Here is a 56,774-nt window from a genome sequence, read left to right on the forward strand (position 1 = left end):
GCTTCCGGCGCCTCTCCGGTGCCGCAGCAGCCGGAAAGGACGGAAAGGCCCGCTATACCGGCCGCGCCGAAAATCGAGCAGCCGCTCCGCAGCGCATTGCAGCCCTTTGCCGGCGGATGGCAGGCACACAAGGACCGTCATTGCATCTGGATCGTGACGCCCGACAACTACAATCACAGCCACGCCTTCAACGAAGTCGCGCTCGGCCTGCAGGGCGCCTTCGAGGAACTCGGCGGCTCGGCGCCGATCACCCGCGACATGAACGCATTCGCCGGCCGTGCGCCGATCATCTACGGCGGCAACCTTCTCGCTCCCGAAGTCCTCAGCCATCTGCCGAAGGACAGCGTCGTCATCAATCTCGAGCAGGTGTCCGAAGAAAGCAGCTGGATCAATTCGCGTTACACCTCGATCCTGAAATCGCTTCCGGTTCTCGACTACAGCCCGCGCAACCGGGAAAACCTCGCCGCCAAGGGCATCGATCACGCCGGCGTGCTCGAAATCGGCTATAGCCGCTGCCTCAGCCAGATAACCCACGCCGCCGTCAAAGATATCGACGTGCTCTTCTACGGCTCGATGAACGAACGCCGCCACCATATCCTGAAGACGCTGAAGGACAGCGGGCTCAAGGTCGCGCACCTCTTCAACATCTATGGTGCGGAACGCGATGCGGCGATTGCCCGTTCCAAGATCGTGATCAACATCCATCATTATGCGAGCGGCGTCTTCGAGATCGTGCGCATTTCCTATCTGCTCGCCAATCGCGTCTGCGTGCTGACGGAAGGCGACATCCGCGATCCGGACCTCCAGTCCTTCATCGGCGGCTTGGCAATCGAGCCCTATGACGACATGATCGGGCGCTGCTACAAGCTGATCGCCGATGCCGACGAGCGCGACGCCATTGCCGCGGCAGGCCTTGCCGCCATGCGGAGCCGTTCGCAGGCAGAGATGCTGATGAGCGTCATGAAAGCAGGCGCCTGATGAAGGCCGCAGAAAAGGCACGTCATGCAAATTGAGACCGCAGCCATCGAGGGCATCGTTGCAATCACCCCGCCACGTTTCGGCGATCACCGCGGCTACTTCTCCGAGGTCTTCAAGGATGCTTGGTTCCGGGAAAATGTGGCCGACGTCACGTTCGTCCAGGACAATGAATCGCTTTCTGCGCAGGCCGGCACCGTCCGGGGGCTGCATTTCCAGATCCCGCCCTTCGCACAGGGCAAGCTGGTGCGCTGCCTTGCCGGCCGGATCATGGATGTCGTCGTCGATATCCGCGAGGGATCGCCGAGCTTCGGCAAATGGCTCTCTCAGGAGCTCTCGCCGGAAACCGGCAAGCAGCTCTGGATACCGGCCGGTTTCGCACACGGATTCGTAACGATCGAACCGAACAGCGTCATCAGCTACAAGGTAACCGCCCCCTACAGCCCGCAGCATGATCGGGGCATCGCGTGGAACGATCCGGCGATCGGCATTCGCTGGCCCTTCGATGAGGGAGACATGGTATCATCAGACAAGGACAAGACGTTGCCGCGGCTCGCCGATCTGCCAGATCATTTTTCCTATTCAACACAGCAACCCCAGGATTGATCGACGATGCGCATACTGGTTACGGGCGGAGCGGGCTTCATCGGATCGGCATTGGTGCGCCATCTCGTCAGCGAGATTGGCGCCGAGGTGCTGAATGTCGACGCGCTGACCTATGCCGGCAATCTGGCATCGCTGAAATCCGTCGAATCGGCCCCGAACTATCAATTCCTGCACGCCGACATCTGCGACCGCGCCAGGATGCAGGAAGCACTCGCGTCCTTCCGCCCTGATATCGTCATGCATCTCGCGGCAGAGAGCCATGTCGACCGCTCGATCTCGGGCGCGGCCGATTTCATTCAGACCAACATCGTCGGCACATTCAGCCTGCTGGATGCCGCACGGCACTATTGGGATGGGCTTGACGCTCGCAGCAAGAGCGCCTTCCGTTTTCTGCATGTCTCGACGGACGAAGTCTACGGCTCGCTCGGCGACCAGGGCCTCTTCGAGGAGACGACGCCTTACGATCCGTCGTCGCCCTACTCCGCCTCCAAGGCCGCGAGCGACCATCTGGCGATCGCCTGGCATCGTACCTACGGCCTGCCCGTCGTTGTCTCCAATTGCTCCAACAATTACGGCCCGTTCCATTTCCCTGAGAAGCTCATTCCGCTGATGATCCTGAACGCACTGGAGGGCAAGCCTCTTCCGGTTTACGGCAATGGCGCAAATGTCCGCGACTGGCTCTATGTCGAAGACCACGCCTGCGCGCTCTACACGATCGCATCCAGAGGGCGCCCCGGCGAAAAATACAATGTGGGCGGCCGCAATGAGCGCCGGAACATCGATGTCGTCCATCGCATCTGCGCTATTCTCGACGGTGTCTATAGCGACAAGGCACCGCATGCGCGCCTGATCACCAACGTCACGGACCGCCCCGGGCACGACGCACGCTATGCGATCGATGCCTCGAAACTTGAAAGCGAACTCGGCTGGACGGCGCAAGAGACCTTCGAAACCGGCATCGAGAAGACCGTGCACTGGTACCTGGAAAACGAATGGTGGTGGAGGCCGCTGCGCGAAAACGTCTACTCCGGCGAACGCCTCGGCGTTTTCAAGGGGCGATAAGATGCGCATAGCCGTCACCGGCAAACAGGGCCAGATCGTTCAGTCGCTAATCAGACGCGGCGCCGAAACGGGCGTCGAAATCATTGCGGTCGGGCGCCCGGAAATGGATCTTTCGGATCCTGCAAGCGTCGCAGCCGCCTTCTCGGCTCTGCGCCCCGATGTCATCGTCTCGGCGGCCGCCTATACGGCGGTCGACAAGGCCGAGAGCGAGGCCGAGCTTGTCTTTTCCGTCAACGCGGCCGGCGCCGGGGCGGTTGCCGAGGCCGCCGCGCGGATCGGGGTCCCGGTCATTCACATTTCGACCGACTACGTCTTCAGCGGCGACAAGGCCTCCGCATATTCCGAAGAGGATGCGATGGCGCCGATCTCCGTCTATGGGCGTTCGAAACTCGCCGGCGAGAAGGCCGTTGCGGCGGCGAACCCGAACCACGTCATCTTGCGCACCGCCTGGGTCTATTCGCCCTTTGGCGCCAATTTCCTGAAAACGATGCTGCGGCTTTCCGAGGCGCGCGATCATCTTCGCGTCGTCGCCGATCAGACGGGATGCCCAACCTCGGCACTCGACATCGCCGACGCGATTCTGGCGATCGCGACCCGTATCGTCGCGGACCCCGCGCCATCGCTGCGCGGCACCTTTCACCTGACCGGCAGCGGCGAAGCAAGCTGGGCTGATTTCGCCGAAGCAATATTCGCGGCGCTTCTTAAATCCGGCGGCAAAAATGTCGGCGTCGAGCGCATCCCGACGGCGGACTATCCGACACCGGCCAAGCGTCCCGCCAATTCACGCCTCAACGGCGACAAGCTCGCCACAACCTATGGAATCCGGCTCCCGGAGTGGAAGCAGTCCATGACGATCGTCATGCAAGACCTTCTGAACAAAGGTCTTTAAGGAGAAAGCATGAAGGGCATTATTCTCGCTGGCGGCACAGGCACACGTCTGCATCCGATCACGCAAGCGATCTCGAAACAATTGATGCCGGTCTACGACAAGCCGATGATCTACTACCCGCTGACGACGCTCATGCTCGCCGGCATCAGGGAGTTGCTGATCATCACCACGCCTCACGACGTCGAAGCCTTCAAGCGCCTTCTCGGCGACGGCTCGCAATGGGGAATTTCGCTGAGCTATGCCGTACAGGCGAGCCCGGACGGCCTCGCCCAGGCCTTCATCATCGGCGCCGACTTCGTGCACGGCGACAGCTCGGCACTCGTTCTCGGCGACAATATTTTCTACGGGCACGGACTGCCGGAAATCATGAAATCCGGCACGAGCCGGCGGGAAGGCGCAACGGTGTTTGCCTATCACGTCACCGATCCGGAACGCTATGGCGTCGTCGGCTTCGACGAAAAGATGAATGCTCTGTCGATCGAGGAGAAACCGAAGGAGCCGAAATCGAACTGGGCAGTGACCGGCCTCTATTTCTACGACAAGCAGGTGGTCGATATCGCCGCCAATCTGAAGCCGTCAGCGCGCGGCGAATTGGAAATCACCGATGTCAACCGCACCTATCTTGAGCGCGGCCAGCTTTTCGTGGAGCTGATGGGCCGGGGTTATGCCTGGCTCGACACCGGCACGCCGGATAGTCTGCACGATGCCGCAGCTTTCGTCAGCACCCTGGAAAAACGCCAGGGCTTCAAGATCGCCTGCCCCGAAGAAGTCGCCTGGCGCATGGGCTACATCTCGCAGGGCGACCTCGCCAAGCTCGCGGAAAAGCTCGGCAAGAGCGCCTACGGCCAGTATCTGAGGAAGCTCTCCCCGGATTGGTGAGCTATCTGGCCGGCCAGACGCGCCAGCAGGAAACCCTACAGGTTTTCGATTTAGGCGCTCGGGAATTCCGCCAGCCGGGCGGCGTAGCGTGCCATCGTGTCGACTTCGAAATTGACGAAATCGCCGGCCTTGCGCTCGCCCCACGTCGTCACTTCGAGCGTGTGTCGGATGAGCAGGACGTCGAAATCCGTGCCGTCGACCGCATTGACGGTCAGCGAGGTGCCGTCGAGGGCGATCGAGCCCTTGGGGGCGACGAATTTCGCCAGATGTTCAGGCGCCCGCAGGCGGTAACGCGTGGCGTCGCCCTCCGATGTCACCGAGAGGATTTCCGCTTTGCCGTCGACATGGCCGGAAACGATGTGGCCGCCGAGTTCGTCGCCGATCTTCAGCGATCGTTCGAGATTGATGCGGCTGCCTTCCCGCCAGGCGCCGATTGTCGTCAGCCGCAGCGCCTCTTCCCAGGCCTCGACCTCGAACCAGCGGCCATTGCTGCCTTCATCAGGCAGACCGGTCACGGTGAGGCAGATGCCGGAATGAGATATCGAGGCGCCCATATCGATGGTCGCCGGGTCGTAACTCGTCGCGACGCGGAGCTTGATGCCCTCCTTCAGCGACGAAACGGATTCGATCGTACCGACATCAGTGACAATTCCGGTGAACATCAATTTTCTCTTTCGTATTCGTCCAGGCGATCTTCGCCGAATATCTGCGTGCCCGTATGGGCAAAACCCGATGGTATGTCGGTTGCATCAAGCGGCGATTCAATACCGCCCTCGCCGATGACGACAGGCGCCTGGTAAAGCTGGATGCGATCGACAAGGCCAGCCTCGAGGAAAAGCCGCGCCGTCTTGGCGCCGCCCTCGACCAGAAGCGAGGAAATACCGCGTGTTGCCAAGGCCGGCAGCAGGATTTCCGGATGATAGGGATTGCAGTAGACGATCTCGACACCGGCGGCTTCGAGAGCGGCGCGGCGGGAATCGGTGGGGGGGTTACCCCCCTCTGCCCTGCCGGGCATCTCCCCCACAAGGGGGGAGATTGGCCAGTGGCTTGCTCCCTGCTCCACATCCGCCTTTGCAGGTGATGGCAAGTCATCTTGGGAACTCGGATCTCGCTCCTTGCCGATCTCCCCCCTTGTGGGGGAGATGTCCGGCAGGACAGAGGGGGGTACCCCTTCCTCAGACCCTGATGGCAAAATCTCTTCACTCGCCACCACGATCACCGGCACCTCCCGCGCCGTCGCAACCAACTTGCTCGTCAGCGGCAAGGCCAGTGAGGGATCGAGCACGATACGAACAGGCGACTGGGCTTCGAGACCTGGTGTCCGCACTGTCAGCAGCGGATCATCGGATATCGCCGTGCCGATGCCGACGAGGATCGCGTCGGTTTCGGCGCGCAGCGCCTGCACCTCGGCGCGGGCCTCGGATCCTGTTATCGCCACCTGCCCCGCCCCTTGGCGGCCGATCATGCCATCGGCGGAAACGGCAAGTTTGAGAGTCACATAAGGCCGGTTCTTCGTCTGGCGGGTGAGATAGCCGGCCAGCGAGCGCCGGCCTTCCGCCTCCAGCACGCCGGCATCCACCTCGATGCCGGCTTCCCGCAGCATGGCGATGCCGCGGCCGGAGACGCGCGGATCGGGATCGGTGACGCTGATGACGACGCGGGCAACGCCATAGGCGATCAGCGCCTCGGCGCAGGGCGGCGTCTTGCCGTGATGCGAGCAGGGTTCGAGGGTCACATAGGCGGTCGCGCCGCGGGCAGCCTCGCCGGCTTCGGCGAGCGCCTGCGGCTCGGCATGCGGGCGGCCGCCGATGGCGGTGACCGCCTGGCCGACGACGACGCCGTCTCTGACGATCAGGCAGCCGACTGAGGGATTTATGGCGGTGCGGCCGAGATGACGGCGCGACAGGCGGATCGCGGCCGCCATGAAACTCTCGTCATGCGGCGTGACGCTCATGGCTCACCTGTCCAGCGGGTCGCGGGCGATCTTGGCGTTGATTTCGGAAATGACCTTCTCGAAATCCTCGGCAAGCGAGAAATCCCGATAGACCGAGGCGTAGCGCACGAAACCGACATCGTCGAGGCTCTTCATGGCTTCCAGCACCTGCAGGCCGATCTGCTCGGAAGAGATTTCGGTCTCGCCGGAGCTTTCAAGCCGGCGGACGATGCCGGAAACGGCACGCTCGATGCGGTCGCGCTCGACCGGTCGCTTGCGCAGCGCCACTTCGAAGGAGCGTACCAGCTTGTCGCGATCGAACGGCACCTTGCGGCCGGTCTTCTTGATGACCATCAGCTCGCGCAGTTGCACGCGCTCGAAGGTGGTGAAGCGGCCGCCGCAATCCGGACAGATACGCCGCCGGCGGATGGACGTGTTGTCCTCCGCCGGGCGCGAATCTTTGACCTGAGTATCTTCCGAACCGCAATAGGGGCAGCGCATCGCTACTCCTTACCCCATGTAGTCATACATTGGGAAGCGGTCTGTGAGGTTGACCACCTTGCCGCGCACGGCGGCTTCGACGGCGGCATTGCCTTCATCCGAGTTGGCGACCTTCAGTCCGTCGAGGACTTCGACGATGAGATTGCCGATTTCGCGGAATTCGGCTTCCTTGAAGCCGCGGGTCGTGCCGGCCGGGGCGCCGAGGCGCACGCCGGAGGTGACGAAGGGCTTTTCCGGATCGAAAGGAATGCCGTTCTTGTTGCAGGTGACGTAGGCGCGGCCGAGAGCTGCCTCGGCGCGCTTGCCGGTGGCGTTCTTCTTGCGCAGGTCGACGAGCATCAGATGGTTGTCGGTGCCGCCGGAGACGACATCGAGGCCACCCGCGATCAGCGTTTCGGCCAGCGCCCGGGCATTCTTGACGATCTGAGCAGCGTAATCCTTGAACTCCGGCTGCAGCGCCTCGCCGAAGGCAACGGCCTTGGCGGCGATGATGTGCATCAGCGGACCACCCTGCAGGCCGGGGAAGACGGCCGAATTGAACTTCTTAGCCAGATCCTCTTCATTGGTGAGGATGACGCCGCCGCGCGGGCCGCGCAGCGACTTGTGGGTCGTGGTCGTCGCGACATGGCAATGCGGGAACGGCGACGGATGCTGGCCACCGGCGACGAGGCCGGCGATGTGAGCCATGTCGACCATCAGATAGGCGCCGACCGAGTCGGCGATTTCGCGGAAACGCTTCCAGTCCCAGATACGGGAATAGGCGGTGCCGCCGGCGATGATCAGCTTCGGCTTATGCTGTTCGGCCTTGCGGGCGACGTCATCCATGTCGAGCAGGTTGTCGCCTTCGCGCACGCCGTAGGAGACGACGTTGAACCACTTGCCGGACATGTTGACCGGAGAACCATGGGTGAGGTGGCCGCCCGAATTCAGGTCGAGACCCATGAAGGTGTCGCCCGGCTGCAAGAGCGCCAGGAACACGGCCTGGTTCATCTGCGAGCCGGAATTCGGCTGAACGTTGGCGAAGTTGACGCCGAACAGCTTCTTGGCGCGCTCGATCGCCAGCTCTTCGGCGATATCGACGAACTGGCAGCCGCCGTAATAACGCTTGCCGGGATAACCCTCGGCATATTTGTTGGTCATGATGGAGCCCTGGGCTTCCAGCACGGCGCGGGAGACGATGTTCTCGGAAGCGATCAGTTCGATCTCGTGCCGTTGGCGACCGAGTTCCTTTCCGATCGCGCCGAAAATCTCAGGATCGACGTCCGCAAGCGAGCGATTGAAGAAGGATTCGGTGGAAGCATTGGTCATGGGCGGGCTCCTCAACTGGAATGCGCTGAGGTATTATCCTTCCCCTGTGGCGAGGGCAATACGAAGAACGACATTTGCTGAGCAAAGCGCGCGCTCCCGTCATTTTGCGACAGCGCGGCACCCGTGATTAACGACCGCCCTTCCCCGGCATAAAAAAACCGCGCCGGGGAGGCGCGGTTCGAGGGTGCGATGCAGAGGTCGCCGCTTATTGCACCGGCTGTTCCATGCCAGCCGTGGTATCGAGCGCCAATTCGGCATTGCCGTCCATCTGATAGATGTCGTCGCGGAACTGGACGATGCCATCGGGCATGCCCCAGGCGGAGATGTAGACGAAATAGACCGGAACTTCCGTAGCGAGTTTAACCGGCGTGTTGACGCCGGATGCGATCACCTGCTCCATCTGCTGGCGATTCCAGCCGGGGGTCTCGCGCAAGAGCCAGTTCGACAAGTCGCGCACGTTCTGGACGCGGACGCAGCCAGACGACTCGAAGCGCATCAGCTTGTTGAACAGGCCCTGCTGAGGCGTGTCGTGCATGTACTCGCCGTTCTTGTTGTAGAAGTTGATCTTCGTCGAGGCCATGGCGTTGGTCTTGCCGGGGTCCTGGCGAAACATCAGGTTCGGCGCCTCGCCGTTCCAGTCGATGGTCTCGGGGGCGACTTCGTTGCCCTTGCCGTCGATCAGGCGGATGGCATTCTTTTCGAGATAGGTCGGATCCTTGCGCATCAGCGGCATGATGTCCTTCTCGACGATCGAGCGCGGCGAGGTCCAGTAGGGGTTGAGGATGACCTCGTAGATCTTCGAATTGACGAGATGTGTCGGACGGCTGAGACGGCCGACAACCGCGGTGTGGCGCGTCGCGACAGTGCCATCCTCGACAGCCTCGACATAGGCAGCCGGGATGTTGACCATCACGTGGCGGCGGCCGAGATCCTCGGGGAACGTCTGCAGGCGAATAATATTGGTGTTCAGCTGCTGCAAGCGGACATCGGCGGGGATGTTCATCGCCTTCAGCGTGAATTCGCCGAGGACACCGTCGGACGGCAGGCCATGACGGGCCTGGAAGCGCTTGACGGCGCCGTCGACATAGGAATCGAAGGCGCTCGACATGCCGGCCTCGCGCGGCAGGTCGCCGGTGATCGCCAGACGCTGGCGCAGCGCCTGGACCGCGGGATGGCTGACACCGAGCTGCAGGCGCTGATCGCCGGGATTGACTTCAGGCCAGCCGCCGGCAGCCGCAATCTGCTGATACTGCATGACCGCCTGCTGAGCGCTGGCGAGCGATTGGGGACCAAGGATCGGCGTGTTGGAAACGACGGCGCTTGCCGTGCGCGAAGCAGCCTTGGCGTCAAACTGGTCGTCCCAGTTGCCGCGGCGCGGCGCATTGATCAGCGTATCGATCGCCGATTGCGCGAAGGCCGGCGCGGCAATCGCGCTTACGCCAACCGTTGCCGCGGACGCAAGGAAAGCGCGGCGCGAGAGAGCTTCATTTCCGTTTTTCTTCGACATAGTCCCAACCACTGAATGCGGCGATAAAGAGAAGCCGCGGCTCTTTGCGATATCACTGCGCTCTAACGCAGATCTCTGTGCATTTGTTGTCCCGGCACATCAAAACTTTCCGCTTGCCCCATCACAAGTTTGCGATGCGACAGGCTGAACATTCCTGATCGGTCCATTGAAAGCGCCGGTTGTTAAGCCTTCCGCTGCCACACCAATATGGCCAATTCGTGTTGCCGGGCTGGAAGACAGTCTGCCGGCTATCGGAAACACGACACAACGAACCATATGACGGGCTAAACCGTGCCGGTTAATAACGGCTAAAAAACGGCTTGGATACGGGAGATAATGCTTGCCTGCCTTGCGTTGCAAAGATGCCACGCCGTGCCAACGGCAAAACCGGACGCGCAGGGACACGTCCGGTTTTCTGCAACCCTGATGGAGGTCAAGGGTCTTAGAGGCGATACATGATCGAGTCGTTCCAGAAGCGGTCGAGGCGCTGGAGCAGCTTGTTCATCTGGGTGAACTCGTCGGTGCCGATGCCGCCGACCTTGTCGATCGAGGTGATGTGGCGTTCGTAGAGTTTGGCCACCGTTTCGGCGATGTCCTGGCCGGTTTCGGTCAGGCTGATGCGGACCGAGCGGCGGTCGATGCGCGAACGCTGGTGGTTGATGAAGCCGAGGTCGACCAGCTTCTTGACGTTGTAGGAAACGTTGGAGCCGAGATAGTAACCGCGCGAGCGCAGCTCGCCGGCAGTCAGCTCGGAATTGCCGATGTTGAAAAGGAGCAGCGCCTGGATGGCGTTGACGTCGCTACGGCCCTGACGGTCGAATTCGTCCTTGATGACGTCGAGAAGACGGCGGTGAAGACGTTCAACAAGATGAAGGGATTCCATGTAAAGATCACGGATGCCCTGATCCTGCTGGTCACGGAAGTTCGATACCGCCTGCGGCTTGATTTTCGTGTTCATATTGACTGCCTCACTGTTTGATTGGCGGTGTCGTTTTCTTCCCGCCTTGAGTGAGACCCTATCGAATACATATAAAATTCGACTTAAACCGCAGGCTTAACGGAGCCTTACTGGAAACCCCACGTTGTCTCAGGGTAAATCAACACTTACCTGGCGGCGGTGGCGGCGCTTTTCCAGCCAGAGGAGCAGGCGGAAAATCCAGTAGACGACGGCGACGATCAGATGCAGCAGGATGATCAGCTTGTTGGGGCCGAAGATATCCGGCAGCAGGCCATACATCAGGATTTGCCCGCCGGCGGCCAGCACCCAGATGACCGGGCCCCAGGAGACAGTCAGCCAGAGGCCGAGGGAGGCGACGGGAAAAAGCACGGCAAGACTGGTGCTCGCCACCTTCCACGGCAGGCTCAAAAGATCGAAGCGGCCGGCCCCGACCAGCGAATAGCCGACGAGCATCGCCCAATATTGCAGGCCGAACCAGAAACAGGAAACGGCAACCAGCCTTAGGAAAAGAATGAAGAGTATATCCGCCAGCGTGCGTTTCGGTATCGTCGGGGAATCGGTTTCCATAGCGCAGACATCGGTTTGGGGTTGCATCGTCTTAAAGAGCGCCGCGCATCTGACGACGTACCAACGCTCTATCATATAGCGTTCGGGCGTAACCCAGAAAATCGATTTCGGGTTATACGCCTGCGGTTTTTCCGCCGCGGCCAATCGTCCGGTTTGGATTTTTCGGGGGTCATGATAATGAGCGCTCCGATAAATGGAATGGGCCAGGGGCAGATATCATGCAGGATAGGACGCATCTCGTCGACGACATCACCGGCCATCGCCGCATGCGGCGCAACCGCAAGGCGGACTGGACGCGCCGGCTGGTGCAGGAGAACCGGCTGACGGTCGACGACCTGATCTGGCCGATCTTCATCGTGCCGGGCTCCGGCATCGTCGATCCGATTGCGGCCATGCCCGGCGTCAACCGCATGAGCATCGACAAGGCCGTCGAAGCGGCACGCGAAGCGGCCGGCCTTGGCATTCCCGCGCTCGCGACCTTTCCGAACATCGAGATGGAACTGCGCGACGAGACCGGCTCGAACAGCCTCGAAGCCAACAATCTGATCAATCAGGCGACGGCGGCGATCAAGAAGGCGGTGCCCAATATCGGCGTCATCACCGACGTGGCGCTCGATCCCTTCACCAGCCATGGCCATGACGGAATCTTGAGAGATGGCGAGATCGTCAACGACGAGACGGTCGATCAGGTGGCGCGCGCCGCGGTGATGCAGGCGGATGCCGGCGCCGACATCATTGCGCCGTCGGAGATGATGGACGGGCGCATCGGCGCAATCCGCATGGCGCTCGACGCGGCCGGCCACCAGGGCGTCGGCATCATGAGCTATGCGACGAAATTCGCCTCCGCCTTCTACGGCCCCTATCGCGAAGCGATCTCGACCGGCGGGCTGCTGAAAGGCGACAAGAAGACTTATTATATCGACCCGGCCAACGGCACCGAGGCGATCCGCGACGCGGCCCTCGATGTTGAGGAAGGCGCCGACATGCTGATGGTCAAGCCCGGCCTGCCCTATCTCGACATCTGCTGGCGGATGAAGGAGGCCTTCGGCCTGCCGACCTTCGCCTACCAGGTTTCCGGCGAATATTCGCAGATCAAGGCGGCGGCGATGAACGGCTGGATCGACGGCGAGCGGGCCATGCTCGAAACGCTGCTGTCGTTCAAGCGGGCGGGATGCGACGGCATCCTCACCTATTTCGCGGTCGAGGTGGCGAAGATCCTCGCGAAACGGTGATTGCGAGCATAATGCCGAAAAGTGTATGCGGTTTTCGGGTGACATCATGCTCTATTTCTTCGATTTAGATGCGGATGTTTCAGGCCGATCCGGCCTGAAACATCCGCGTCTAGGAAGAATTATTGTATTTTGTTCTGCCGATACCATATCAGCGGCATCGCTTTTCCGCAGGAGATTGAGATGAGCTACAACCCCAATCCGCTTTATGCCGCACCGGAGGACTGGCGCGCCTATAGCGGCGTGTTGAGCCGCCGTGTCTTCGCCTTCATCCTCGACTATCTTATCGTGCTGCTGCTCTGCATCCCGGCCGGGATCGTGCTGTTCTTCCTGTCGATCGTCACGCTCGGGCTCGGCTTCCTGCTCTACCCTGCCCTCTTCGTCATCGTCGCCGGCATCTATTTCGGCCTGACTGTCGGCGGGCGGAGCCAGGCCTCGCTCGGCATGCGCGCGATGGGGATCGCCATCGTGCGTGTCGACGGCCGGCCGATGGATTTCCTGACGGCGATCGTGCATCTGGCGCTGTTCTGGATCCTCAACTCGGTGCTGACACCGCTCATTCTGCTTGCCGGCCTGTTTACCGAGCGCAGCCGTCTCATCCACGACCTGCTGGTCGGGACAGCGACGGTTCGTACGGCCTGAGCGTTGGACCGAGACCACGGCTAACCCCTTAAGCGGAGACGAAATAAAGTCTCCGCTTTCTCTTTGCCCAGGCGCGCCAGCGCTCCATATCTAAAATTAGAAGACCGAAATGAAGGGCGAGAACCGCCCCGCTGTTGACGTTTTTTATTCTTAGGTCATGCTGTCAAGAAACAGCACAGTCTCGACAAGGAAATTTCCGCGACAGATGAATACGCAGACAACGCCATCCCCGCAGTTTTATCTGACGGCTCCGGCTGCGTGTCCGTATCTGCCGCATGAGATGGAGCGTAAGGTATTCACCCATCTGGTCGGCCCGCGCGCCGCCGAGATGAACGACATCCTGACCCAGGGCGGTTTCCGGCGCTCGCAGAATATCGCCTACCGCCCGGCCTGCGAATCCTGTCGCGCCTGCGTTTCCGTGCGTATTCTCGCCCAGGAATTCGAGCCGACGAAATCGATGAAGCGGGTGCTTGCCGCCAATTCCGACGTCATCGCCACCGAATTCACCGCCCAGCCTTCCAGCGAGCAATATTCGCTTTTCCGGCGCTATCTCGATTATCGCCACCAGCAGGGCGGCATGTCCGACATGACCGTGCTCGACTATGCAATCATGGTCGAGGACACCCATGTGAACACGCGAATCGTCGAGTACCGACGGCGTGAAGAAGGCTCCGGGCTGGAGCAGCGGCCGAAGGGTGAGCTGCTTGCCGCCGCGCTGACCGATACGATGAGCGACGGGCTGTCGATGGTCTATTCCTACTTCAATCCCGATATCGAGCGGCGATCACTCGGCACCTTCATGATTCTTGACCATGTCAGGCGCACGAAAGCGCTCGGCCTGCCGCATGTCTATCTCGGCTATTGGGTTCAAGGGTCGCGAAAAATGGACTACAAGACACGCTTCCAGCCGCAGGAGCATCTGACCCCGCGCGGCTGGGAACGTTTCGATCCCTCATCCATGCCTCAAAGCCCTCACGACTGAATGTCCGCTCTTTCCGATCATCGGAAGGGCCTGCTGCTGACGGCGATCGGCGGGCTGGCGCTTTCCATGGACATCCCGCTCGTCCGCCTGGGTGGCGGAGACGTCTGGTCGATCCTGGGAATACGAAGCGCAGCCACGGTTCTCGCCACGCTCGTCATCCTTGGAGCGATGCGCCTTGCCTCCGGCAAATGGCCGATCCTCGTTCCGGGGCGAGCCGGCCTGCTCGCCGGTCTGCTCTACGGCCTCTCGTCCCTCACCTTCGTGCTGGCCGTCTTCAATACGGCCACCGCCAATGTCGTCTTCATCGTCGCCTTCAACCCGATGTTCGGGGCGCTTCTTTCCTGGATTTTCCTCAGGGAGAGACCGCAGGCCGCAACGCTGATCGCCATGTTCTTCATGATCCTCGGCGTCGGACTGATCGTCCGTGAAGGGCTTTCCAGCGGGCATTTTTTCGGCGACGCCATGGCACTTCTCAGCGCGCTTATTCTTGCCGCAGCCATCACGATCGGGCGTGCCTCGCGCCGGGAAATGGGTTTCGTGCCGCTGCTTGCCGCCATCCTGCCGGCCGCGCTCGGTCTCGCGCAAGCTCTGCCATCAGGGCTTTCCATCGCCCATCCCGGCTGGATCCTCTTGAATGGCGCCATCGTGATGCCCGTCGCCTTCTGGTGCCTTGCGACCGGGCCGCGTTACCTCTCCGCCCCTGAAGTCGGCATGTTCTACCTGCTCGAAACCGTGCTCGCTCCGATCTGGGTCTGGCTGATCTTTTCGGAAACGCCGGCGACGATGACACTCATCGGCGGCGGCATCCTGATGGCGGCAATCGCCGGGCATTGCTTCTGGATGCTGCGGGGAAGCAGCATCAGGCCATTGGCGGAATAGGCGTTGTCGCCTGTCCACCCCCCATGTTATAACTCTGTTACCACACCAGAGGATAAAGAAATGAACGTGACAATCCGGAAGATCGGCAATTCCGAGGGAATTATCATCCCCAAGGAGGTTCTCGACCGGCTTGGATCGAAGACCGGCGATACACTGGAATTGCAGGTCGAAAACGGCAGCATCACCTTGAAGCCGACTGACGAGGATTTGTCGCGTCAGTTTGAGGCGGCACGGCATTTCATGGACAAGTATAAGGTCGCCTTGAAAAAGCTGGCCGAATAATGGCCTTCAAATTCCTGACGAGACCCTTGGTGGAAACTCTGCAGAAGATGCAGATTGAGCGCTTCGGCGGTCTCGCCGGATTGCGTGACGAAGGCGCGCTGGAATCCGCTCTCGGGCGGCCGATGCACAAGGCGCATTATGGCTGCGACGACGTCATCGAACTCGCCGCCGCCTATCTTTTCGGCCTTGCCCGCAACCACGCCTTCATCGACGGCAACAAGCGGATCGCGATCGTAACCGCAGGTGTGTTCCTTCTCGAAAACGGCTACGAGATCGAAACGACCGACGCTAATCTCTACGCCTTCGTGCTTGCCGTCGCAGCCGGCGAGATCGATGAGGAAGGTGCTATCCGCTTCCTTCGCGACTTCAGCGTGCCGCTCAGCCCGTAGGCTTCAGCTGCTGTTGCTCCAGCTCGCGGCCAAGTCCTTCGACCACGTGCGCCCAGCCGCGCCGGGTCTTCTCCTCGTGTTCGGCCCATTCGGCGCACATTTCGTGGGTCAGCGTCAGTCGGCTGCCGCCGCCGAGCGGCTCGATGTCGATTTCTACGCGGTCACAATTGTGGTCATGGTCCTCGACCGAAAAGCTGAAGACCATGCGCTGCGGGCGCTTCAGCTCCAGGAAGACGCCCTGGTGAAAGGCGTCGCCGGTGGGACGGCGGTCGACGATAAAGAAACGGCCGCCAACATGCGGATCGATATCGGCGCGGATGACATGACCGTCATCGGTGGCAAACAGGAAGCGGCGGGCGATTTCAGGGTTGAGCCAGGCGTCGTACACGACAGCAGGCGGCACCCTGTAGGTGTGGCTGACATGCAATTTGATGGTGCTGGCGGGCATCGATTTTCCTCCGATAACGGCGCCTTCTCCAAGCGCGCGGGCCATAGCCGTTCCATCCGCCCGCGGACCGGCTTCTCTTCTTTTGGGTAACAGCAATGAGATAGAGAAGTTCCAGCGCCCGCCAAGAGACCAGCGCGGAATTTTTATGCCTGTCGTTATTCGGGAGAAATGCATTAAAACAGGACGATTTTCGGCCAGATCGGCCGAAAATCTGATTCCTGTTCTAAATTAAAAAGTTAGAGCATGATGTCTTGAAAAAACCGCTCACACTTTTCGGCATCATACTCTAGCCAGCGAATTTGCCGCTGCGCGGAAAGCCCTTCGGCACGGTGCGGCCGGCGGTGGCGCGGTCGGACAGCCATTCGGCAAGCTCGTCCTTGTTCTTCGTGAAGGTGCGGCCGGCGCTGTCTTCCCAGACGAGGCCATCCGATATCGCGAAGCAGCGGACGTCGGAAATGCCGCCATCCTTGTAGCGCTGCAGACGCACGCCCTTGCCGCGCGACATTTCCGGCACCTGCGCTAAGGGAAAGACCAGCAGCTTGCGATTTTCGCCGACGACTGCGACATGATCGCCGCCGACGGGCACGAGCAGCTGCGTTTCCTCGGGCAGCGCCACGTTCATGATCTGCTTGCCCTTACGCGTATTGGCGACCAGCTCGGCCTCGGCAACGACGAAGCCGTTGCCGGCTGTCGAGACGATCAGCTGCTTGCGCGCGGGATCGTGGACGAAGGCGGTCAGCACCGCCTGGTCGTTATCCATGTCGACCATGATGCGCAGCGGCTCGCCGTGGCCGCGACCGCCCGGCAGCTTGTCGCCGCCAAGCGTGAAGGCCTTGCCGCCAGTCGTGACGATCAGAATCTTGTCGGTCGTCTGCGCCGGGAAGGCCACCTTCAGACCATCGCCTTCCTTGAAGGTCAGCGTCGCGGTGTCGGCGATATGGCCCTTCAGCGCACGAATCCAGCCCTTTTCCGAGATGACGACGGTGATCGGCTCTTTCTCGATCATCGCCTGCTGGATGGCTTCCTCGTCGGCCTCAGGCGCATCGGCGAACTGGGTGCGACGGCGGCCGACCTCGGTCGCCTTGGCGAATTTCTTCTTCACCTCGCCGATTTCCCAGGCAACCGTCTGCCACTGCTTGTCGTCGGAGGCAAGCAGCGCTTCGATCTCGCCCTTTTCCTTGGTGAGTTCGTCGAATTCCTTGCGGATTTCGAACTCTTCGAGCTTGCGCAGAGAGCGCAGCCGCATGTTGAGGATCGCCTCGACCTGATTGTCGGTGAGGTCCCAGCGCGCCACCATGACCGGCTTCGGCTCATCCTCCTCGCGGATGATCCTGATCACCTCGTCGATGTTGAGATAGGCGATCAGCAGGCCGCCGAGGATTTCGAGACGTTTTTCTATCGCCGCTAAGCGGAAGCGCGAGCGGCGCTGCAGAACTTCGCGGCGGTGATCCAGCCACTCCTTCAGCACTTCGTTCAGCGCCATGACCCGCGGGATGCGGCCCATGGACAGCACGTTCATGTTCAGCGGGAAGCGGCTTTCCAGCTCCGTCAGCTTGAACATCGATTCCATCAGGATCGTCGGATCGACGCTGCGGGTCTTCGGCACCAGGACGACACGGATGTCCTCGGCCGATTCATCGCGGATGTCTTCCAGCAGCGGCAGCTTGCGGGCGACCAGCAGCTCGGCGATCTTTTCGATCAGCCGCGACTTCTGCACCTGGAAGGGAATTTCGGTGATGACGATCTGGTAGCCGCCGCGGCCGAGATCCTCGGTCTGCCACTTCGCCCGCACGCGGAAGCCGCCGCGGCCGGTGCGATAGCTCTCGATGATGCTGTCGCGGCTGTCGATGATGATGCCGCCGGTCGGGAAATCCGGGCCGGGAATGAATTCGACGAGCTTCTCGACCGTCGCATCCGGATGTTTGATCAGATGCAGGGCGGCGTCGCAAAGCTCGTGCGCATTGTGCGACGGGATCGAGGTCGCCATGCCGACCGCGATGCCGGAGGAGCCGTTGGCGAGCAGGTTCGGGAAGGCGCCGGGAAGGACGGTCGGCTCGGAATTCGATTCGTCGTAGGTGTCGCGGAAATCGACGGCATCCTGATCGATGCCTTCGAGCAGCAGTTCGGACACCGCCGTCATCTTCGATTCGGTGTAACGCATGGCGGCGGGGCTGTCGCCGTCGATATTGCCGAAATTGCCCTGGCCGTTGACCAGCGTGTAACGCTGCGAGAAGTCCTGGGCGAGACGGGCAAGCGCGTCATAGATCGACTGGTCGCCGTGCGGGTGGTAGTTACCCATCACCTCGCCGACGATCTTGGCGCATTTCCTGAAGGCCGAAGTCGGCCTCAGCCCCATCTCGTTCATCGCGTAGACGATGCGGCGATGGACGGGCTTCAGCCCGTCGCGCACGTCAGGCAGAGCGCGGTGCATGATGGTCGACAGCGCATAGGCGAGATAGCGCTGCTCGAGCGCCGCCTTGAGGTCGACCGGTTGGATGTTGTCGTCGTCTCCGCCGGAAGGCGGCAAAATCTCTTGTCCCATAGGTTCTGACTAGCCCAGAAGAGGCTGGCGGGCAAGGAATCCAGGCCATTGCAGCTGTGGATGAAGTCTTGGCAGCGACATCAAAGGATGAGACAAACGTGCGGCCGCAATTTGGACTTCGTTTGCCGTTCCTTTCAACGGAAATTTAGAAGTCCGCAAATATAAAGCGGGCCCAATCCGTAGTAGCGTAACTGCAGATTTCCAACCGCCACACGCCACCAGAGGAATCACCCCATGAACATTTACCGGACAACGCGGCTGATGCTGTCGGGCGCCGCCTTTTTCTCGCTCGCCGGCTCGGCTTTCGCTCTCGACGGCACCGATCTCTTGAAGAAGATCAATGCCGCCTATGCCGCCCAGGGTGGGACGATTGCGGCTGAAAGCGTCGATATCGACGGCACGACCGTCACGTTGAAGAATGTCACCGTCAAGCCGACCGGCAGCGAAAGCCTGCCCATCGGCGAAATCACCCTTTCCGGCGTCGAAGAAGACGAGGACGGCGGCTATTACATCGAAGAAGCAGCTTTCCCCGACATAAACAAGACGCAGGACGGTGTTACCGTGACGGCGCAGGAGCTGACGCTCGGCGGCATCTCCATACCGGCAACGCCGGGCGGCGACACGCTCGACACCATGATGCTCTATGAAACCGCGCATATTGGCCCGGTGAAGGTGGTCAAGGACGGTGCGGAAGTGTTCTCGCTGCTCGAAAGCAACATGAACCTGACACTGCGCGAAGACGAATCCGGCTTCGATTTCGACGGCGCCTTCAAAAGCATGAAGGCCGATCTCACCAAGACCGAGGATGCGCAGAGCAAGGATGCGATCGAGAAGCTCGCCCTGCAGCACATCCAGGGCGACATCACCATGAAGGGCGCCTGGGAACTCGCCCCCGGCACGATCGACATTTCGGAAATCGCCTTCGATTTCACCAATGTCGGCAAGCTGAACCTCGGCTTCAAAATCTCCGGCTACACGATGGCCTTCATGAAATCGATGCAGGATGCGATGAAGGAATCCGAAGCCAACCCGAACAAGGAGCAGTCGCAGCAGGCGCTCGGCCTCGCCATGCTCGGCCTGATGCAGCAGCTTTCCTTCGAGGCCGCACAGGTGCGTTTCGACGATGCCTCGATCACCAAGCGCGCGCTTGATTACGCCGGCTCGCAGCAGAACATGTCGGGCAAGCAGATGGCGGATTCGCTGAAGGCGATGACGCCGATCATGCTGGCACAGCTCAACATCCCGGAACTGCAGAACGCCGTTTCGGCTGCGGTCAACACCTTCCTCGACGACCCGAAGAGCCTGACCGTCAAGGCCGCTCCTGAGAAGCCGGTGCCGTTCCCGACCATCGTCGGCGCTGCCATGGGTGCTCCGAACACGCTGCCGCAGGTGCTCGGCGTCAAGGTTTCGGCCAACGACTGATCGCTTGGTTTCTTTAGTAAAAGGTCCGGCAATTCCGTTGCCGGGCCTTTTTCGTTTTCAGGCACGGTGGCGGGCGACTTCGGCGATGGCGACGCTCGCGATTTCAAGCAATTCCTCAAGCGATGCGCCGTCTCTTGCCTGCACCGACATGCCCTGGACGATCGCGCCGAGGAAGCGCGCCAGCGCCCGCGGGTTCGTATCGGCCCTGATGTCGCCTTCGCGGACGCCGCGCTCGATCCTTGCCGCATAGGCCTCCAGCGACCGACGGCGCAGCGCCGCGACATGGTCGGCAATCACCTCATTCTCGCTGGCGCAGTTCAGCACAGCCGTCGAGATCATGCAGCCTTTCGGATGCTCCGGCGCCGAAAACCGCGCGGCCGAGCCCCGCAATATCCGCTCGAAGGCGGAGACGGTATCGATCGGTTCGCCGAGCGCGGACGCGATATTGGCGCCGAGCGCTCGATATTGCTCCAGCGCCGCGCGATAGAGCTCGGCCTTCGAATTGAAGGCGGCATAGAGGCTTTGCGGCGTGATGCCCATGGCCGCCGTGAGATCGGCGATCGAGGCACCCTCGTATCCATGCGCCCAAAAGGTTTCCCTTGCGGCCGCCAGAACCGTTTCGCGGTCGAAGGCCGGGGGGCGGCCGCGGCGGCGGGCGGAAGGATTCTTTACGTCGGCACTATTTTTCACAGTGATCACTCTAGAAATCTGAGGCGGCGTGCTATATTCAGGAACGGTCATTGTGATTATAGAAGGTTTAATCTGATGAGTCTTCCCCTCGAAAAGGCAGAAGCCAACAGGCATTCATCCCTCAATGCGGCTATTGACGCGGCAATCACAAATGCGCTCGACGAAAAGCGCCTGGTCGGGACGGTCGTGCTCGTCGCCCGCGACGGAGACATCATCCACCGCTGCGCAGCCGGCCTTGCCGACCGCGAAAACGGCCTGGCAATGCGCGAGAATACGATCTTCAGGCTTGCCTCCATCACCAAGCCGATCGTCACCATCGCCGCGATGCGGCTCGTCGAGCAGGCCAGGATCGACCTCGACGACGCGGTGACCCGATGGCTGCCGGAATTCCGGCCGAGGCTGCCCGACGGCAGCGAAGCCGTCATTCGCGTCCGCCACCTGCTGACGCATACGTCAGGCCTCGGCTACAGCTTCTCCGAAGAGGGCGGCGGTCCCTATATCAGCGCCGGCATTTCCGACGGCCTCGACCAACCGGGATTGCGGCTCGCCGAAAATCTCAAGCGGATCGCCAGCGTGCCGCTGCGTTTCGCGCCAGGCAGCGACTGGCAATATTCCCTTGCCATGGATGTTCTCGGCGGCGTCATCGAGGCGGAAACCGGCGTGCCGTTGGCTGAGGCCGTTGCCGAACTGGTGACAAGACCGCTCGGGCTTGCCGACACGGCCTTTTCGGTTCGTGACCGCAGCCGGCTCGCAGCCGCCTATATGAACGCTTCACCGGAACCGGCGCTCATGGGCGAAGATGCGCTGGTGATGTCGCTGATGGGTCCCATCCGCTTCGCGCCGAACCGCATCTTCGATCCCGCCTCCTATCATTCGGGCGGCGCCGGCATGGCGGGAACGGCTGGTGACGTCCTTTCCGTACTCGAAACCATACGCAGAGGCGGCGCACCGCTGCTCTCGAGCGAAACCGTAGGGATGATGACGACCGATCAGGCCGGCGGGCACCGACAGCGGTATGAGCCCGGCTCAGGCTTCGGCTTCGGCTGGTCTGTTATCACCGATCCGGCCGAAGCCGGCGTCCCCTTCCCCCGCGGCACGGTGAAATGGGGCGGCGTCTACGGCCATAGCTGGTTTATCGATCCGGTGAACCAGCTCACCGTCGTCGCCCTGACGAACACGACGCTGGAGGGCATGTGGGGCAAGTTCACGGTCGATCTGCGCGAGGCGATCTACGCGGCCTTGTGAACGACAGCAAAAAAGCCCGACGACAGCGGTCGCCGGGCTCTTTGCATTCAAAAATCAGACGAACTCAGTCCTTCTTGACCGGCGGGATCGGCCGGATCGAGAGTTCGCGCAGTTGCGTGGGTGTTGCCGGGGTCGGCGCGCCCATCAGCAGATCCTGGGCCTGCTGGTTCATCGGGAAGAGCGAGATTTCGCGCAGGTTCTTCGCGCCGACGAGCAGCATGACGATACGGTCGATGCCGAAGGCAGCGCCGCCATGCGGCGGAGCACCGTACTGGAAGGCGCGGTAGAGGCCGCCGAAGCGGTCTTCGACGTCCTGCTGGCTGAGACCGACCTTCTCGAAGGCGGCGACCATGGTTTCCGGCGACTGGTTGCGGATCGAGCCCGAGGCGATTTCGAAGCCGTTGCAGACCGCGTCGTACTGGTAGGCCTTGATGCCAAGCGGATCCTGGTTCAGCAGCGCATCGAGGCCGCCCTGCGGCATCGAGAACGGGTTGTGGGCGAAGTCGATCTTCTTTTCTTCCTCGTTGTATTCGAAGAAGGGGAAGTCGACGATCCAGCACAGCTCGAAGCGGTCGCGGTCAATCAGGTTCAGTTCGTCGGCGGCGCGGTTACGGGCCTCGCCTGCAAACTTGTAGAACTTGGACGGCTCGCCGGCGACGAAGAAGCAGGCGTCGCCCGCCTCAAGGCCGAGCTGCGTGCGGATCGCCTCGGTACGCTCCTCGCCGATGTTTTTGGCAAGCGGTCCGGAGCCGGCGATTTTGCCCTCTTCTTCCTTCCAGAAGATGTAGCCGAGACCGGGCTGTCCCTGGCTCTGCGCCCAGGCATTCATACGGTCGCAGAAGGCGCGCGAGCCGCCGGTCTTTGCCGGGATCGCCCAAATCTCAACCTTCGGATTGGAGGCAATCATGCCGGCGAAGACCTTGAAGCCGGAGCCGGCAAAATGCTCGGTCACCGCTTCCATCACGATCGGGTTGCGCAGATCCGGCTTGTCGGAACCGTACTTGCGGATCGCCTCGTCGTAAGGGATGCGCGGCCATTCCTTGGTCACCGGCTTGCCTTCGGCGAATTCTTCGAAGATCGAAGTCATCATCGGGCCCATCGTGTCCCAGATGTCCTCCTGCTCGACGAAGCTCATTTCGAGGTCGAGCTGGTAGAATTCGCCCGGCAGGCGGTCGGCGCGCGGGTCTTCGTCACGGAAGCAAGGTGCGATCTGGAAATAGCGGTCGAAGCCGGCGACCATCAAGAGCTGCTTATACTGCTGCGGCGCCTGCGGCAGAGCGTAGAAGGTGCCGGGATGGATGCGCGAGGGCACGAGAAAGTCGCGCGCGCCTTCCGGCGAGGAGGCAGTCAGGATCGGCGTCGTATATTCGGTGAAGCCGACATTGCCCATTTCGCGGCGCATGGCGGAGATGACCTGGGTGCGCTTGACGATGTTCTTGTGCAGCGTTTCGCGGCGAAGATCGAGGAAACGATACTTGAGGCGGACGTCTTCCGGATAGTCCGGCTCGCCGAAGACCGGCAGTGGCAACTCCTTGGCGGCGGAGAGCACCTCGATCTCCTGGGCGTAAAGCTCGATTTCGCCGGTTGCCATGGTCTTGTTGACGGTGTCTTCGGTGCGGGCCTTGACGAGGCCGTCAATGCGGATGACCCATTCGCCGCGCACGGTCTCCGCCATCTTGAAGGCGGGGCTGTCGGGATCGGCGACGACCTGGGTGATGCCGTAATGGTCGCGCAGGTCGATGAAGAGAACGCCGCCATGGTCGCGAACGCGATGGACCCAGCCGGAAATCCGGACATTGGCGCCGACATCCGACTTGCGGAGGGCTGCACATGTGTGGCTGCGATAGCGATGCATCATCTCAATTCCCGGTATCTGGCTTGAAGACGGCAGCAAGGGGCTCTGATGGCTCTCCCGCACCGACAAGAAAATCGGGCGGAAAAGCGCATGGACGCTCCGATTTGTCAAGACTTGGCGCGCGCAGCCCTCGCGTTTACGGCGAGGCTGCGCCCCGTATGCTGCGGCAGTTTGGCCACGTTTGCCATATTGATGAAGATGCCTGTCAACTTTAAAAGGATCGGCATTCCAATCCATGGAGCGCCCGCATGCCTCTGCTCACTCGCCGCAACCTTTTGAAGGCATCCGCCGTCGCGGGCGCCTATGGCGTCGGCATGGGCGTTGCCGGTAAATTCGGACTTGCCGAGGCGGCCCCCGAGCCGCAGCTGCTGACCGCTGTTAAGACCGAGGCGGTGCTGACCGAGGCGGGACGGACCCGGGATATCATGAGCTGGGGCCATGACGGCATGCCGCCGGTTCTCAGGATGATAAAGGGGCGCCCCTATGCGGCGCGGTTGAAAAACGGGCTCGACGAGCCGACGACGATCCACTGGCACGGGCTCCGCATCGACAACCGCATGGACGGCGTGCCCTTCATGACGCAGCCCTATGTCTATACCGGCGACAGCTTCGATTATGCCTTCACGCCGCCCGATGCCGGCACCTTCTGGTATCATCCCCATTGCAATACGCTGACGCAGATGGGGCACGGCATGACCGGCGTCATCGTCGTCGAAGATCCCGCCGATCCTGAATTCGATGCGGAGGTGGTGTTGAACCTGCGCGACTGGCGGATCGGCGGCGACGGGCAGTTCATCGCCGCTTTCCGGCCGCGCGACGCGGCCAAGTCGGGCACCTACGGCACGGTGCGCACCGCCAACTGGCATCAGGAACCGCGATATGACGCGCCCGCCGGCGGGCTGGTGCGGCTGCGTATCGCCGTGACCGACGTGACGCGGATCTTCTCGCTGAAGGTGGAAGGCGCCGATACGACCGTCATCGCAATCGACGGCAATCCGGTGCCGAAGCGTTTTCCCCTCGACCTCCTGCAGATCGGGCCGGGTCAACGGCTCGATCTTGCCGTGCGTATGCCGGATGGAGAAGGCGCCGTCGCGACACTCGAGGATATCCGCGGCACCACGCCGAAGACGATCGCCAGCCTGCGCGCCACCGGGCCGTCGCTGAAGCGCGAGATCGGCGATCTCGGGCCGCTTGCCGAAAATCCGGTTGAAAAGGCCGATCTTTCCGCCGCCGAAGAGATCCCGCTGGTGCTGAGCGCCACCGCCGAAAATACCGCCAGTGAGAGCATCTGCGGCACACTCGGCTATAGTTTCTGGGCGATCAACAAGGTGCCGTGGCCTGGCGACACGCCCGACCCGACGGCGCCACTGGCGGAACTGAAGCTCGGCAAGAGCTACGTCTTCAATCTGGAGAATGTCACGCCGCATGCACATCCGATCCATCTGCACGGGATGAGCTTCACGGTGATCTCCTCCTCGACCAGGCAGGTGATGCCGCTCGTCTCCGATACCTATCTCATCCAGCCGGACGAGAAGGTGCAGCTTGCCTTCGTCGCCGACAATCCCGGCGACTGGCTGCTGCATTGCCATATCATCGAGCACCAGAAGACCGGGATGACCAGCTACGTCAGAGTGAGCTGAGGTGGCCTTGCCGCAGTTCGGACGTAATTCTTAGCCAGCAATGCGCGAAGCTTATGCTGTTGTATTGACATATCGAAGCGAAAGGAGAAGGAAGGTTCAACCGACCTTTTCCTTGCGAATGAAATGATATGATCGAAACCACCGCCGATTTGGCGGCCGCCTGCAAAGAGCTGGCCAAGTCCGACTTCATCACCATCGACACCGAATTCCTGCGCGAGACGACCTTCTGGCCGGAGCTTTGCCTGATCCAGATGGCAAGCCCGACGACCGAAGTGCTCGTCGATCCGCTGGCCAAGGGCATCGATCTCGCCCCCTTCTTCGAGCTGATGGCCGATCCGAAGGTGCTGAAGGTCTTTCACGCGGCCCGCCAGGACATCGAAATCATCTTCAATCGCGGCAATCTCATTCCCCATCCGATCTTCGATACGCAGGTCGCCGCGATGGTCTGCGGCTTCGGCGACAGCGTCTCCTATGATCAGTTGGTCAGCCGCATCAAGAACGTCCATATCGACAAGTCGTCGCGCTTCACCGACTGGAGCCGCCGGCCGCTCTCCGACAAGCAGCTGGAATATGCGCTGGCCGACGTCACCCACCTGCGCGACGTCTATCTGTGGCTGAAGGCGGAGCTCGATCGCGAAGGCCGCACCTCCTGGCTCTCCGAGGAGATGGACATTCTCGAGGCGCGCGAGACCTACGACCTGCATCCCGACGATGCCTGGCAGCGGCTGAAGATGCGCCTGCGCAAGCCGCAGGAACTGGCGATCCTGAAATATGTCGCCGCCTGGCGCGAACGCGAGGCCCGCGCCCGCAACGTGCCGCGTTCGCGGGTGCTGAAGGACGATGCGATCTATGAGGTCGCCCAGCAGCAGCCCAAGGATACCGAAGCGCTCGGCCGGCTGCGCACCATTCCGAAAGGCTGGGAGCGCTCGACCTCCGGCGCCGCCGTCATCGAAGCCGTCAACGCAGCACTCGCTCTTCCGAAAGCCGATATGCCACATGTGCCGCGCCAGGCGCAGGCGCCCGAAGGGGCCGCTGCCGCCGTCGAACTCCTGAAGGTGCTGTTGAAGCTGATTTCGGAAAAACATGGCGTGGCGCCGAAGGTGATCGCCAACAGCGAGGATCTCGACAGGATCGCCGCCGAGGGCGAGAAGGCCGAAGTCGCCGCCCTCAACGGCTGGCGGCGCGATCTTTTCGGCGAGCCGGCGCTACAGCTGATCCAGGGTCAGATCGCTCTGCGCTTCGTTGGCCGGAAGGTCGAAACCGTCAGCCTCTAGCTTCCCGGGCCATACAGCGCCGCGACGCCGTAAGACGGTATTCGAATTCGCTTGACGCTTTTTTCCCAGCTGAAACAATGGCTGGACGAAACATCACGGGCGAAGGACGGCATGCGGGAAATATCTCCGACGCAGAACTGGATCTTGATCACGATCGTTCTGGCCGCCAGCGGCGTCGTCTATGATCTGATGTTCTACTCCAATCAGACGCCCGTGATCGGGGCAATCTTTGCGCTGTTCATCGGCATGCCGATCATCGCCTTCGAGCGCAAGGCGCTGTTGCGCCGGCTCTACAGACGGATCCAGAAGCTGCCGACCTTCGCCTTCATCATCAGCGAACTGGTGATCTACGAGATCCTGATGAGCATCGGCTTTGCCTGCGCCGGCCTGCTGCTCTCATCGCTCGGCATGGTGAAGCCAACGTCGTTCCTTGATCTCGTCATCATGCCCTACGAGGTCTTCCTCTATGCGCTTGCCGTCTGCTCGGCGATGATCTTCATCCTGCGCGTGCGGGAACTGCTCGGCCGCGAAGTCTTCGTGAGCATGCTGGTCAGCCGCTACCGCAATCCGGTCAGGGAAGAGCGCGTCTTCCTGTTCATCGATCTCGTCGATTCGACGGCGTTTGCCGAAAAGCACGGCGACCTCCGCGCGCAGCAGCTGCTCAGCTCGCTGTTTGCGACCTTCGCCGAGCCGGTCCGGCGCCACAAGGGCATGATCAACGACTATGTCGGCGATGCGGCGATCATCACCTGGCCGCTTGCCCGCGGCGTCAAGAATGCGCGCTGCGTGCGCTGCATCTTCGATATCCTCGCCGATATCGAGGCCAATGCCGCTGGCTGGCGGAAAAGCTACGGACAGGTTCCGAAACTGCGGGCCGCGCTTCACGGCGGCGAGATCATCACCGCCGAAATCGGTGTCGACCATCACAAGATCAGCTATTTCGGCGATACCGTGAACACGACCGCCCGGCTGGAAACCCTCTGCCGCAGCCTGAACCGGCCGGTGCTGATCTCCTCCGAGCTTGCCCGGCGCATGGAGTTTCCCGACGATATCGCTTGCGAGGATCTCGGCACCCATGCCGTCAAGGGGCGCGGTCAGGCGCTCGGTGTGATGGCGCTTTCCTCACGGGCAGTGACCGTGCTGAACACGCCGGCAGTCATCCTGCACGGCTGAGCAACGGCATTTCCCAGCCGTCACCAAAGCTTCACCCAACCGTCAATTCGCTGACACGGAAGCCCTGTTAAGCGGAAGCCATTGGCATCGTTCCATGGGGATATTATGAAGAACGTCCTTTTTGCTTCCGTATCGCTTTTCATCCTGATGGCCGCCTCGGCTTCGGCCGACCAGCAGCAGTTTCCGGCCAAGCTCGCCGGCCAGGCGATCCTGCCCGCCAACACCATGGTTCCGGCACCGGCAGACGCCCCTGAATTCCTCAAGCACTCAGGCAAGTTCACGACGCCGGACCGCAAGCGCACCGAAGCGCTCGGCACCGTTCCCGGCAAGGACGGCGCCCGCGTCACCGATCTGAAGCTCCCCTTCGACGGCCAGGCGATCCAGGGTTTCTCCGGCATCAAGACGATGGCTGACGGCACCTTCTGGACGCTGACGGATAACGGCTTCGGCTCGAAGGCCAATTCCTCCGACTCCATGCTCTTCCTGCACCAGATGAAGTTCGACTGGGCGGCCAACAAGGCTGAGGTCGTCAAGAACCTCTTCCTCTCCGATCCGAACAAGATCGCCCCCTTCCCGATCGTGCTCGAAGGCACCGATACGCGTTACCTCACCGGCGCCGATTTCGATATCGAATCGATCCAACCGGTTGCCGACGGTTTTTGGCTCGGCGACGAATTCGGCCCCTATATCCTCAAGTTCGACACTGCGGGTCACCTGAGCGACGTCATCGCGACGACGCTCGACGGCAAGCCGGTGCTTTCGCCCGACAATCCGCTGATCCAGCTTCCGGGCAACCCGGCCGCGAAGATGCCGGTCTTCAACCTGAAGCGCTCCGGCGGCTTCGAAGGCCTTGCAATGTCGAAGGACGGCTCCAAGCTGTACGGCCTGCTCGAAGGCGCCCTCTACAAGGATGACGGCCAGATGGAAACGGCCGATGGCCACACCGCCGTCCGCATCATCGAATTCGACGTCGCCGCCAAGAAATGGACCGGCCGCAGCTGGCTCTACCCGTTCGAGGATAAGGGCGTGTCGATCGGCGACTTCAACATGCTCGACGAGACGACCGCTCTGGTCATCGAGCGCGACAGCGGCGCCGGCACCAAGGACAAGACCTGCGCCGACCCGAAGCAGCCGAAGCCGGATTGCTTCGAGGCTCCGGCCGAGCTGAAGCGCGTCTACAAGATCGAGTTCAACGACGCCAATGCCGGCAAGGCCGTCCGCAAGATCGGCTATATCGACCTTCTGAATATTCAGGACCCCGACAACAAGAAGAGGGCCGGAGCCAAGGACGGCGTCTACGACATGCCCTTCGTGACGATCGAAAACGTCGACCGCGTCGACGCCACCCACATCATCATCGGCAACGACAACAACCTCCCCTTCTCCGCCGGCCGCGCTGTCGACAAGGCTGATAACAACGAGTTCAGCCTGCTGGAGGTTGGGGAGTTTTTGAACGCGAAGTGATTTGGGTTTGATGTGAGATGGAGGGGGCGGTGCGCGAGCGCCGCCCTTTTGTTTGGTAAGTTATGTAACTGATGGTGTGCCGCGCCAGCCCCCTCTGCCCTGCCGGGCATCTCCCCCACAGGTGGGGAGATCACAAGTGGCTCGCACTTCCTGCCCATCTACCGTTCGTCGGGCTGCAACGGCAACTGCTTTGGGAAACCGGTGCGCCCAGCCGATCTCCCCACCTGTGGGGGAGATGGCCGGCAGGCCAGAGGGGGGCGGGCACGGCACAACGCCTTCCGCAGACTACTCGAACAGAAACGCCAGCCTCTTGTTCGTCAACCTCGACAGCTGCTGCAATCGCCCGTCCAGGCGTTCGCCGGCGAAATCGCGGTATTCGGGGGGCACGACGAATTCGAGGTCGAGGTCCGGGTTCGACGATTTGCGGAAGGTCAGGTTCTTGACGATTCCGGGCATCGATGCCGAGAAGAGGTAGACGACGCGCAGCATGCCGCCGAGCAGCTTGGCGCGCTCGATGAGCTGCGGCGTGGCGATCTGCGCCAGCGGGCCGGTGGCGCCGTCGTCGTGCAGGCCCTCGAAACGGTAGTAATTGGTCAGCGCGATGAAGGCGCGGCCGGGATGGCTGATGCCGACGAAGGAAGAGTGGGCGATGACGTTCAGCGCCTGCAGTCCACGATAGTCGGGGTGGGCGCGCCAGCTGATATCGGCAAGCAGACAGGCGGCCTGACGATAGCGGCTTTCCTCTTCGGTTTCCTGGACGCCGAACAAAGGCATCATGCGGCCGGTCCATTCCGCCAGCTCACGGGCATGCTCGGGCGAACGGGCACGCAGGATCGCCAATTCGCCGGCGGCGGCAAGCAGCGGATCGAGGCGGCGCTCGCCCTCCGACAGCAGCGAATAGAGATATCCCTCGCGCACACCCTGCGCCGAGAAGGAAATCACCGACGGCTTCATCGCGCTCAGCACTTCCTTCATGGCGACGGCGCCGAAGGGCAGCAGCGAACGGCGATGCTTGGACACGGCCTGCAGCGCCGGCTCCTTGGAATCGCGCGCGGTCACCACCTGTTCGAGGAACAGCATCATCGCTTCGAGCGAGACTTCATAACCCTGCATCATATGCAGCGGATAATGCGTCATCTCCATATGCAGCTTGGCGATGTTTCGCCAGGTGCCGCCGACGGCGTAGAAGGTGCGCCCCTCGCCTTTCGACAAGAGCTTTGCCGTCTTCACCTGCTTGCGGGCAAAGGCGCGGGCCTTGGAGAGCGAACCGCCGGCATATTCCGACAGACGCAGGCCGCCGAGCGGCAGGGTGATGCCCTTGCCGAACTCCTTGCCCTTGATATCGATCAATTCCAGCGAGCCGCCGCCGAGATCGCCGGCGATGCCATCCGGATTGAAGAAGCCACTGATGATGCCGAGCGAGGCGAATTTCGCCTCCTCCTCGCCCGAGAGGACGCGGACCTTGCGGCCGAGGATGGTTTCCGCCTGATGGATGAAATCAGGACCGTTGCTCGCCTCGCGCGCGGCGGCCGTCGCCAATACATACATGGTGGCGGCGCGCGCCTGGTCGGACAGGGCCTTGAAACGATGCAGCGAGGCCAAAGCCCTGATGACGCTGTCTTCATCCATCTTGCCGGTCAGGGCAATGCCCCTGCCGAGGCCGCAGAGAACCTTTTCGTTGAACAGGACGGTTGGCGAACGGGACATGCCTTCGTAGACGACAAGACGAATGGAATTCGATCCGATATCGACGACGGAGACCGGGGCGATCCCCGGAAGGCGCCCCTGGGCTTCAGACTCAACCATTTATGTCCAGTTTTACTTGTTGTTGCGGCCTTCAAGCAGGCCGGCGATCAGCTTCGGCGCGCTGGACTTCAGAGCTTCACCACGGCCCGACAGGCTCGGATTGGTCATGAAATACTGCTGCGCATTGAACGGTTCCTCGCCTCTGCGCACTTCCATGCGCCGGGACGTACCGTCGGGCAATATCTCGTAGCTTTGTTGATTGTCAATCACGTTGCCGAGCATAATCTGTGACAAGACCTGCTCGTGAACAGTCGGATTGGTCAGCGGAACCATGGTCTCGACGCGGCGATCGAGATTTCTCGGCATCATGTCGGCCGAACCGATATAAACCAGCGCCTTATCGGACGGCAGGCCATGGCCGTTGCCGAAGCAGAAGATGCGGCTGTGTTCGAGGAAGCGGCCGACGATCGATTTGACGCGGATCTTCTCTGAAAGGCCTGGCACCTGCGGACGCAGGCAGCAGATACCGCGCACGACGAGATCGATCTCGACGCCGGCATGGCTGGCGCGATAGAGCGCGTCGATGATGTCGGGGTCGACAAGCGAGTTCATCTTCATCCAGATCGCGGCCGGGGCGCCGTTCCGGGCATGCTGAATTTCTTCCTCGATGTGGCGCAGGATGCGCGGGCGCATCGTATAGGGCGAAATCGCAAGCTGCATGCCCTGTTCCGGCTCGCCGTAGCCGGTGATGAAATTGAAGATGTTCGCCATGTCGTGGGCGATCACCGGATTGCAGGTGAAATAGGAGAGGTCGGTATAGATCTTCGCCGTGATCGGGTGGTAGTTGCCGGTTCCCAAATGGCAATAGGTCCGGAGCTTGCCCTCCTCGCGGCGCACGACCATCGACATCTTGGCGTGGGTCTTGAGTTCGATGAAGCCGAAGACGACCTGCACGCCGGCGCGCTCGAGATCGCGCGCCCAGCGGATGTTCGCCTCTTCGTCGAAGCGGGCCTTGAGCTCGACCAGCGCCGTCACCGACTTGCCGGCTTCGGCGGCGTCGACCAGCGCACGCACGATCGGGCTGTCGTTGGAGGTGCGATAAAGCGTCTGCTTTATCGCCAGAACATCAGGATCGCGCGCAGCCTGGAGAAGGAACTGGACCACCACGTCGAAGGATTCATAGGGGTGATGGACGACCATGTCCTTTTCGCGGATGGCGGCGAAGCAGTCGCCGGCATGTTCGCGGACGCGCTCGGGAAATCGCGCATTGTAGGACGGAAACCTGAGATCCTCGCGCGGCGCCTTGGTGATCTCGGACAGGGTGTTCAAGGCCAGGAGGCCCGGCAGAACGGCGACGCGATTATCAGGGATATTCAGCGCCTGAACGACGAACTGGCGCAGCGAGGCCGGCATCTCCGAGTCGGTCTCGATGCGGATCACCTTGCCGCGGCGGCGGCGCTTCAGCGCGGTTTCGAAGAAGCGCACGAGATCCTCGGCCTCTTCCTCGACTTCGATATCGCTGTCGCGGATGACACGGAACGTACCGGAGCCCTGCACCTCGTAACCCGGGTAGAGCCGGTGGATGAAGATGTTGGCGACATCCTCAAGGGTGATATAGCGGATGGTGTTTCCATCGTCCGGCAGACGGACGAAGCGATCGAGCGCCGGCGGCAGGCGCAACAAAGCCGTCATCGGCTCGCGGCCGTTCTTGCTGACGAGCTGCAGGCCGATCGAGAAGCCGAGATTGGGAATGAACGGGAACGGATGGGCCGGATCGATCGACAGCGGCGTCAAAACCGGGAAAATCGCCTGTTCGAATTCGGTGGCCAGCCACTGGCGGTCGGCATCGCTCAAGGCGCCGGGGCGCACGATCAGGATATCTTCCTTGGCGAGATATTGCTGCAGCACGGCGAGCGAGGCCTGCTGCTCCATCTGCAGGTGGTCGATCTCCTGCAGGATCGAATCGAGCTGCTCGGCCGGCGTCTTGCCGTCGGGACTGCGGATGACAATGTTCTGGCGCACCTGGCCCTCAAGGCCGGCGACACGCACCATGAAGAATTCATCGAGGTTGGCGGCCGAGATCGACAGGAAGCGGACGCGCTCGAGCAGCGGATGCTCGGTATTCAGCGTTTCTTCCAGGACACGGCGATTGAACTGCAGCCAGGAGAATTCGCGGTTGATGAAGCGCTCGGGGCTCTTGAGCAGCTCTTCCAGCGGGGGCGTGTTGTCGTTGGTTTCCGGAGTGAGTTCCTGATGCTCTGCGACTGCACTATCCATGGTCCACCCCGTTCTCAATCGCCGAAGGCAATTATATCAGTTTCACGACGGAACTGTGACAGTCAATCGGCCGGCTCCGAATTTCCCAATTCATTCAATACTTCGGCAGCCATGGACCGGGTGATTTTCGTGCCGCGCGACAGGGCCAGCCGGTCCAGCCTTTCGACGATCGTCTGGGCCGCATTCAGCGACCGCTCCATCCTGACAACGATATAGAGCACGAGTTTGTCATCTATATAAAGCTGGCGGTCGGCGAAGAGCTTGACGATCACCTGCGACAGCAGCGCCTCGTCGGGCTCGCCGATCTCGACGACGGTCGCGGCCTTCAGGCGCGAGCGCAGATCCGGCAGCGAAACCGGCCAGGATATCGGCCAGAGACGGCTTGTTATCAACAGGCTGGTGCCGTTTTCGCGAACGCTGTTGATGACATGGAAGAGCGCATTGTCGTCGAAGCCGAGGCGGTCGGCATCCTCGAACAGCACCGGGCCGGCGGCGGCGGCAATGGCCGCGTCCGAGCCAAGCTCGGGATGGATGTCGACGGCGCCGCTCAATTCCCGCCAGATGCGGGCGAGATGCGATTTTCCCGAACCGACCGGGCCGGCAAGCACGACGACCGGCGACGGCCATGCCGGCCAGGCATCGACGATCGAAATGGCGGCGGCGAGACGCTCCGAGATCAGGAGGTCGTCGCGCCCGCTGGCGGCATCGTGCGAAAAGACCAGCGGCAGCTGCTCTCCGGCCTTGCGCTTCGGATCAGCGTTCTTCACGTCACTCATTGGGAACTGATTTCGTCTTCCGGGCGCGGCCGCCTGATGACCCGCCAAAATAAAGATCGCTCTGAAGGTAGCGCGAAAGCGCGAAACGAACAAGGACGCCGACGGCCGCGGCCGCCGGCACCGCGACCAGAAGTCCGACGAAACCGAAGAGCGCGCCAAAGGCAAACAGCGCAAACATCAGCCAGACCGGGTGCAGGCCGACGCTGGAGCCGACGAGCTTCGGCTGCAGGATATTGCCTTCCAGAAACTGGCCGCTGAAGAAGACGGCGAGTACCAGGCCGATCCAGGGATAATCCGGCCAGAACTGGACGATCGCCACGCCGACGGCGAGAACGAGGCCGACCAGCGAGCCGACATAGGGAATGAAACTGATCATGCCGGCAAAGAGCCCGATCAGCAGGCCGAAATTCAGCCCGACGAGGGAAAGGCCGGCGGCATAATAGATGCCGAGGATGAGGCATAGCGAGCCCTGGCCGCGGATGAAGCCGGCGATCGCCTGATCGATCTCGCTAGCGATCTGGCGGACGTCGCTGAGATAATCGCGCGGGATCCACTGGTCGACCTTGTCGACCATGCGGTCCCAATCGAGCAGGATATAGAAGGCGACGACGGGGGTGACGACGAGCAGCGATATGACGTCGACGATCGCCTTGCCGGAATTCCAGATCTGCGCGAAGAGCCCGGTCAAGAAGCCCATGCCTTCGGAGAGGATGCCGGAGAAATTGTCCTTGAGCGTGCCGGCCTGGCTCCTGACCCAGTCCGGCAACAGCGAGTTTTTCGAGCTGTCGATGAACTGCTGCAGCTGGCTGATGTAACCCGGCAGCCGCTCGGCAAAATCGTTGAACTGGCTGACGAGCACCGGAATGAGGATCATCAGCGCCAGGGTGAAGGTGATGACGAAGGCGATCAGGATGACGACCGTCGCCATCATGCGGCTCATGCCCAGCCGCTGCAGCCGGTCTGCGACCGGATCGAGGAAATAGGCGATCGCCATGCCGGCGATGAAGGGCAGCAGGATCGAGCTGAAGACATAGAGAAAGACGATGAAGAAGACGAGCACGATCAGCCAGAAGAAAATCTGACGTTTGAGACTGTTGCCGCTGACTTGCTGTGGCATCGCTTCCCCGCTGATCGCTTTCCGCCGCCAAACGCCGCATTCGAACCGACGCGGCCATTCAGCACATAGGATGCGGGCGCAAAGATGGTCAACCCTGTCGCGCCAAATCCCGGAAAGGCTCGGGGAAGACGCGGGAAATTGGGGGCTTTTGCCATGCGACGCTTGCATAAAGGCCCCTGTCATGCAATTGCGACCGGCAGATGACGCGGCGCGTCCGCCGCCTGAAATAGCCATCGGAGACCAGCATGAGCCAGTCTGGGAAAAACGGCCTGACCTACAGCGACGCAGGCGTCGACATCGATGCCGGCAACCTCCTCGTCGAGAAGATCAAACCGGCGGTGCGCTCGACGCGGCGCCCGGGCGCCGACGGCGAGATCGGCGGCTTCGGCGGGCTCTTCGACCTCAAGGCCGCCGGCTTTACCGATCCGGTTCTGGTTGCCGCCAATGACGGCGTCGGCACCAAGCTGAAGATCGCCATCGATGCCGATTATCACGACAGCGTCGGCATCGACCTCGTCGCCATGTGCGTCAACGATCTCGTCGTCCAGGGCGCCGAGCCGCTGTTCTTCCTCGATTATTTCGCCACCGGCAAGCTCGACCCCGACCAGGGCGCGGCAATCGTCGGCGGCATCGCCGCCGGCTGCCGGCAGGCCGGCTGCGCGCTGATCGGCGGCGAGACGGCCGAAATGCCCGGCATGTATTCCTCCGGCGACTATGACCTCGCCGGTTTTGCCGTCGGAGCTGCCGAACGCGGCAAGCTGCTTCCCTCCGGCGATATTGCCGAGGGTGACGTGATCCTCGGGCTTGCCTCCTCCGGTGTCCATTCCAACGGATTCTCGCTGGTGCGCAAGATCGTCGAACTGTCCGGCCTCGGCTGGGATGCGCCGGCGCCGTTCGCCGAAGGCAGGAAGCTCGGCGAAGCGCTGCTCGAGCCGACCCGCATCTATGTGAAGCCGCTGCTGAAGGCGATCCGCGAGACCGGCGCCATCAAGGCGCTGGCCCACATTACCGGCGGCGGCTTCCCTGAGAATATTCCGCGCGTGCTGCCGAAGCATCTGGCGGCCGAGATCGATCTTGCCGCCGTCAAGGTTCCCACGGTGTTTTCGTGGCTCGCCAGGACGGGCGGCGTCGAAACCAAGGAAATGCTGCGCACCTTCAACTGCGGCGTCGGCATGATCGCCGTCGTCGCCGGCGAGAATGTCGCGGCCGTTTCCGCCGCCCTCGAAGCCGAGGGCGAGACGGTCGTCACGCTCGGCCGCATGATCGCCCGCGACGAGGGTGCCGCCGGCACGGTCTACAAGGGCACGCTTGCCATATGAGCGCGAAGCGCAAACGCGTCGTCGTCCTGATCTCCGGCGGCGGCTCCAACATGATGGCGCTGGTTGCGGCGGCGAAGGCCGCCGACTACCCGGCCGAGATCGTCGGCGTGATCTCCGACAAGACTGAGGCCGGCGGGCTTGCCAAGGCGGCGGCCGAAGGCATCGCTACCTTCGCCTTTCCTCGCAAGGACTATGCCAGCAAAGAGGCGCATGAGGCGGCGATCTTTTCCGCGCTCGACGAGCTTTCCCCCGACATCCTCTGCCTGGCGGGCTACATGCGGCTGCTGACGGCGACCTTCATCCAGCGTTACGAAGGCCGGATGCTCAACATCCACCCTTCCCTGCTGCCGCTGTTTCCGGGCCTCCACACCCATCAGCGCGCGATCGACGCCGGCATGCGCATCGCCGGCTGCACCGTGCATTTCGTCACCGAAGGCATGGATGAGGGACCGGTGATCGGCCAGGCCGCCGTGCCGGTCCTTTCCGGCGACACGGCCGAAAGCCTTGCCGCGCGCGTGCTCACCGTCGAACACCAGATTTATCCGCAGGCGCTGCGGCTCTTCGCCGAAGGCCGCGTGACGATGGACGGCGGCAGGGCCGTGGGCATCGCGGCTTCGGCCGTTGCGCCCAAGGCCCAGCTCATCTCGCTGATCGGCGACCGCTGTTAGGTTGCTGCCTGCCAGGCAGGTAGCTTTCCCAAGTCAAATACCATGCGCACAACGGCTGCAGCGCATATACCCGTTGGCAGGAACGAGCCCCTGATCGAACAGGCGCGGCAAGCCTTCCAGCTCCTTTTCGATCAGCGTAATCTCCCGGCGTTTGCCGGTTTTCCTGCAGTCATTTCTCAGTGCAGCTGTGGCTGTTGCGATACAAAAGGAATGAAACAAGAAACAAGTTGTACGTCATGAGGCAAACAATCTGTGATTCCAGCGCTCGCGACATGAAGGATAAGGCGATAATCACCCCACTCTCATCGTCTCAGCCATTTTTGGTTCTTCCTCTAAGCCAGCGCTTGGCTAAGAGAACAATGTTTCCAATGATCACGTAGGACGACAAAAACAACACCGGAAGATGGATCGCAACAGATCCGTAACTTCCTCTTTCGCACATGGTCTCCATCGAGGATTCACTTAAAACAATCTTGGATCCAGCCAATATGGTGGTGAACGGATAGCTGAAAAGAACAAAACATATTATTATAAATATAAACATACCTCTGTCATAAACATAACAAAAAATAACAGAAATCAATGAAATAACTATAAGAGCCAATCCTGGGTATTTATACACCAACGTTATGGCATTTAATAAGGAAGCAACCGACTTCTGGCACTGTATGTATCTACCACCTATGTAGATCGTCGGGATTCCATATTGGTTATCATAGTAAATTGATATAATAATTACAGATACTGTTGCAATTCCACTTAAAACCAGAGGCAGCAGCCCCCACTCCTTGTGCAGCAACCTTGGCTCAGATGACATCTTGATTCCGCATCGTTGGCAGTCTTGTTCCGGAGTTATGTGATAGTCCGGGTACCGCCGACGAGAAAGCCCGTTTCGCCGTGATCTTGTCATTCTGTCTCGACGCTCAGACGTGCCGCTAAGCCGCCAGCGCCCGCAGCGGATGCAGCGTGCCGTCGCTGTAGACGAAGCGGCCGGCGCGGAAGGTGGCGCGGATGCGGTTGATGTCGCCGGGCTCGACCGCGACCAGATCGGCGCGCTGGCCGATGGCGATTTCGCCGCGGTCCGACAGGCCGGCGGAGCGGGCGGCGTTGCCGGTCGCCATGGCGACGGCTGAAGGCAGGCCGCCTTCCACCATGTCGGCGAGCTTGAAGATGCCGGGCACGAAGGCGGCCGGGTGATAATCGGCGGCGATGACGCTCAAGAGGCCGGCCCTGGCGGCATCGAGGGCACTGAGATTGCCCGACATCGACTGGCCGCGCAGCGCATTCGGCGCGCCCATCAGCGTCCAGAGACCGCGGCGGCGCGCCTCTTCCGCGGCGGGCGCCGTCACCGGGAACTCGCTGATGGTGACGCCGAGATCGTGCATTTCGGCGACCTTCTCGACGCTGTCGTCGTCATGCGAGGCCAGCGACAGTCTGTGCTTCAGCGACAGCGCGACGATCTCCCTCAGCTTGGCCTCGATCTCAGGATTGCTGCGCATGGCGATGCGCTTGGCGACGATCTCGGCGGCCATGTCCTCGGAGATGGCGCGGCGCTCGGAAATGCTGAGGATGTAGCTTTGCAGGTTGTTGTACTGGCCCTGGCCCGGCGTGTGGTCGGTGAGCGAGACCATGTCGACCTGACCGGCATTCAGCAGGCGCTCGAGTGCAGGAGCGGCGCCGACATTGGTGATTTCATAGCGGGCGTGGACGCGGTGATCGATCAGCAGATCATCGCGCAGCCGGTTGATGCCCTCGATCACCGCCGAGGTGGTCTCCAGCGAGCGGACGTGACCGTAAACACTTTCGGTGGCGAAGGAGACGGCGGCAAAGGCGGTGGTGACACCGGCGGCAGCAAGCTTCTTGTCGAGTTCGTGGATGCCGAAATCGATCGGCATCGTCGCGTTCGGGCGTGGGGCGATCTCGCGCTCGATCATGTCGCCGTGGAGATCGACGAATCCCGGCATCAGCAGCCGGCCGCCACCATCGATGGCAGCCCCGGCGACCGGCTCCGGCCTGATTTCGGCGATGGCGCCGTCTTCGACCCGCACGGAACCTTCACTCACCACCTCGTTTGGGAGAACGAGGGTGAAATTGCTGAGCCACATGGGCTTTCTCCTGACCGCATCGATGATTGACAGACCGCAGCGGATAGAACCGCTTCGTGACAAACGTATGAACTTTTCGAACGCCATAACCGCGATCGCGAAACCGTCTTGAGCCCACCCCGGCGGGCTTGTCCGAGACCGCTCATCCGCTATCGGAGTTTATTCCTGTTCAACACGGCCCATTGCAGCAGCATGATCGTCTTGGCGTCGAAGATCTCGCCGTTTTCGATCATTCCGGCGGCTTCATCGAGCGGGACTTCGAGAACCTCGATATCCTCGTGCTCCTCGTCCAGGCCACCGCCTTCGGCCACGCGGTCGTCGATGTCGATCAGCGAGACGAAGAAGTGGACGACTTCGGTGATGGCGCCGGGCGAGGTATAGCACTTGAACAGGAAACGCGCGTCGCGCAGGTGGTAACCGGTTTCCTCCATCGCCTCGCGGCGGATCGCCTGTTCGGGATGATCGTCATCGAGAAGGCCGGCCGGCACCTCGATCATCCAGGCGGGATCGCCGTTGATATGCACGGCAAGACGGAACTGGCGGACGAGAACGACGAGATCGCGTTGCGGATCGTAAAGCAGGATGCAGGCAGCGGGCGTGCGGTGGTAGACCTCCCGCTTCAAGCGCTGGGTCGCGCCCTTGCGGTCGATGTAATCGAGCAGATAGCTGCTGAGCTTCGTCCACCCATTCGACAGCGTTTCCGTGCTGACGATCTTCACGCGTGATTTCGGCTGCATCATGCTGTGTCCTTGCGAAGCCAGACCTTGTTGTCGTGCACGGCCGCCCCGCCATAGGGCGCGACCGGGTCAGCGCCGGTCAAGACGTTGATACCCTCGCCGTCGACATGCGCCTTGTTCGGCCAGAGGCCCTCGGCGATCAGCACGCCCGATTTCACTTCGGTGGTGATGCGGGCATGGATGCGCAGGTCGCCGCGGCTGTTGCCGATGCGGACGAGATCGCCATGGGCGATGCCGCCGGCTTCGGCGTCGGCGGGGTTGATCATCACCTCGGGGCGGCCCTCCTTCTGGCGGGAGGTCTTGGTCTCGGCGAAGCTCGAATTCAGGAAGTTACGCGCCGGCGAGGTGGCGAGACGGAAGGGATGGTCGGTATCAGCGACTTCGATGACATCGACCTGATCGGGGAATACAGGCAGCTCCCCATGCGGCCCGAGCAGGCCGACCGCCGCCGGCGGCTTGTTGGGCGCCGGCTGATCGATCCAGTCCGGCCGGAAATGAAACTTGCCGTCGGGATGGGCAAAGCCGTTCAAGAAATGCGCCTCCTCGAAGGCGGGCTGGCGATCGAACCATTTGTGTTCGAGGAAATGGTCGTAACCCGGCAGGCCGCTCGATTCGAGCACGCGGTCGACCATCTCGCGGGCTGAAAAGCCGAAGCCAGGGCGATCGGCGACACCGAGGCGTTTGGCCAGTTCCTCGATGACGAAGAGATTGGTGCGGACGGTTGGCGGCGGCTCGACCAGCTTCGGCCCGAGCAGGATATGGTTCTGGCCGCCGGCCCGGTAGATATCGTCATGCTCGACGAACATCGTCGCGGGAATGACGATATCGGCAATATCGGCCGTCTCGGTCATGAACTGCTCGTGCACGGCGACGAAAAGGTCGTCGCGGGCAAAGCCGCGTTTGACGAGGCGCTGCTCGGGGGCGATGTTGGCCGGGTTGGTGTTCTGGATCAGCATGGCCGTCACCGGGCCGCGATGGCGCAGCGCCACCGGATCGCCGGTCAGCACCCGGCCGATCTGCGACTGATCGAGCATGCGGATATCGGCATCCTTCATCGACCGGCCGGTCAGTTCCGCATTGTTCATGCGGAAGATATCGCTGTTGGAATGGAAAGCGCCGCCGCCCTCATACTGCCAGGAGCCGAGAACGGTGGCGACCGAGGCGGCTGCATGCATGGCGACCGCGCCGTTGCGCTGGCGAGTGAAGCCGTAACCGAGGCGGAAGAAGGTCTTTTTCGTCGTGCCGACGAGGCGGCCGAAGGCTTCGATCTCCTCGACCGAAAGGCCGGTGATGTCAGCGGCCCATTGCGGCGTCCTGGTTTTCAGATGGGCTTCGAGACCGGCGGGATCATCGGCATATCTAGCCATGTAGTCCCGGTCGGCATAGCCGTCGCGAAAGGCGATGTGCATGACGGCGCAGGCAAGTGCCGCGTCGGTGCCCGGCCTGACGATCAAGGCCATGTCGGCCTGCTTCATCGTCGGATTGTCGTAGATGTCGATGACGACGATCTTGGCGCCGCGCTCCTTGCGCGACTTGATGGCGTGGGTCATCACGTTGACCTGGGTCGAAACCGCATTGGTGCCCCAGATGACGACGCAATCGGTGCGGCCCATCTCGCGCGGATCGGGGCCGCGCAGTGTGCCGGTCGCGACGGTGAAGCCGGTCCAGGCGGGGTTGGTGCAGATCGACGAGAAGAAACCGGAATAGCGCTTGGCGTGACGCAGGCGATCGATGGAATCGCGCTGCACCCAGCCCATGGTGCCGGCATAGAAATAGGGCCAGATCGCCTCGCTGCCGTCCCTTGCCTCGGCGTTGACGAAGGCTTCGGCGATCTCGTCCAGCGCATCGTCCCAGGAAATCTGCTGCCACTGCCCGGCCCCCTTGGCGCCGGCGCGGCGCAAGGGATGCATCAGGCGGTCGGGATGGTAGAGCCGCTCGGCATAACGGGCGACCTTGGCGCAGATGACGCCGGAGGTGTAGGAATGGTCGCCGGCGCCGCGCACGCGGCCGATGCGGCCGTCCTCGGATATCTCGACCTCCAGCGCGCAGGTGGAGGGACAGTCGTGCGGACAGGCCGTGTGGCCTACCCTGGTATCCGGATTCGGGGATTTGGCGTGGATGGGGGTCGCAATGTTCATGGCATTTGTATATTCCAAGCCTTGCACGGCCAAAAGCCACAAAACTTTCCCATGACGCGAATTCATACGGACATCAGCGAAAATGAACTACCGCCACATCTATCATGCGGGCAATTTTGCCGATGTGCTGAAACATGCCGTGCTGGCGCGGCTGATCCGCTACATGCAGAAAAAGGAGGGGGCCTTCCGCGTGCTCGACACGCATGCCGGCATCGGGCTCTACGACCTCTCCTCCGAAGAAGCGCAGAAAACCGGCGAATGGCTCGACGGCATCGGTAAGCTGATGGAGGCCGATCTCGGACCTCAGGTTTCCGAACTGCTGGAGCCCTACCTGACAGCCATCCGCGAACTCAATCCCGAGGGCGGCGTCCGCTTCTATCCCGGATCGCCGAAATTGGCGCGCCTGCTGTTCCGGCCGCAGGACCGGCTGTCGGCGATGGAACTGCACCCCGAGGATTTTGTCAGGCTGCACCGGCTGTTCGAGGGCGATCATCACGCCCGCATCACCGAGCTCGACGGCTGGCTGGCGCTCGGCGCGCATCTGCCGCCGAAGGAGAAGCGCGGCATCGTGCTCGTCGATCCGCCCTTCGAGGAAGAGGACGAATATCAGCGCCTGGCCGAGGGGCTGGAAAAGGCCTATCGCCGTTTTCCCGGCGGCACTTATTGCCTGTGGTATCCGCTGAAAAAGGGCGCGCCGATCAAGGAATTCCACGAGAGGCTGCAGGCGCTCGACATTCCGAAAATGCTCTGCGCCGAACTTTCCGTTCGCAGCGACCGCGGCATCACGGGGCTGACGGGCTCCGGCCTCGTCATTGTCAACCCGCCCTTCACGCTGAAGGACGAGCTGCACCAGCTGCTGCCGGCGCTGAAGGATCATCTGGCGCAGGACCGTTTTGCCTCGCACCGCGCCTTCTGGCTGCGCGGCGAGACCAAGACGGTCAAGGACGATTGACCCCTTAACCCGCTTCGGGAATAGTCCGCCGCGGTTTCACAATCTCGTCAGGTATCTCATGAAGCTCCTTTGGTCGCCGCCCTCCCCCTATTCCAACAAGGTCCGGATGGCCGCGCATTTCCTGGATATCGAGTTGAATGCCATCCGGGTCGACACCAATACCGCGCCGGCGATCCTGGTGGAGAACAATCCGCTCGGCAAGATCCCGACGCTGCTGACCGATGACGGCGCCGCGATCTTCGACAGCGTGGCGATCATGCATTATTTCGACCGGCTGACGAAGGGCAGGCTCTATCCTTCCAAGAAGGGCAAACGCACGGATGCGGAGGTCCTCGAGTCGCTCTGCGACGGCATCTGCGACTGCCTGCTGGCGATCACGTATGAGCGGCGCTTTCGCGATCAGGAAAAGATCCACCAGCCCTGGATCGACCGGCAATGGAAGAAGGTGACGAGCGGGCTTGCGCATCTCAGCGCCCAACCGCCGAAACCGGGCAAGAAACTCAACGGCGGACATTTCGCGCTCGCCGCGACGCTCGGCTATCTCGATCTGCGCTTCAAGGGCCAGTGGGAAGCCGATCACGCGCCGCTGATCGACTGGCTGGCTCAGTTCGAAAAGAAATTCCCCGCCTATCAGCAGCTCAAGGCCCAGGCCTGAGCGCCCGGCAACAACAAGCGAGCAGAAGAAGCCGGGCGATGTGCCCGGCTTCTTCATATTCCAACGTTGTTCGGCTTAGAACTTGACGCCGATACCGAGCTTGACGCTGTTCTCGTCGTAACCGCGCGAGAAGCTGCCGGAGTCGAGGTCGTAATCCTTGCTCTGGTAATCGGTGTAGCGATATTCCAAGCGCGTCGTGATGTTGTTGGTCACGAAAGCTTCGACGCCGGCGCCGACCGTATAGCCGTAGGCCGTCTTGCTTTCGTCCGAGGTACCGTCGGAAACCTTGATGTTGCCGAGGGCAAGACCGGCCGTGCCGTAGAGCAGGAAGGGGTTCATGTCGTAGCCGACGCGGCCACGGACGGAGCCGTTCCAGCCATACTTGTTCTTGACGCCGCCCGAGGAAACATCGTCGCCGCTGTAGCCGAGATCGGATTCAACGCCGTAAACGATCTGACCCTGCTGCCAGTTATAGCCGGTGAAGACCTGGCCGCCGAAGCCATAGGTGTGGCGATCGGAACCAAAGTCGCCCATGTTATAGGTGCCGGCGCCGCCGAGATAGAAGCCTTCCCAGTTGCCGGCCGGCTTGACCGGGGCTTCCTGGGCGACCGGTGCTTCCGGAACCTGGTCGACGGCATCGGCCGCCTGAGCTGCCGAGACGCCCGCAATTGCAAAAACGGAGGCCATGAGGCCAGCAATGAGTACACGCATACTTAGTCTCCTTTCAGTCCCGCACCGCTTGTCATCTGTCTATCAGTGAAGCATTGGCGGGATATTGCCAGATGTCCCTTCCGGATCGAGACTGAAATTGGAACTCAAATGCGGATTTGAAAGAGCCAAATTGTGATATCATTGTGGCTGCCGCATGGCCGAAATTCGATGTTGCTTTGACGCAACATACACTTCATTAACCATACCGAAGTGTTAAACCGAAAATACTTATTTTAAGAAATCGCATTCTTAAATAATACATAGAATATCCCACCCACCGATGCAACCGCAACGGCCTATTTATATAATCTCCGCCCGCCCCTATATAGTCGGCAGACAGACTCGCGGGATTAGAAGGCAGGATTTTGAACCACAAAAGACTTCGCTCGGCCCTTGTAACAGGGGCTGCTAAAAGAATAGGCCGGGCAATCGCCGAAGACCTTGCTGCAAATGGCTTTTCCGTTGCGATCCACGCGAACGGCTCCCTCCGTGAAGCCGAAGAGTTGGCGGCGGAATTGCGGCAGAAGGGATTTCGGGCGATCGCGCTCAAGGCCGACCTTACCGATATCGGCGAAACCGGCGAGCTCGTGAAAAGAGCGTCGGAAGCTCTCGGGCCGATCGACCTGCTCGTCAACAACGCCTCTGTCTTCCACCAGGATTCGGCCCGCAGTTTCGATGCGCAGGCATGGGCGCAGCATTTCGACGTCCATGTGCGGGCGCCGTCGATCCTTGCCGCAGCACTCGCCGAACAGCTGCCCGAGGATGCGACCGGGCTGATCGTCAATATCGTCGACCAGCGGGTCTGGGCGCTCAATCCCGGCTTCTATTCCTACACGCTGTCGAAGGCCGCACTCTGGACGGCGACGCAGACGATGGCGCAGACCTTTGCGCCGAAGCTGCGCGTCAATGCCATCGGCCCCGGCCCGACAGTACGCAGCGCGCGGCAATCGGAAGAGGACTTCCAGGCTCAGATCGACGGGCTTATCATGAGAGCGGGGCCGGGATTCGGCGAGTTCGGACAGACGATTCGCTTTCTCTTCGACACGCCCTCGATCACCGGCCAGATGATTGCCCTCGACGGCGGCCAGCACCTCGCCTGGCAGACGCCCGATGTGGCGGAGATTACGGAATGAATGGACGAAAGCTGCCGGATGGCGGCGTTCTCTACGACGATACGGATGAGAGCGAAGACGAGATCGAGGTGGAAGGCGACGTTTCCGCCGCTGCCCCGCTTGCGGCCGCGGTCGACTGGAACGCCGGCAGCCTCAACGAGACCGGGCTTATCGGCGCCGAACTGATCGGCGAGTTCGTCAAGCGGCTGCCGAACAGCCCCGGCGTCTACCGCATGTTCAATGCCGAGGGCGATGTGCTCTATGTCGGCAAGGCGCGAAGCCTGAAGAAGCGCGTCGGCAATTACGCCGTCGGCCGCGTGCACTCCAACCGCATCGCCCAGATGGTGCGGCAGACGGCGAATATGGAATTCGTGACGACGCGCACGGAAACCGAAGCGCTGCTCCTGGAAGCGAATCTGATCAAGCGCTTGCGACCGCGCTTTAACGTGCTGCTGCGCGACGACAAGTCCTTTCCCTATATCCTCATCACCGGCGATCACCGGGCGCCGGCCATTTTCAAGCATCGCGGCGCGCGGGCAAGGAAGGGCGATTATTTCGGGCCTTTCGCCTCGGCCGGCGCGGTCGGCCGGACGATCAATTCGCTGCAGCGCGCCTTCCTGATCCGCACCTGTACCGACAGCGTCTTCGAAACACGCACGCGCCCCTGCCTGCTCTACCAGATCAAGCGCTGTTCCGGGCCGTGCACCCATGAGGTCAGCGATGGAGGTTACGGCGAACTGGTGCAGGAGGCGAAGGACTTCCTCTCCGGCAAGAGCCAGAAGGTGAAGTCGCATATGGCCGAGGCCATGAACCAGGCGGCCGAGGATCTCGACTTCGAGCGGGCGGCGATCTATCGCGACCGCCTGGCGGCACTTTCGCATGTGCAGAGCCATCAGGGCATCAATCCTGCCGGCGTCGAGGAGGCGGACGTTTTCGCCATCCATCATGAAGGCGGCGTCTCCTGCATTCAGGTGTTCTTCTTCCGCACCGGCCAGAACTGGGGCAACCGCGCCTATTTCCCGAAGGCCGATCCGCAGTTGTCCGGCGCCGAAGTGCTGAATGCCTTCCTCGCGCAATTCTACGACGACAAGCCGGTACCGAAGCAGATCATGCTGTCTGAGACAATCGAGGAGATGGAACTGCTCGCAGCCGCCCTCAGCGAAAAGGCCGGCCACAAGGTTTCGATCCTGGTGCCGCAGCGCGGCGAGAAGCGTGATCTCGTCGACCATGTCGTCGGCAATGCCCGCGAGGCGCATGGGCGCAAGCTTGCCGAGACGGCGTCGCAATCGCGGCTGCTGGAAGGATTCAAGGACACGTTTGGGCTTACCTACGCGCCGCAGCGCATCGAGATCTACGACAACTCGCATATCATGGGCACCAATGCCGTCGGCGGCATGGTGGTCGCGGGGCCGGAAGGTTTCGTCAAGAACCAGTACCGCAAGTTCAACATCAAATCGACCGACATCACGCCCGGCGACGACTTCGGCATGATGAAGGAGGTGATGACGCGGCGCTTCTCGCGGCTGATCAAGGAGGAAGGCATTCCCGACCGGACGGCGCAGGCAACTGCTGCCGACGCCGCCGACATGCCCTTCCCGGCCTGGCCGGACGTGATCCTCATCGACGGCGGCCAGGGACAGATGACGGCGGTGCGCGCCATCCTGACCGAGCTCGGCATCACCGACAGCGTGACGGCGATCGGCATCGCCAAGGGTGTCGACCGCGATGCCGGGCGCGAGCGCTTCTTCCCGCCGGGACGCGAGAGTTTCACCCTGCCGCCGCGCGATCCGGTGCTCTATTTCGTCCAGCGCATGCGCGACGAGGCGCATCGTTTCGCCATCGGCTCGCACCGGGCCCGGCGCAAGAAGGAAATGGTCAAGAACCCGCTCGACGAGATCGGCGGCATCGGCCCATCGCGCAAGCGCGCGCTGCTCCAGCATTTCGGCACGGCGAAGGCGGTTTCGCGTGCCGCACTCTCCGACCTGATGGCGGTGGAAGGCATTTCAGAAGCCGTCGCCAGGCAGGTCTACAACCATTTCCACGACGACGCCGCGAAATAACCGGCGTCCGTCGCAAATTCCACGCAAAGGCAGTGAAAAGAGAGAAAGAATGTTGACGGTCCGCGGTCAAAGCCGTCATCTACCGCATCGGCCCGAAAATCGGACTCGATTATCAGGAAAGTACGATGCGTCGGTTCAAAGTGTTACAGCGTCCTAAAAGACGCGCGGCGCTGTAGCGGTGCATCCATTCAGAGAAACGATCCCATGGCATCGCGTGCGTACAGCATCCCCAACCTTCTGACCTACGGCCGTATCCTCGCCGTGCCGCTGATCGTACTCTGCTTCTTCATCGAGGGCAGGCTGTCGATCAGCAACACGGCGCGCTGGGTGGCGCTGTGGATCTTCGTCATCGCCTCGATCACCGATTTCCTCGACGGCTATCTCGCGCGCATCTGGAACCAGACGTCGAATATCGGCCGCATGCTCGACCCGATCGCCGACAAGCTGCTGGTCGCCTCGATCCTGCTCCTGGTCGCAGCCGACCAGACCATTGCCGGCTGGTCGATCTGGGCGGCGATCACCATTCTCTGCCGCGAAATCCTGGTGTCCGGCCTGCGCGAATATCTGGCGGCGCTGAAGGTCAGCGTGCCGGTGACGCGGATCGCCAAGTGGAAGACGACGCTGCAGCTCGTCGCCATCGCCTTCCTGCTTGCAGGACCTGCCGGCGACGAGATTTTCCCCTATACGACGCAGACCGGCATCGCGCTCTTGTGGATCGCCGCACTGCTGACCATCTATACCGGTTATGATTATTTCCGCGCGGGACTGAAACATATCGTGGATGACGAAGAATGACGCGGCTTGTCTATTTCGCCTGGGTGCGCGAGCGCATCGGCAAGGACGAGGAGGAGATCAATCTCCCCGCCTCCGTCCTCACCGTCGCCGATCTTCTGAATCATTTGAAGACGCTGGGGGAAGAATATGGGGCCGCACTTCAATATCCCGAGGTGATCCGCGTGGCGCTCGATATGGAGCATGTCGAGCATGACGAGCCGATCGCGGGCGCAAAAGAGATCGGGATTTTTCCGCCGATGACGGGGGGGTGAGCGAGATGAGGTCGGGCGCGGCATGTCCCCCCTTCTCCCCTCGGGGAGAAGGTGCCCGAAGGGCGGATGAGGGGGCCGCCGGGGACAACGCTGCCCTTCGCTTGCGCTCAGTGCGTTCGCGGCTTTTGCCGCTCACCCCCCTCATCTGTCCTTCGGACATCTTCTCCCCGCTGGGGAGAAGGGGGAGGTTGCATTGACCATCACCCCCACCATCCGCGTCCAACGCGAAGACTTCGACCTGCAAACCGAGGTCGACCACCTCTCCAAAGGCAAACCCAGCATCGGCGCCGTCGTCACCTTCTCCGGCCTCTGCCGCGATGATGGCGGCACGCTTGATGCCCTCGAACTCGAACATTACCCCGGCATGGCCGAAGCCGAGATGACCCGGATCGGCGAACTCGCCATCGAGCGCTTCGGGCTGCTCGGCCTCACCGCCATCCACCGTTACGGCAAGATCGCCGTGGGCGAGAATATCGTGCTCGTCGTCGCGGCCGCGCCGCATCGGCAGGCGGCGTTCGACGGCGCCAACTTCGTCATGGATTTCCTGAAGACCGCGGCCCCCTTCTGGAAGAAGGAGCACGCTAGGGATGGCGCCGCCGGCGACTGGGTCGCGGCGAAAGACGCCGACGATGCGGCACGCGACAAGTGGAAGTAAGCTAGAGAACCACGCGCTCCCTGCGGCTCATGACCAAGAGCAGGACGAGCAGCGAGAAGATGACGAGATCACGCCAGACGAAGGGGCCGTAGGCGCCCCATAGGGTTTCGACGACGGCGAGGCCGGCGGCGCCGCCGGCCGAGCGCAGCGGATCGGAATAGCCGCCGACGGCCGCAATCAGCAGCACCTTCAACCCGAACATCAGGCCGGCGCCGAAATCCATCGAGCCGTAATAGAAGGTCGCGAGGATGCCGCAGATCGTGGCAACGAGGGCGGCTGCCCCATAAGCGACGAGGAAGACGCGGTCGGCGCTGGTGCCGCAGAGTTCGGCGGCCAGCGGATCGTCGGTGACGGCGCGCCAGATGCGGCCCCAGGCGGTGCGCCTGAGGATCAGCGCCCCGATCGCGACGATGGCCGCCATCAGCATCGTGTCGATCAGCTGGATATAGGTCAGCGTCACCTTGAACGGGCCGTCGCTCCAGAAGACGACCGTGCCGTTCAGGAAGGGCGGCAACCAGATGGCGCGGGTATCGGCGGCAAGCCGGGCGGTTTCCATCAGCACGATCATGATGCCGAGGGCGGCGACGATCACCGTATTCGGCGATTTGCTGACCAGCGGCAGCATGATCGAGCGGCCGATCCACAGGCCCGCTGCCAGCGAATAGACGATCGCAGCGCCCGCGCCGACGGCAAGGGCCGCCGGCAGCACCAGCCAGAAGCGGTTGAAGGCAAGTTCGGTAAACAGCAGCAGGATCTGGCCGGAGAAAGCGAAGATCGCCCCATAAGTGATGTCGGCCCGCTTCGTCACGCCGAAGGCGACGGCATAACCGAAGGCGAGCGCGGCATAGAGGGCGGCAAGCGGAACCGCGTTCGCCAGCTGCTGCAGAAGATAGGCCATTCCGGACACTCCGCGTCATCCAAATTTATAACTGGTAAAACCTATTTCGCCAGTTATAATTTCATCATGAGCTTTTCCTGGACCCCTCACCGCTTTGCCGGCGGCGCACTGGCGCTCGATGTCGCCAACAGCGTCGTTCTGCGCGATGATTCAGCGCGGCGGATCGACCGCTTCGCGATCGGGGAGCAGATGCGGGACTTTCCGCGCGCCGCTGCCGAATTCTGCGCCGAACGGGCTCTCTTCGGCGATATCGCCCCGGTGGCGGTAGAAAACGAACCGGATTTCATCGCGCTGCGGGAAGCAATCGACCACTATTTCCGCAAGCGTATACTGGATGGCGGCGACGACCAATTGCTGGCCGGACTGCTGGGCGCGCTGGCGAAGGTGCTGCGCGAGGCAAGCCCCGGCACCCTGGCCGCGGCGACCGCCCATTCGGCGCTGCGGCTGATCGCCATGCCGGATCCGGAGCGGATGAAGATCTGCGGCAATTGCGGCTGGTTGTTCATCGACCGCAGCAAGAACAGGAGCCGCGCCTGGTGCGACATGGCGGTCTGCGGCAACCGCGCCAAGGCGAACCGGCACTACCGCCGCAAGAAGGAGGAAATCCCATGAGGAAACATCTGATCCTGACGGCAGCAACAATCGGCCTGCTGCTGTCAGCCTGCCAGCGCCAGGCTGAAAACCTGGTCGAGGTCACCGGCCATCTCTTCGTCTTCAACTATCGGGTGGCGAGCGCCACCTATCTGCTGACGCTGAAGAAGACCGGTCCCATTCCCGACGGTTCGGTCATCATCGCCGAATTCGAAAATCCTCAAGGCGGCGCGCCGTTGGTGCTGAACCAGAAAATCTATCCGATCGACGACAAGATCGCGCTGCAGAGCCAAAGCCTGCACTGCGTGCGCAAGGATCGTCCCTATTCCGTGAGCATCCGGCTGGTCGACAAGGAGGGAAAGGTGCTGCAGGAATTGAAGACGCAGTTCCGATCGGACCTCGACCAGACCGTGCTGCCGAGCAAGCCGCTCGTCGTTGGTGCGCTCTATGACAAGAACCCTGAGGTCTTCAAGCCGGATGGCAGCGTCGATTTTTCCAATACCGACAAATGCCCGGCATAAGGAACGCCCGGCATAGAAAAAGCCGGAGCGAGGCCCCGGCTTTCGAGAGTCAATTCAAGGCACTGCGAGGCAATGCCGAAGCGTGGCCTCAGCCGACGACTTCGGTGTCGGAGAACCAGTACTTGATTTCCTGGGCAGCCGTCTCAGGAGCATCCGAGCCGTGAACGGAGTTTTCGCCGATCGACAGGGCGTGAACCTTGCGGATCGTGCCTTCGTCAGCGTTTGCCGGGTTGGTCGCGCCCATGATCTCGCGGTTCTTGAGGATGGCGCCTTCGCCTTCCAGAACCTGAACGACGGTCGGGCCGGAGGTCATGCCTTCGACGAGTTCGCCGAAGAAGGGACGATCCTTGTGCACGGCGTAGAAGCCTTCGGCTTCGCGGCGGCTCATCCAGACGCGCTTGGAGGCGACGACGCGCAGGCCGGCATCTTCGAGCATCTTGGTGATGGCGCCCGTCAGGTTGCGCTTGGTTGCATCCGGCTTGATCATCGAGAAGGTGCGTTCAATCGCCATAGTCAAATCCTCTGTTTTCTCGGGAAAAGTGGGCGGTCTTTACCCGCCCCAACGCCCGAAAACAAGAGGTCGGCAGCAATTTCACGCCGCTGTCACAGTCCTGTTGCGGGTTTGGTGACGATCAAGACATCTTGTAGCTGTAGCGCGCGAATTCGAATGACACTTCGCGCAAGATCGAATGGCAACAGAAACTGCAGCACGCTGAGGGTTATGTAAGGGCGGCAACGAGCTTCCGCTAAAAGCGAATGCAGGCTCAGATAATCTCATATTCCAGCCAGGCATTCGCTGAAAGACTCGCTGTCGAAATCATTTCTTCTTGTGTTGCTGGATACAACTAATCGCCTTTAGGACAGCGTGAAGCAATGTTTAACCTGGCTGACCATTTTTGGTCTTTTTCCACGACCAACGTTACCTGCGATTTACGAGAATTTCACAAGCTGTTACTCGGTGCGCTGGGGTTGTGAGGTGCTTGGGGGGCGCAAAGTGTCGTATTCGCAGGAAATCGGTAAGCTTCTGACTGCTATTGCTGCAGAAGGAGGCCGTGTTACTGGTATCGGTCTTGCAGATGATGACGTCGTCAAAGCGGCAGCAGATCTCGGACTGATCGACGTTGCCACCGGCGATGCGTGGACTCTCGTCGATACCGTATCGCTTACGCCTCAGCAGTGCTTGGAAATGAGCCTGCCGCCCATCGTTCGAAAGCCTTCCATGTTCGCTTCGGCAGCAAACGCGATCATATCGATGGTCGGCCGTGTCTTCGGAAGGCTTAGCCCGCTACGCTAACGCCCAGATCCGCGTTGATGATGAATTAGACTTAGCCGCCGCATCATTGAATGCTCGCCACCGCGGCAATTTCACGCCGCTGTCGCAGTCCGGCCCCGGCTTTGGTGGAGATCGAGGCAGCGTTCGAACCAGACAAGGACGGGATCGTCGGCTGCCAGCATGGCGAGGCCGGTGCAGACACGCAGCCATTGCAGTGCGCCGAAGACGATATAGTCGGCGAAGAGAGGCGTCTGCCCGCCGATGAAGGGCTGGAACTTCAGCATATGCCGGAGCGGCTCCAGCTTGGCGCCGAAGGCGGCCTTCTCCGCCTCGCTGTCGGCGGCAACGGCGTCAAACGACTTGCCGAGACGAGCTTCGCGGCTTTGACGGAAATAGGCCTTGTCCCCTTCGTCGAGGATCGCATGGATGTCGAGAAGGGCGATGCGGGTGATCGCCGGATGGATGATCATCTGCGAATAGCCTTCGACCAGGCGCGACAGAGCCTTGCCGCCCTCGCCGCCAAACAGCGACGGCCGCTCAGGATAGGCCTCTTCCAGATAGAGGGCGATGGCGAAACTGTCGGGGATCAGCCGGCCGTTGTCGTCGAGGACGGGCAGAGTCGGCGAGACACCGCCGCCGATTTCGCCGATGCGGGCGTAGGTCGTCGGAATCTCTTCGAAATCGAGCCCCTTGTGCGCCAGCGCCATCACCGCCTTCCAGCAATGCGGCGAGAAGAAGTGCTGCTTATCGGCGCCGCACAGGGAATAGAGGGCTCTGGTCATGACAGTCCTTTCGAGATCGAAGCGCTCTGCATTCCACGACAGAAAACGGCGGCGATCAAATCAGGAAATTTCATGGCCCCATCACTCGGATTTCTAAGGAAACCGGCTAGACTGCCGCAATCACGACAGGGGGACCGAATGCTCCGACATTACAGGATGTTTGCCGCCTATAACCGCTGGGCCAACGCCCAGGTCTACGCTGCGGCGGCCGAACTCAGCGACGCCGAATTCCGCAGCGACCGCGGCGCCTTCTTCGGGTCACTGCACCGCACCCTCAATCATCTGCTCGTCGCCGATCGCATATGGATGAAGCGCTTCACCGGCACCGGCGAGGCGCCGGCGACACTGGATGCCGTTCTCTATGAAGAGCTGGATGCGCTTGCCATGGCACGGAGAGCAGAGGACGAGCGGATCATTGCCTGGACGGGCATGCTTGATGAGGCAAGCCTTGCCGCCGACTTCACCTATGTGCCGGTGACGCAGCCGATCGAGATCACCCAGCCATTGCAGCCGGCTCTCGCGCATCTCTTCAACCACCAGACCCATCACCGCGGCCAATGCCACATGACGCTGACGGCGCTCGGCAAGCCGAGCCTCAGCCTCGATCTCATTTATTTCCTGCGGAGCGAGGGCCGTGAGTGGATGTAAGGCAGCCTCCATCATCAAGACCGCATTAACCGCCTTTGCCGGTTTCGCGGCGAATCCAGGGCTTCCGCGCCAAAATTCAGCCTCTCTTAAAGCCTTGCAGGCATAGCGGAATGAAGGGAAAGCCGGGCTGCGAGGGATCGTCATGCAGAATGCAAGCGGAAACGCTTTGGTGCCGCGCGAGGCGGCGCACCCGGCGCCTATGGCCGACATTCAGAGGATCGCCCAGCACCTGGCGCGCCTGAACGTTGCCGCGCTGCCGCGCAACTACGAACTCTTCCATGAGGCGATCGTCGGGCTCAATGCCGGTCTTGCCCAGGATATCGCAGCACTCGGGCCGCAGCCGCAACAGGCGATGCTCGACGAACTCGGATTGAAATACCGCCTTGTCGGCCATTGCGGCCTGGCCGGCGAGACGTCGCGCAACGAGGCGAGCCGGATGCTGCGCGAGGTAGCGGAGAGGCTCGCCGAGGGACTGCGGCACAAAGACGCCTTTGCGCGCGCCTGCGGCACGATCCTGAAATCGGTTTCCGGCAACGACAACCAGAGCCTCACCGCCTTCCTCGGCGAGATCGACTACCTCTCCGCCTCGCTGGCGACGGTGTTGTCGGCGGAAACGGAGATCGCGGCTAAGCTGCAGGATGACATCAAGAGGCTGGAAACGCTGGAGCGCGGCATTATGGCGATGCAGTCGGCCGCCGTCGCCGACCGGATCACCGGACTTCCGAACCGCATCGCGCTGAACCGCGAGATCGCCGATCTCTATGAGCGCGACGAGGGTTTTGCCGGCAGCGCGCTTGTTATGGTCGATATCGACAATTTCACCGATCTCAACGACAGATACGGCACCCAGGCCGGCAACAAGCTCTTGAAAAAGCTCGCCGCCCTCTTCCGCAAGTCGGTCAAGAAAAACGACTTCGTCGCCCGCACCGAGGCGGACGAATTCGCTTTCCTGTTTGCCAATGTCGGCATGCAGGATGCGATGACGATCGCCGAGCGCCTGCGCGCTTCCGTCGAGGACAATCTGGTCTTCGCGACCTCCGACAGGGCCGATCGCGGCAGGCTGACCATCTCGATCGGCGTTGCCCTCAGCGCGGATGCGGCAACGCCCGGGCAGTTGCAGGCCAATGCCCGCGTGGCACTCCTCGCCGCGCAGACGAACCCCCGCCAGCCGGTGCAGGCTTTCGGCCACTGAAAAGCGGACAAATATCCCCGCTGGACGGACAAGCAAGCTTGCCGTGGGACAAGCTCTTGCCTTGGGCGGCGCTTTCGGCCAAAACGCCGGCCATGATCACGCTCACCGATATTTCCGCCCGCATTGCCGGGCGCCTGCTTCTCGACAATGCCAGCATTTCGCTGCCTTCGGGCACGAAGGCGGGGCTGGTCGGGCGCAACGGCGCCGGCAAGTCCACGCTGTTTCGCGTCATTACAGGCGATCTCGGCTCGGAGACCGGATCGGTGTCGATCCCGAAGGCGGCGCGTATCGGCCAGGTGGCGCAGGAAGCGCCGGCGACCGAGCAATCGCTGATCGAGATCGTGCTTTCGGCCGACAAGGAACGCGCGGCCCTCGTGGCCGAGGCGGAAACGGCGACCGATCCGCACCGCATCGCCGAAATCCAGATGCGCCTTGTCGATATCGACGCGCATTCGGCCGAGGCGCGCGCGGCGAGCATTCTCGCCGGTCTCGGCTTCGACCAGGCGGCGCAAGCCCGCCCCGCCTCTTCCTTCTCAGGCGGCTGGCGCATGCGCGTGGCGCTTGCCGCCGTGCTGTTTTCAGAGCCGGATCTGCTGCTGCTCGACGAGCCGACCAACTATCTCGACCTCGAAGGCACATTGTGGCTGGAAGACTATGTGCGGCGCTATCCGCACACCGTCATCATCATCAGCCATGACCGCGACCTCCTGAACAACGCGGTCAACGCAATCGTCCATCTCGACCAGAAGAAGCTGACCTTCTATCGCGGCGGCTACGACCAGTTCGAGCGGCAGAAGGCGGAAGCCGACGAGCTGCAGACCAAGGCCAAGGCCAAGAACGACGCGGCGCGCAAACATCTGCAGAGCTTCATCGATCGCTTCAAGGCCAAAGCCTCCAAGGCCCGGCAGGCGCAATCGCGCGTCAAGGCGCTCGAGCGCATGGGAACCGTCGCCGCTGTCATCGAGGATCACGTACAGCCGATCACTTTTCCCGAGCCGGAAAAGCAGCCGGCCTCGCCGATCGTTGCGATCCAGAGCGGCGCCGTCGGCTACGAGCCCGGCAATCCGATCCTGAAGAACCTCAACCTGCGCATCGACAATGACGACCGCATCGCCCTGCTCGGCTCGAACGGCAACGGCAAATCGACCTTCGCCAAATTCATTTCCGGCCGGCTTGCGCCGGAAAGCGGCGAAGTGAAGCTGGCGCCGAGCCTGAAGATCGGCTTCTTCGCCCAGCACCAGCTCGACGACCTCATTCCCGAGCAATCGCCGGTGGAACATGTGCGCCGGCTGATGCCCGGCGCGCCGGAGCCCAAGGTGCGCGCCCGCGTCGCCCAGATGGGGCTTGCGACCGAGAAGATGGCAACCGCCGCCAAGGATCTTTCCGGCGGCGAGAAAGCCCGGCTGCTGATGGGGCTCGCCGCCTTCAATGCGCCCAATCTGCTGATCCTCGAC

General features: G+C 61.7%; 54 protein-coding genes (2 of these 54 only partly in view). 32 read left to right on the top strand and 22 right to left on the bottom strand.

Annotation, left to right across the window (positions count from 1 at the left end):
* The 5 genes in view from QMO80_RS05310 to rfbA are tightly spaced (at most 24 nt apart) and all read left to right on the top strand, a layout consistent with a single transcriptional unit that may run on beyond the window.
* A protein-coding gene (locus QMO80_RS05310; RefSeq protein WP_283199150.1) for a glycosyltransferase family 1 protein crosses the window boundary here: on the top strand, positions 1–978 show its final stretch. It extends 999 nt beyond the left edge of the window; the window shows 978 of its 1,977 coding nt (coding positions 1,000–1,977); the start codon falls outside the window, past its left edge; the stop codon is at positions 976–978.
* Positions 979–1,002: 24 nt separating this feature from the next.
* Positions 1,003–1,581, top strand: coding sequence for a dTDP-4-dehydrorhamnose 3,5-epimerase (gene rfbC / locus QMO80_RS05315; RefSeq protein WP_283199151.1), 579 nt, complete (start codon positions 1,003–1,005; stop codon positions 1,579–1,581).
* A 6-nt stretch (positions 1,582–1,587) separates the two neighbouring features.
* Entirely contained in the window at positions 1,588–2,643 is a 1,056-nt protein-coding gene (gene rfbB / locus QMO80_RS05320) for a dTDP-glucose 4,6-dehydratase (RefSeq protein ID WP_283199152.1), read from the top strand.
* A 1-nt stretch (position 2,644) separates the two neighbouring features.
* Positions 2,645–3,532, top strand: a complete 888-nt coding sequence (rfbD, locus tag QMO80_RS05325; RefSeq protein ID WP_283199153.1) for a dTDP-4-dehydrorhamnose reductase — start codon at positions 2,645–2,647, stop codon at positions 3,530–3,532.
* Positions 3,533–3,541: 9 nt separating this feature from the next.
* Positions 3,542–4,411, top strand: coding sequence for a glucose-1-phosphate thymidylyltransferase RfbA (gene rfbA / locus QMO80_RS05330; RefSeq protein ID WP_283199154.1), 870 nt, complete (start codon positions 3,542–3,544; stop codon positions 4,409–4,411).
* A 50-nt stretch (positions 4,412–4,461) separates the two neighbouring features.
* Here the strand turns inward: rfbA and QMO80_RS05335 are convergent, their stop codons facing one another.
* From QMO80_RS05335 to QMO80_RS05365, 7 genes are all read right to left on the bottom strand, one after another.
* Positions 4,462–5,073, bottom strand: a complete 612-nt coding sequence (locus QMO80_RS05335; protein ID WP_283199155.1) for a riboflavin synthase — start codon at positions 5,071–5,073, stop codon at positions 4,462–4,464.
* Positions 5,073–6,365: a bifunctional diaminohydroxyphosphoribosylaminopyrimidine deaminase/5-amino-6-(5-phosphoribosylamino)uracil reductase RibD gene (ribD, locus tag QMO80_RS05340; protein WP_283199156.1), complete on the bottom strand. Its 1,293-nt coding sequence runs from the start codon at positions 6,363–6,365 to the stop codon at positions 5,073–5,075. The genes QMO80_RS05335 and ribD overlap by 1 nt, the downstream gene beginning before the upstream one ends.
* A gap of 3 nt (positions 6,366–6,368) precedes the next feature.
* Entirely contained in the window at positions 6,369–6,845 is a 477-nt protein-coding gene (gene nrdR, locus QMO80_RS05345; protein ID WP_003547190.1) for a transcriptional regulator NrdR, read from the bottom strand.
* A 9-nt stretch (positions 6,846–6,854) separates the two neighbouring features.
* A complete protein-coding gene (gene glyA / locus QMO80_RS05350; RefSeq protein WP_037137897.1) occupies positions 6,855–8,153 on the bottom strand; it encodes a serine hydroxymethyltransferase in 1,299 nt (432 codons plus the stop codon).
* A gap of 205 nt (positions 8,154–8,358) precedes the next feature.
* The gene (locus QMO80_RS05355; RefSeq protein ID WP_283199157.1) at positions 8,359–9,660 is read right to left on the bottom strand and encodes a murein L,D-transpeptidase; all 1,302 of its coding nucleotides are present in this window, start codon (positions 9,658–9,660) and stop codon (positions 8,359–8,361) included.
* A 442-nt stretch (positions 9,661–10,102) separates the two neighbouring features.
* Entirely contained in the window at positions 10,103–10,618 is a 516-nt protein-coding gene (locus QMO80_RS05360) for a transcriptional regulator LdtR (protein WP_003574072.1), read from the bottom strand.
* A gap of 129 nt (positions 10,619–10,747) precedes the next feature.
* Entirely contained in the window at positions 10,748–11,185 is a 438-nt protein-coding gene (locus tag QMO80_RS05365) for a DUF6163 family protein (protein ID WP_049733978.1), read from the bottom strand.
* 218 nt (positions 11,186–11,403) lie between these two features.
* On the opposite strand from QMO80_RS05365, the gene hemB reads away from it, so the two are divergent.
* From hemB to QMO80_RS05395, 6 genes are all read left to right on the top strand, one after another.
* Positions 11,404–12,417: a porphobilinogen synthase gene (gene hemB / locus QMO80_RS05370; RefSeq protein ID WP_283199158.1), complete on the top strand. Its 1,014-nt coding sequence runs from the start codon at positions 11,404–11,406 to the stop codon at positions 12,415–12,417.
* 180 nt (positions 12,418–12,597) lie between these two features.
* The gene (locus QMO80_RS05375) at positions 12,598–13,056 is read left to right on the top strand and encodes an RDD family protein (protein WP_003574079.1); all 459 of its coding nucleotides are present in this window, start codon (positions 12,598–12,600) and stop codon (positions 13,054–13,056) included.
* A gap of 205 nt (positions 13,057–13,261) precedes the next feature.
* Positions 13,262–14,038 (top strand): arginyltransferase, encoded by a 777-nt coding sequence (locus tag QMO80_RS05380; RefSeq protein ID WP_049733976.1) that lies wholly within the window; start codon positions 13,262–13,264, stop codon positions 14,036–14,038.
* A complete protein-coding gene (locus tag QMO80_RS05385; protein ID WP_283199159.1) occupies positions 14,039–14,917 on the top strand; it encodes a DMT family transporter in 879 nt (292 codons plus the stop codon). It begins immediately after the preceding gene.
* 60 nt (positions 14,918–14,977) lie between these two features.
* Complete coding sequence (locus QMO80_RS05390; protein ID WP_283199160.1) at positions 14,978–15,199, top strand: AbrB/MazE/SpoVT family DNA-binding domain-containing protein; 222 nt, start codon at positions 14,978–14,980, stop codon at positions 15,197–15,199.
* A complete protein-coding gene (locus QMO80_RS05395; RefSeq protein ID WP_283199161.1) occupies positions 15,199–15,588 on the top strand; it encodes a type II toxin-antitoxin system death-on-curing family toxin in 390 nt (129 codons plus the stop codon). The genes QMO80_RS05390 and QMO80_RS05395 overlap by 1 nt, the downstream gene beginning before the upstream one ends.
* Here QMO80_RS05395 and QMO80_RS05400 read toward each other — a convergent pair.
* Positions 15,578–16,036: an SRPBCC domain-containing protein gene (locus tag QMO80_RS05400; RefSeq protein ID WP_283199162.1), complete on the bottom strand. Its 459-nt coding sequence runs from the start codon at positions 16,034–16,036 to the stop codon at positions 15,578–15,580. The two genes, QMO80_RS05395 and QMO80_RS05400, sit on opposite strands and share 11 nt — an antisense overlap.
* Positions 16,037–16,322: 286 nt before the next feature.
* The gene (parC, locus tag QMO80_RS05405; protein WP_283199163.1) at positions 16,323–18,578 is read right to left on the bottom strand and encodes a DNA topoisomerase IV subunit A; all 2,256 of its coding nucleotides are present in this window, start codon (positions 18,576–18,578) and stop codon (positions 16,323–16,325) included.
* Positions 18,579–18,812: 234 nt separating this feature from the next.
* Between parC and QMO80_RS05410 the strand changes: the two genes are divergently transcribed.
* Positions 18,813–20,000, top strand: coding sequence for a hypothetical protein (locus QMO80_RS05410; RefSeq protein WP_283199164.1), 1,188 nt, complete (start codon positions 18,813–18,815; stop codon positions 19,998–20,000).
* A gap of 57 nt (positions 20,001–20,057) precedes the next feature.
* On the opposite strand, the gene QMO80_RS05415 is transcribed toward QMO80_RS05410, so the two are convergent.
* Entirely contained in the window at positions 20,058–20,699 is a 642-nt protein-coding gene (locus tag QMO80_RS05415; RefSeq protein ID WP_283199165.1) for a TetR/AcrR family transcriptional regulator, read from the bottom strand.
* A gap of 66 nt (positions 20,700–20,765) precedes the next feature.
* Here QMO80_RS05415 and QMO80_RS05420 point away from each other — a divergent pair, with 66 nt between their 5' ends.
* Positions 20,766–21,935, top strand: a complete 1,170-nt coding sequence (locus QMO80_RS05420; protein ID WP_283199166.1) for a serine hydrolase — start codon at positions 20,766–20,768, stop codon at positions 21,933–21,935.
* Between the two features lie 64 nt (positions 21,936–21,999).
* Here the strand turns inward: QMO80_RS05420 and aspS are convergent, their stop codons facing one another.
* Complete coding sequence (gene aspS, locus QMO80_RS05425; RefSeq protein WP_085738893.1) at positions 22,000–23,790, bottom strand: aspartate--tRNA ligase; 1,791 nt, start codon at positions 23,788–23,790, stop codon at positions 22,000–22,002.
* A gap of 248 nt (positions 23,791–24,038) precedes the next feature.
* On the opposite strand from aspS, the gene QMO80_RS05430 reads away from it, so the two are divergent.
* From QMO80_RS05430 to QMO80_RS05445, 4 genes are all read left to right on the top strand, one after another.
* On the top strand, positions 24,039–25,430 hold the full coding sequence (locus tag QMO80_RS05430; RefSeq protein WP_283199167.1) for a multicopper oxidase family protein: 1,392 nt from the start codon (positions 24,039–24,041) through the stop codon (positions 25,428–25,430).
* A 128-nt stretch (positions 25,431–25,558) separates the two neighbouring features.
* The gene (gene rnd / locus QMO80_RS05435; protein WP_283199168.1) at positions 25,559–26,704 is read left to right on the top strand and encodes a ribonuclease D; all 1,146 of its coding nucleotides are present in this window, start codon (positions 25,559–25,561) and stop codon (positions 26,702–26,704) included.
* Positions 26,705–26,815: 111 nt separating this feature from the next.
* A complete protein-coding gene (locus QMO80_RS05440) occupies positions 26,816–27,877 on the top strand; it encodes an adenylate/guanylate cyclase domain-containing protein (RefSeq protein WP_283200117.1) in 1,062 nt (353 codons plus the stop codon).
* Positions 27,878–27,982: 105 nt separating this feature from the next.
* Positions 27,983–29,341 carry an esterase-like activity of phytase family protein gene (locus QMO80_RS05445; protein WP_283199169.1) on the top strand — a complete coding sequence of 453 codons (1,359 nt, stop codon included), beginning with the start codon at positions 27,983–27,985 and terminating at the stop codon, positions 29,339–29,341.
* Between the two features lie 285 nt (positions 29,342–29,626).
* Here the strand turns inward: QMO80_RS05445 and ppx are convergent, their stop codons facing one another.
* From ppx to QMO80_RS05465, 4 genes are all read right to left on the bottom strand, one after another.
* Complete coding sequence (gene ppx / locus QMO80_RS05450) at positions 29,627–31,147, bottom strand: exopolyphosphatase (RefSeq protein WP_283199170.1); 1,521 nt, start codon at positions 31,145–31,147, stop codon at positions 29,627–29,629.
* A 12-nt stretch (positions 31,148–31,159) separates the two neighbouring features.
* Positions 31,160–33,364 carry an RNA degradosome polyphosphate kinase gene (locus QMO80_RS05455; protein WP_088940453.1) on the bottom strand — a complete coding sequence of 735 codons (2,205 nt, stop codon included), beginning with the start codon at positions 33,362–33,364 and terminating at the stop codon, positions 31,160–31,162.
* A gap of 62 nt (positions 33,365–33,426) precedes the next feature.
* A complete protein-coding gene (hdaA, locus tag QMO80_RS05460; RefSeq protein WP_283199171.1) occupies positions 33,427–34,140 on the bottom strand; it encodes a DnaA regulatory inactivator HdaA in 714 nt (237 codons plus the stop codon).
* Positions 34,133–35,257 (bottom strand): AI-2E family transporter, encoded by a 1,125-nt coding sequence (locus tag QMO80_RS05465; protein ID WP_283199172.1) that lies wholly within the window; start codon positions 35,255–35,257, stop codon positions 34,133–34,135. Before QMO80_RS05465 ends, hdaA begins: the two co-directional genes overlap by 8 nt.
* Before the next feature lie 245 nt (positions 35,258–35,502).
* On the opposite strand from QMO80_RS05465, the gene purM reads away from it, so the two are divergent.
* On the top strand, positions 35,503–36,576 hold the full coding sequence (gene purM, locus QMO80_RS05470; RefSeq protein ID WP_283199173.1) for a phosphoribosylformylglycinamidine cyclo-ligase: 1,074 nt from the start codon (positions 35,503–35,505) through the stop codon (positions 36,574–36,576).
* On the top strand, positions 36,573–37,244 hold the full coding sequence (purN, locus tag QMO80_RS05475; protein WP_283199174.1) for a phosphoribosylglycinamide formyltransferase: 672 nt from the start codon (positions 36,573–36,575) through the stop codon (positions 37,242–37,244). Before purM ends, purN begins: the two co-directional genes overlap by 4 nt.
* A gap of 935 nt (positions 37,245–38,179) precedes the next feature.
* Here purN and QMO80_RS05480 read toward each other — a convergent pair.
* The 3 genes from QMO80_RS05480 to QMO80_RS05490 all read right to left on the bottom strand — a co-directional run bounded on the left by QMO80_RS05480 (position 38,180) and on the right by QMO80_RS05490 (position 42,290).
* The gene (locus QMO80_RS05480; RefSeq protein ID WP_283199175.1) at positions 38,180–39,349 is read right to left on the bottom strand and encodes an alpha-D-ribose 1-methylphosphonate 5-triphosphate diphosphatase; all 1,170 of its coding nucleotides are present in this window, start codon (positions 39,347–39,349) and stop codon (positions 38,180–38,182) included.
* Positions 39,350–39,498: 149 nt separating this feature from the next.
* The gene (locus QMO80_RS05485; protein ID WP_283199176.1) at positions 39,499–40,089 is read right to left on the bottom strand and encodes an NUDIX domain-containing protein; all 591 of its coding nucleotides are present in this window, start codon (positions 40,087–40,089) and stop codon (positions 39,499–39,501) included.
* Positions 40,086–42,290 (bottom strand): molybdopterin oxidoreductase family protein, encoded by a 2,205-nt coding sequence (locus QMO80_RS05490; RefSeq protein WP_283199177.1) that lies wholly within the window; start codon positions 42,288–42,290, stop codon positions 40,086–40,088. Before QMO80_RS05490 ends, QMO80_RS05485 begins: the two co-directional genes overlap by 4 nt.
* A gap of 16 nt (positions 42,291–42,306) precedes the next feature.
* Here QMO80_RS05490 and QMO80_RS05495 point away from each other — a divergent pair, with 16 nt between their 5' ends.
* Together QMO80_RS05495 and QMO80_RS05500 are read left to right on the top strand one after the other, a co-directional pair.
* The gene (locus tag QMO80_RS05495) at positions 42,307–43,176 is read left to right on the top strand and encodes a 23S rRNA (adenine(2030)-N(6))-methyltransferase RlmJ (RefSeq protein ID WP_283199178.1); all 870 of its coding nucleotides are present in this window, start codon (positions 42,307–42,309) and stop codon (positions 43,174–43,176) included.
* Positions 43,177–43,234: 58 nt separating this feature from the next.
* Positions 43,235–43,831, top strand: a complete 597-nt coding sequence (locus QMO80_RS05500; RefSeq protein WP_283199179.1) for a glutathione S-transferase family protein — start codon at positions 43,235–43,237, stop codon at positions 43,829–43,831.
* 75 nt (positions 43,832–43,906) lie between these two features.
* Here QMO80_RS05500 and QMO80_RS05505 read toward each other — a convergent pair whose 3' ends face one another.
* Complete coding sequence (locus QMO80_RS05505; RefSeq protein WP_283199180.1) at positions 43,907–44,542, bottom strand: outer membrane protein; 636 nt, start codon at positions 44,540–44,542, stop codon at positions 43,907–43,909.
* A 365-nt stretch (positions 44,543–44,907) separates the two neighbouring features.
* On the opposite strand from QMO80_RS05505, the gene QMO80_RS05510 reads away from it, so the two are divergent.
* The 5 genes from QMO80_RS05510 to QMO80_RS05530 all read left to right on the top strand — a co-directional run bounded on the left by QMO80_RS05510 (position 44,908) and on the right by QMO80_RS05530 (position 49,415).
* Positions 44,908–45,675 carry an SDR family oxidoreductase gene (locus tag QMO80_RS05510; RefSeq protein WP_283199181.1) on the top strand — a complete coding sequence of 256 codons (768 nt, stop codon included), beginning with the start codon at positions 44,908–44,910 and terminating at the stop codon, positions 45,673–45,675.
* Positions 45,672–47,714: an excinuclease ABC subunit UvrC gene (gene uvrC, locus QMO80_RS05515; protein ID WP_283199182.1), complete on the top strand. Its 2,043-nt coding sequence runs from the start codon at positions 45,672–45,674 to the stop codon at positions 47,712–47,714. The genes QMO80_RS05510 and uvrC overlap by 4 nt, the downstream gene beginning before the upstream one ends.
* A gap of 204 nt (positions 47,715–47,918) precedes the next feature.
* Entirely contained in the window at positions 47,919–48,509 is a 591-nt protein-coding gene (gene pgsA / locus QMO80_RS05520) for a CDP-diacylglycerol--glycerol-3-phosphate 3-phosphatidyltransferase (RefSeq protein WP_003587473.1), read from the top strand.
* The gene (gene moaD / locus QMO80_RS05525; protein ID WP_283199183.1) at positions 48,506–48,760 is read left to right on the top strand and encodes a molybdopterin converting factor subunit 1; all 255 of its coding nucleotides are present in this window, start codon (positions 48,506–48,508) and stop codon (positions 48,758–48,760) included. The genes pgsA and moaD overlap by 4 nt, the downstream gene beginning before the upstream one ends.
* A 193-nt stretch (positions 48,761–48,953) precedes the next feature.
* Positions 48,954–49,415 carry a molybdenum cofactor biosynthesis protein MoaE gene (locus QMO80_RS05530; RefSeq protein ID WP_283199184.1) on the top strand — a complete coding sequence of 154 codons (462 nt, stop codon included), beginning with the start codon at positions 48,954–48,956 and terminating at the stop codon, positions 49,413–49,415.
* Between the two features lies 1 nt (position 49,416).
* Here QMO80_RS05530 and QMO80_RS05535 read toward each other — a convergent pair whose 3' ends face one another.
* Complete coding sequence (locus tag QMO80_RS05535; RefSeq protein WP_283199185.1) at positions 49,417–50,313, bottom strand: branched-chain amino acid ABC transporter permease; 897 nt, start codon at positions 50,311–50,313, stop codon at positions 49,417–49,419.
* Between the two features lie 66 nt (positions 50,314–50,379).
* Here QMO80_RS05535 and QMO80_RS05540 point away from each other — a divergent pair, with 66 nt between their 5' ends.
* Together QMO80_RS05540 and QMO80_RS05545 are read left to right on the top strand one after the other, a co-directional pair.
* Positions 50,380–50,925 carry a CGNR zinc finger domain-containing protein gene (locus QMO80_RS05540; protein WP_283199186.1) on the top strand — a complete coding sequence of 182 codons (546 nt, stop codon included), beginning with the start codon at positions 50,380–50,382 and terminating at the stop codon, positions 50,923–50,925.
* A complete protein-coding gene (locus tag QMO80_RS05545) occupies positions 50,922–51,425 on the top strand; it encodes a hypothetical protein (protein ID WP_283199187.1) in 504 nt (167 codons plus the stop codon). Before QMO80_RS05540 ends, QMO80_RS05545 begins: the two co-directional genes overlap by 4 nt.
* 88 nt (positions 51,426–51,513) lie before the next feature.
* Here QMO80_RS05545 and ndk read toward each other — a convergent pair whose 3' ends face one another.
* A complete protein-coding gene (gene ndk, locus QMO80_RS05550) occupies positions 51,514–51,936 on the bottom strand; it encodes a nucleoside-diphosphate kinase (RefSeq protein WP_003574140.1) in 423 nt (140 codons plus the stop codon).
* Positions 51,937–52,419: 483 nt separating this feature from the next.
* On the opposite strand from ndk, the gene QMO80_RS05555 reads away from it, so the two are divergent.
* Complete coding sequence (locus QMO80_RS05555) at positions 52,420–52,719, top strand: hypothetical protein (protein WP_283199188.1); 300 nt, start codon at positions 52,420–52,422, stop codon at positions 52,717–52,719.
* A gap of 71 nt (positions 52,720–52,790) precedes the next feature.
* On the opposite strand, the gene QMO80_RS05560 is transcribed toward QMO80_RS05555, so the two are convergent.
* Positions 52,791–53,480: a glutathione S-transferase family protein gene (locus QMO80_RS05560; protein WP_283199189.1), complete on the bottom strand. Its 690-nt coding sequence runs from the start codon at positions 53,478–53,480 to the stop codon at positions 52,791–52,793.
* Between the two features lie 138 nt (positions 53,481–53,618).
* On the opposite strand from QMO80_RS05560, the gene QMO80_RS05565 reads away from it, so the two are divergent.
* The 3 genes from QMO80_RS05565 to QMO80_RS05575 form a co-directional block, all read left to right on the top strand.
* Positions 53,619–54,128: a DinB family protein gene (locus tag QMO80_RS05565; RefSeq protein ID WP_283199190.1), complete on the top strand. Its 510-nt coding sequence runs from the start codon at positions 53,619–53,621 to the stop codon at positions 54,126–54,128.
* A gap of 142 nt (positions 54,129–54,270) precedes the next feature.
* Positions 54,271–55,320, top strand: coding sequence for a diguanylate cyclase (locus QMO80_RS05570; protein WP_283199191.1), 1,050 nt, complete (start codon positions 54,271–54,273; stop codon positions 55,318–55,320).
* A gap of 92 nt (positions 55,321–55,412) precedes the next feature.
* A protein-coding gene (locus QMO80_RS05575) for an ABC-F family ATP-binding cassette domain-containing protein (RefSeq protein ID WP_283200118.1) crosses the window boundary here: on the top strand, positions 55,413–56,774 show its 5' portion. 522 nt of this gene lie beyond the right edge of the window; only the first 1,362 of its 1,884 coding nucleotides appear in the window; it begins with the start codon at positions 55,413–55,415; the stop codon falls past the right edge of the window.

The sequence above is a fragment of the Rhizobium sp. BT03 genome (assembly GCF_030053155.1).
Lineage (GTDB): Bacteria > Pseudomonadota > Alphaproteobacteria > Rhizobiales > Rhizobiaceae > Rhizobium.

Coding starts and splice junctions, on each gene's coding strand:
- rfbC (WP_283199151.1), top strand. CDS start 1,003: ATGCAAATTGAGACCGCAGCCATCGAGGGCATCGTTGCAATCACCCCG.
- rfbB (WP_283199152.1), top strand. CDS start 1,588: ATGCGCATACTGGTTACGGGCGGAGCGGGCTTCATCGGATCGGCATTG.
- rfbD (WP_283199153.1), top strand. CDS start 2,645: ATGCGCATAGCCGTCACCGGCAAACAGGGCCAGATCGTTCAGTCGCTA.
- rfbA (WP_283199154.1), top strand. CDS start 3,542: ATGAAGGGCATTATTCTCGCTGGCGGCACAGGCACACGTCTGCATCCG.
- QMO80_RS05335 (WP_283199155.1), bottom strand. CDS start 5,073: ATGTTCACCGGAATTGTCACTGATGTCGGTACGATCGAATCCGTTTCG.
- ribD (WP_283199156.1), bottom strand. CDS start 6,365: ATGAGCGTCACGCCGCATGACGAGAGTTTCATGGCGGCCGCGATCCGC.
- nrdR (WP_003547190.1), bottom strand. CDS start 6,845: ATGCGCTGCCCCTATTGCGGTTCGGAAGATACTCAGGTCAAAGATTCG.
- glyA (WP_037137897.1), bottom strand. CDS start 8,153: ATGACCAATGCTTCCACCGAATCCTTCTTCAATCGCTCGCTTGCGGAC.
- QMO80_RS05355 (WP_283199157.1), bottom strand. CDS start 9,660: ATGTCGAAGAAAAACGGAAATGAAGCTCTCTCGCGCCGCGCTTTCCTT.
- QMO80_RS05360 (WP_003574072.1), bottom strand. CDS start 10,618: ATGAACACGAAAATCAAGCCGCAGGCGGTATCGAACTTCCGTGACCAG.
- QMO80_RS05365 (WP_049733978.1), bottom strand. CDS start 11,185: ATGGAAACCGATTCCCCGACGATACCGAAACGCACGCTGGCGGATATA.
- hemB (WP_283199158.1), top strand. CDS start 11,404: ATGCAGGATAGGACGCATCTCGTCGACGACATCACCGGCCATCGCCGC.
- QMO80_RS05375 (WP_003574079.1), top strand. CDS start 12,598: ATGAGCTACAACCCCAATCCGCTTTATGCCGCACCGGAGGACTGGCGC.
- QMO80_RS05380 (WP_049733976.1), top strand. CDS start 13,262: ATGAATACGCAGACAACGCCATCCCCGCAGTTTTATCTGACGGCTCCG.
- QMO80_RS05385 (WP_283199159.1), top strand. CDS start 14,039: ATGTCCGCTCTTTCCGATCATCGGAAGGGCCTGCTGCTGACGGCGATC.
- QMO80_RS05390 (WP_283199160.1), top strand. CDS start 14,978: ATGAACGTGACAATCCGGAAGATCGGCAATTCCGAGGGAATTATCATC.
- QMO80_RS05395 (WP_283199161.1), top strand. CDS start 15,199: ATGGCCTTCAAATTCCTGACGAGACCCTTGGTGGAAACTCTGCAGAAG.
- QMO80_RS05400 (WP_283199162.1), bottom strand. CDS start 16,036: ATGCCCGCCAGCACCATCAAATTGCATGTCAGCCACACCTACAGGGTG.
- parC (WP_283199163.1), bottom strand. CDS start 18,578: ATGGGACAAGAGATTTTGCCGCCTTCCGGCGGAGACGACGACAACATC.
- QMO80_RS05410 (WP_283199164.1), top strand. CDS start 18,813: ATGAACATTTACCGGACAACGCGGCTGATGCTGTCGGGCGCCGCCTTT.
- QMO80_RS05420 (WP_283199166.1), top strand. CDS start 20,766: ATGAGTCTTCCCCTCGAAAAGGCAGAAGCCAACAGGCATTCATCCCTC.
- aspS (WP_085738893.1), bottom strand. CDS start 23,790: ATGCATCGCTATCGCAGCCACACATGTGCAGCCCTCCGCAAGTCGGAT.
- QMO80_RS05430 (WP_283199167.1), top strand. CDS start 24,039: ATGCCTCTGCTCACTCGCCGCAACCTTTTGAAGGCATCCGCCGTCGCG.
- rnd (WP_283199168.1), top strand. CDS start 25,559: ATGATCGAAACCACCGCCGATTTGGCGGCCGCCTGCAAAGAGCTGGCC.
- QMO80_RS05440 (WP_283200117.1), top strand. CDS start 26,816: ATGCGGGAAATATCTCCGACGCAGAACTGGATCTTGATCACGATCGTT.
- QMO80_RS05445 (WP_283199169.1), top strand. CDS start 27,983: ATGAAGAACGTCCTTTTTGCTTCCGTATCGCTTTTCATCCTGATGGCC.
- ppx (WP_283199170.1), bottom strand. CDS start 31,147: ATGGTTGAGTCTGAAGCCCAGGGGCGCCTTCCGGGGATCGCCCCGGTC.
- QMO80_RS05455 (WP_088940453.1), bottom strand. CDS start 33,364: ATGGATAGTGCAGTCGCAGAGCATCAGGAACTCACTCCGGAAACCAAC.
- hdaA (WP_283199171.1), bottom strand. CDS start 34,140: ATGAGTGACGTGAAGAACGCTGATCCGAAGCGCAAGGCCGGAGAGCAG.
- QMO80_RS05465 (WP_283199172.1), bottom strand. CDS start 35,257: ATGCCACAGCAAGTCAGCGGCAACAGTCTCAAACGTCAGATTTTCTTC.
- purM (WP_283199173.1), top strand. CDS start 35,503: ATGAGCCAGTCTGGGAAAAACGGCCTGACCTACAGCGACGCAGGCGTC.
- purN (WP_283199174.1), top strand. CDS start 36,573: ATGAGCGCGAAGCGCAAACGCGTCGTCGTCCTGATCTCCGGCGGCGGC.
- QMO80_RS05480 (WP_283199175.1), bottom strand. CDS start 39,349: ATGTGGCTCAGCAATTTCACCCTCGTTCTCCCAAACGAGGTGGTGAGT.
- QMO80_RS05485 (WP_283199176.1), bottom strand. CDS start 40,089: ATGATGCAGCCGAAATCACGCGTGAAGATCGTCAGCACGGAAACGCTG.
- QMO80_RS05490 (WP_283199177.1), bottom strand. CDS start 42,290: ATGAATTCGCGTCATGGGAAAGTTTTGTGGCTTTTGGCCGTGCAAGGC.
- QMO80_RS05495 (WP_283199178.1), top strand. CDS start 42,307: ATGAACTACCGCCACATCTATCATGCGGGCAATTTTGCCGATGTGCTG.
- QMO80_RS05500 (WP_283199179.1), top strand. CDS start 43,235: ATGAAGCTCCTTTGGTCGCCGCCCTCCCCCTATTCCAACAAGGTCCGG.
- QMO80_RS05505 (WP_283199180.1), bottom strand. CDS start 44,542: ATGCGTGTACTCATTGCTGGCCTCATGGCCTCCGTTTTTGCAATTGCG.
- uvrC (WP_283199182.1), top strand. CDS start 45,672: ATGAATGGACGAAAGCTGCCGGATGGCGGCGTTCTCTACGACGATACG.
- pgsA (WP_003587473.1), top strand. CDS start 47,919: ATGGCATCGCGTGCGTACAGCATCCCCAACCTTCTGACCTACGGCCGT.
- moaD (WP_283199183.1), top strand. CDS start 48,506: ATGACGCGGCTTGTCTATTTCGCCTGGGTGCGCGAGCGCATCGGCAAG.
- QMO80_RS05535 (WP_283199185.1), bottom strand. CDS start 50,313: ATGGCCTATCTTCTGCAGCAGCTGGCGAACGCGGTTCCGCTTGCCGCC.
- QMO80_RS05540 (WP_283199186.1), top strand. CDS start 50,380: ATGAGCTTTTCCTGGACCCCTCACCGCTTTGCCGGCGGCGCACTGGCG.
- QMO80_RS05545 (WP_283199187.1), top strand. CDS start 50,922: ATGAGGAAACATCTGATCCTGACGGCAGCAACAATCGGCCTGCTGCTG.
- ndk (WP_003574140.1), bottom strand. CDS start 51,936: ATGGCGATTGAACGCACCTTCTCGATGATCAAGCCGGATGCAACCAAG.
- QMO80_RS05560 (WP_283199189.1), bottom strand. CDS start 53,480: ATGACCAGAGCCCTCTATTCCCTGTGCGGCGCCGATAAGCAGCACTTC.
- QMO80_RS05565 (WP_283199190.1), top strand. CDS start 53,619: ATGCTCCGACATTACAGGATGTTTGCCGCCTATAACCGCTGGGCCAAC.
- QMO80_RS05570 (WP_283199191.1), top strand. CDS start 54,271: ATGCAGAATGCAAGCGGAAACGCTTTGGTGCCGCGCGAGGCGGCGCAC.